Origin of the sequence: Bacillus sp. B28 (assembly GCF_029536185.1) — a bacterium.
In the GTDB taxonomy this organism is placed as follows: domain Bacteria; phylum Bacillota; class Bacilli; order Bacillales; family Bacillaceae; genus Bacillus; species Bacillus halotolerans.
Genome location: NZ_CP120511.1, coordinates 177,501 through 235,171, shown reverse-complemented (window position 1 = coordinate 235,171; position 57,671 = coordinate 177,501). Strand labels below are relative to the sequence as shown.

Below are 57,671 nucleotides of genomic sequence, written 5' to 3'. Positions count from 1 at the left end.
ATCGGGCTTTTATTGATTACTTTCAACGGTAATGTCGTGCTTCACCTGAAGCCGCTCGGGGATATCTTAGCCGCCGCAGCCGCTCTCGTGTTTGGATTTTATTCGATATTTATGAAGAAATTAAGCGCTCACCGTTATCACATTATCGAGCTGACACAAAGAGTATTTTTGTACGGCTTGCTGTTTATGATTCCCGCTTTATTCTTGTTTGACTTCCATCTTGACCCGAGCCGCTTTTCAACCGCTTCAAATGTACTCAACATGCTTTACCTCGGCATTGGCGCTTCCGCCTTATGCTTTGCCACATGGAATTACTCGGTCGGCGTGCTCGGCGCCGTGAAATCCAGCGCTTATATTTACATGGTGCCGGTTATCACAATCATCTCTTCCATCATGATTCTGCAGGAAAAAATGACATGGATTGCTCTTCTGGGAGGGGCGCTTACACTGTTAGGACTCTACATTTCAGAGCTGAAACCGAAAGCGAAGCTGATGAAGAACGGATGTAATATGGATGCTTAACGGCGCAAACACAAACATCTCTAGTCAGTACGCAATGGTTATTTGGAGGTTTATGTAAATCTAACTGCTCAATCGTTAAATATTGAAGTTAAAATCTATAGCCTGATATTCCAGTAGGTGACAATACTACATGGGTCTGTATCATTTCTCATGTAGTGCTTTACTTTTAGGGAGGATTCTGGATGACTCTACATCAACAAACATTTAAAGAAACCATAAAAACAGCCGAAACAATTACACAGTACAAGGAAAATGATAAAGAAATCTTGGCTTTTCTAAACAAACAGGATTCTATCATGCTGAATCAGCTAAAAGTATTATTTAGCGAGCCCCAGCTGACTCTTATACATAGTATAAAAACAGTAATCTACGGCACATTAGTTACTCTATTTTTATATTTTACAACTACTGAATTACCACATGAATGGAGTTTACTTGCCAGACTATTTTTTGTTATTGTCGGTTTTATTTGGCTAGCCTCTTGTTTTAAAAACGCAAAAGCCATTCAAATCTCCCAAAACTTCAAACAAAAAGCCGAAAACACCCGCATTATCGGTATGATCGACTTCGTATTAGAACAAAAATACAAAAAAAGCATCTCTGAATAATCCTCGCCAGAGATGCTTTTTCTCACTTACACCTTCTCCGTCACAGCCTGACTGTCACGATTCATCGCCGCAGGCTCCCTCAGCATCACGTTCATCACGCTTGCAAGCACAAGCATTCCAATCGATAAATAAAAAGCCAGCGTATACTCACCTGTTACGGTATAAATGACGCCGGGCACATATGCTCCGAGGGCAGAGCCGATCTGATGGGCAAGTGACAGCCAGCCGATCATGAGGCCGATCGAGTAATTTTGAAAGTACTGGGTGGCAAGCATTTGCGTCGGCGCTACCGTTGCAAAGTCCACTAATCCAAACAGAACCGCAAAGCCTAAAAGCAGGTAGGGTTCGTGGCTGTAAATCAGAATCACAATCGACAGCGCGCGCACCGCATATAAAAAACAGAGGATTTTCCGGCTGCTCCACCGATCCGCTATGATTCCCGACAGTAAGATACCAGCGATATTAAAACCGGCCAGCAGACTGACAGCGGCGCTCGTAACAGTCGTAGAAAAACCGTGATCATGAGAAAAGGGAATCAAATGGGTATCCATCAGCCCGACGGTCGTAAAGCCGCAGATTAAAAACGGAAGGACCAACAGCCAAAACTGCCTCATACGAAACATCGCGGTTACTGAGCCTGCTTTGGTTTTTGATCCTGATTCTGACTCCTCCTCAGCAGCCCCGCCGATCGGCTCTTCATTTTTTTCTGAAGGATGATTTCGCAGCAATAAAAGGGCTGCCGGAAGGACAACGACCATTAACAGCAACCCCAATACCACAACCGTCAGCTTCCAGCTAAACCAATGGATCAGCATAAGCGAGCCGGGAACCAGCAGCATTTGCCCCGCTCCAAAGCCCGCTTCCATGATTCCAAAGGCAAGGCCGCGCTTTTTGCTGAACCAATTCACCACCAGCACACTTGTTGCTACATTCGACGCTCCGCCAACTCCGAGTGACACCCCCAACCCGTAAAGCAGAAAAAGCTGCCACGGTGAAGTGATAAAACATGTCGAGAAAATGCTGATCCCGGTCAGTAACGTGCTCCATGATAAAACCGCCCGTGCGCCCCATCTGTCCACAAGCCGCCCGACCACAGGCTGGGATATCCCGTAAACGATAAAGCTCAGTGTTGAAATCAGCGAGATGGTGCCCCTATCCAGCGAAAACTCCCGCTCCCAAGGCTCGACAAACGCACCAAACGACAGGCGCACACCTTGTACGGCCAATAAAATCAAAAAGGTGATAAAAACGATGATCCAGGCATAGTGGAGTCTTTTCATGACAGCTCTAAATCCCATCGTTCTTCTGTCAGATGCTGCCCCCATAATAGCGTTTCTTCTTTCACTTCACTCAGTCTGAATCCAAATTTCTCGTAAAGCGGACGGGCTTCAGCCATACTGCTCACTGTCCAAAGAAAAATCCGTTCAAACTTCATCTCTCTGCTATATGTAACGAGATGCTCAAGCAGTTGCGTGCCCAGCCCTCTGCCTCGAAACGCGGCATCAACCAAGAACCATCTCAGCTGCACCGTCTTTTTATCTTGTTTGACCAATCCCACACAGCCTGCAAATTTTCCGCCGCTTTCCGCGATCCATATCTTTTCAATTTCCGCGTCAAATGTCTCATGGAGATAAGCTAAAAATGTATCATCCCAGCCATGAGTCTCTGCATAAAATTGCCTTTGCTTTTCAATGAGAAGGTGAATATCATCCGAAAGATAATAATCTCTTACTGAAATGCCTGATGACCTGGATGAGAGCGACTGAGACAATATGGCTTCAATCTCCTCCATAGCCGTCGCAAGCTTGTGCTGCTCTTCATCATCGATTTCCTTCAGCATCAGCTCAACCTGTTCATTTGCTTTCTTCTCAAGCTTTTTATAAATGGCTTCCCCCGTTTCCGTCACATATATATAATGATGGCGGGCATCGGCTTTGCTCTTCTCTTTATAAATCAAATCTTCTTTTTCAAACTGTTTCAGCATCCTGCTGACGTATCCCCGGTCAAGCCCCAGCTTATCCTGAAGATCTTTCGCCGTACAATTTGGCGTATTGTAAATCTCAAATAAAATCCGTGTCTCCGTTAAGGAAAACGGGCTGTCATAAATGTGTTCGTTAAGGAAGCCAAGAACATTCGTGTAAAACCGATTGAACTTTCTGAATTTTAAGCCTGTTGCTGATTCATTGGTTTTCAAACTTCTCCCCACTTTCTTATATCGTTGATTAAAGCAATTATAATCATATATAGTTGCCATAGTCAACGATATATCAAAAAAGCGGGACGAAATTTCATTTTCCAGATGCCTTCCTCTTTCTCAGCACCATCAATGTAATATATGATAAAATCAGCGAAAACAAGCTATTGACAACGACCCATCCCAAAAAAGATTGATTGAAAACCGTAAACGTAAGCACGAGAGAAATGATCAAACTAACTAACGGCATCATATATACATTTTTACAAACATAAGTCCCGGCGACCGATAACACAATAATTGCTAACGGTAAAATGCCGAATGCGATATCTAATTTATCCACCTGCAACAGCCTCCCCCCCAGATTTTTATGTTATTTGTAAAAAAACATAACTACCAAAAGGATAACATTTACTTTTTTACACAATTTAAAATTACCCGTTTACATTCACTCCAGACTATGATAATTTAAGAAAGCGCTATCATTATAAGTTAATAGCTTGGATGGAGATGAGGAGAGCCAGGAATTCCACCCCTTTTAATAAGGGGGTGTTTTCTGGCTCTTTTTGTTTTTCAGAAAGGAGGGCACGCCACACATCCAACACAAACAGCAAAGGGGATGATTTGATGTTTCACTTATTTAAACCGGCTCCGCACATTGAGAGACTGGATGATTCAAAGACGGATGCGGCTTATAAGCGGCTCAGGCTGCAAGTATTCTTAGGTATTTTTATCGGCTACGCAGGCTATTACCTGCTGCGGAAAAACTTTGCTTTTGCCATTCCTTATCTGCAGGAGCAAGGGTTTTCAAAAACCGAGCTTGGATTGGTGCTGGCCGCCGTATCCATTGCGTACGGCTTTAGCAAATTTATTATGGGCATGGTGTCCGACCGCTGTAATCCGAGGTATTTTCTCGCGACAGGCTTATTTCTATCTGCAATTGTAAATATTCTTTTTGTTTCTATGCCCTGGGTAACTTCGAGCGTCACCATCATGTTTATTTTTATGTTTATCAATGGATGGTTCCAAGGAATGGGCTGGCCTCCATGCGGCAGAACGATGGCCCATTGGTTTTCTATTAGTGAACGCGGCACGAAGATGTCGATTTGGAATGTCGCTCATAACATTGGCGGCGGGATCCTGGCTCCGCTTGTCACTCTTGGAATTGCTATGTTTGTCACTTGGAAAAGCGTGTTTTTCTTCCCTGCCATTATTGCGATTCTGATTTCATTTTTAATTGTCCTTTTGGTGCGGGATACCCCTCAATCTTGCGGGCTTCCGCCAATTGAAGAGTACCGGAACGACTATCCAACACACGCTTTCAAAGATCAAGAAAAAGAATTAACGACAAAAGAAATCCTTTTTAAATATGTACTTAATAATAAGTTTCTTTGGTACATCGCATTTGCAAACGTATTTGTTTACTTTGTGCGGTACGGCGTAGTGGACTGGGCGCCTACTTACTTAACAGAAGCCAAAGGGTTCTCCCCTGAAGACTCCCGGTGGTCGTATTTCCTTTACGAATACGCCGGCATCCCGGGAACGATCCTGTGCGGCTGGATCAGCGACCGCTTCTTTAAGAGCCGCCGCGCACCGGCAGGCGTTCTGTTTATGGCAGGTGTTTTCATTGCCGTATTGGTGTACTGGCTGAATCCGGCCGGCCATCCGCTGGTAGACAACATCGCTCTGATCAGCATCGGCTTCTTAATCTATGGACCTGTGATGCTCATCGGACTGCAAGCCATTGATCTTGCTCCGAAAAAAGCAGCCGGAACTGCAGCTGGTTTGACCGGGTTTTTCGGATACATCGGCGGGTCTGCTTTCGCAAACGCGATTATGGGATTTGTCGTTGACCGATTTGATTGGAACGGCGGCTTCATCATGCTGATCTCATCTTGTATACTGGCCATCGTGTTCTTGGCTTTGACATGGAATACGGGAAAACGGGCGGAGCATGTTTAAGAAAAGATTATAAAAGATTAATATTTTTCCAACATGCCATTTACATCTGTTTTCTAACATAAAAGCTGTTACTGCTTGTTCATAAGGAGGAAGAAAAGATGAGAAAAAATAGATTACTAGCTTTGGTTCTGCTATCTTTTGGTTTGCTGTCGTTTATGGTTACACCAGTTTCAGCAGCCTCAAAAGGAAACCTGCTGTCTCCTGACCGTATCCTGACAGTCGCGCACAGAGGGGCTTCCGGATATGTGCCTGAGCACACGATCCTGTCTTACGAAACCGCTCAGAAAATGAAAGCCGATTATATTGAGTTGGATTTACAGATGACAAAAGACGGGCAACTCATTGTTATGCACGATGAAAAACTGGACCGCACCACAAACGGCACGGGCTGGGTGAAGGATCATACGCTCGCGGAGATTAAGAAACTTGATGCTGGCTCTTGGTTTAATGAAGCTTACCCGGCAAAAGCGAAGCCGCAGTACGCCGGCCTTAAAGTTCCTACATTAGAAGAGGTATTAAACCGTTTTGGCAAACATGCGAACTATTACATTGAAACAAAATCGCCTGACACCTATCCAGGCATGGAGGAAAAACTGATCGCTTCCTTACAGAAGCATAAACTGCTAAGCAAGCATTCAAAGCGCGGCCAAGTGATCATCCAATCGTTCAGCAAAGAAAGCCTGTTAAAAATTCATCAATTACAGCCTAACCTGCCGACTGTTCAATTGATGGAAGCAAAGCAAATAGCTTCAATGACAGATGCTGATTTGGAAGAAATCAAAACCTACGCTGTCGGCGCAGGTCCGGATTATAAAGCGTTGAATGCAGAAAATGTCCGCATGATCCGCAGCCACGGTCTGCTTTTGCATCCTTACACTGTCAATACAGAAACAGATATGCGCCCCCTGCTGGACTGGGGAGTGACAGGAGTGTTCACCAACTATCCTGACCTTTTCCACAAAGTAAAAAAGGGTTATTAAAAGAAAAAACCTTGCGCCCACAGCGCAAGGTTTTCTTTTATTCTTTTCCCGCAGCAGCTTCTGACTGTGCGCTTATCAGCTGGCTATTAATCTCCTTCGCATCTTTCAAATACTCTGTCTTGAATCCGCTCTTCAGCGCCCACACATAGAAACCGAGCGATACAAAGGCAATCAAGGTCATATCCCAGCCATACGTAATGACGTTCAGACCGCCGAATTTGTCACTGCCCAAATAGGAAATCATCATCATGACAAGCAGGTAAAACACCATCCATATGCCACCTTTAACGTTTTGGCCAAATCCTTTCCATTTCGCCTTGGCCTGGTAATAGAAATAAATCGGAAGTCCGATCAAAATAATAAACAGAACCTGCCCTGTTAACGGCCAGCGCGCCCAATACAGCACGAGCGACGCAAAGATAAATCCAAGCGGCGCAATCACGCTTAAGCCTTTTAATCGAAGAGGCCTGTACAAATCCTTCCCTGTCCGTCTCAATGTCATCACTGTAACCGGGCCTGTGATATAAGAAATTAACGTGGCTACAGAAATAATTTCCGCTAACACACCCCACCCTCTGAACAGGAACAAAAAGATAAACGAAACAATCAAGTTAAAAAACATCGCTTGGCGCGGAACTCCGTAAATCGGATGAAGCTTGCCAAACACGCCCGGCATGTATTTGTTCTTCTCCATTCCGTAAATCATGCGGGAAGTCGTCGCCGTATACGTAATACCTGTTCCGGAAGGTGACACAAAAGCATCCGCATATAATACGATGACAAGCCAGTTAATATTTAATGCAATCGCCAAATCAGCAAAAGGAGAATTAAAATTAAGATGGCTCCAGCCGTGAGCGATATCAGACGGATTCACCGCTCCGATGAAAGCAATCTGCAGCAGCACATAAATGACTGTCGCAACTAACAGAGAACCGACAACCGCAATCGGGATCGATTTCCCGGGATTTTTGGCTTCTCCCGCCATATTGATCGGGCTTTGAAATCCGTTAAACGCAAACACGATACCTGAAGTCGCAACCGCAGTCAGAACACTTGCCCAGCCATTCGGTGCAATGCTTTGGCCCGCTGTAAAGTTTTCTCCATGAAATCCGACAAAGAGCAAAGCGCCAATTGTCAGTCCTGGAATAATGATTTTAAAAATCGTAATTAATGAATTCGCTTTCGAAAACAAATTGACTGTCCAGTAGTTCAGCAGAAAATAAATCAGAAGCAAAACAGAAGCGAACACCAATCCTTCTCCTGTCAGCGTTCCGTTTTTCACCAAACCGCTTGTCCATTTCGCCCATTCCCATGGCCACGAACTCATATATTGAACAGAGGCCACAGCTTCAACAGGAATAACGGATACAATTGCAATCCAGTTGGCCCACCCTGCAATAAATCCGATAAACGAACCGTGTGAATATTGCGTATATTTCACCATTCCCCCTGCCTCAGGGAACATAGAACCTAATTCACTGTAAGAAAGAGCAATAAATAAAATAACGATCATGCCAATAACCCATGAAATAATGGCAGCAGGCCCCGCAATTTGGGCAGCGCGCCACGCCCCAAATAACCAGCCTGACCCGATCATCGACCCGAGCCCGACCATCATAAGGGCAAACGTTCCCATTCTTCGATGTAACTGATTCATATCGTAAACACCTTTCATGTATGATGACATTCTGTTGCTAAGTTATATTATTATTCTGATTACTTTACTTTGTCAATATTTATCGAATGATAGCTAAAATAATAAAAAATCAATGGATCTCGCCTTCCAATATAGGAATTTAGTCACTAGCTTCACCCAAAATAGAATTTACTGTAAAACAATTGATAAAATACACAGAGGTTTAGCCTTAAGCAGAACGGGAATGATACAGGAAACATTATTTTTAAAATAGAAAGGAGTTATTACCATGAAACAAAAGCTGTTACTTTCCGGTCTCGCTGTTTCAACTGTCGGCATCACTTCTTATCTATTAAAAGACCCGTCAAACCGCCAAAAGGCAAGAGAATTCATTCACAGCATGAAAATGAAGATAACAAAACAACCAGATATGGAAACGTTCCCAGTCGATAAAGCCGGTCACCCGCACCCGCATGACATTGAGGACAACAAAATGGTATCCGAAGGCTCCATGTATCCTGTTCAATACTACGATGAAAAAAAGAAGTAATCAAAAAGCTCTCTTCGAAAAAGAAGAGAGCTTTTATATTTATCTTTTCCGTCTAATGCTGCTCATCACAAAACCGCTTTCAGGCAATGACGGCATTCTGGCAAGACTGTAATGCAGCGATTGTTTTGGCACGTCATATTCAACCTGATTCACGAGAAAATCCAGGCTCGCTTTCATCACTTCAATGGTAATCCCTTCCCCCGGACAGCGATGGCCCTTCTCCGCGTTGCCCCCGCCTTGAGGGATGAAATCAAACGGATTGTCCTCCCGCTCTTTAAATCGCTCAGGCCGGAACTCATCAGGCTTGTCCCACATACGGGGATCATGATTGGTTCCATACACATCAAGCAGCACTGATGAACCTTTTTTAAACTCGCAGTCATTCCATATAAAATCCTTTTTGACAACCGCTCCTAAAAACGGCCCAAAGGGATAAAATCTGCGCACCTCCTGCACAAACATTTCTCTTTCCTGATTGCCTCCAGAACGAAGCCATTCCTTATACTTCGGGTGTTCATGCAGCGCCAACGCTGAAAACGAAATAAAGTAAGCTATCGCTATAATCGGACGCAGCACATTAATGAGCTCGATGGCTGCCATGCGGGCATCAAGCCGGCTCCCATTCTCTTGCGTATAAAAAGCCATTTCATGCAGCGCTGATCCATTTTCTGTTTTCAGCCTGCCGCCGCGCACCTCTTCAATCATTTTTTCAATCCACTCTTCTGTTCGGGGTCTTGCTCTTCTTCCCTTCCAATGCCGCGGTCCCACAGCACCGAACGCGTCTACCATGTCGATGAAATCGTCCGCTCTCTCTTTCACTTCCGTTTCCTTCAGCGGAACACCCGCCCAATAGCAAGCCACCCGGCATAAGATTTCTTTTGCTTCATCAAACAACACAACCTGATCCGCCATTTCCCATCTTGTAACAGCCGCTTCCCACTGCTCTGTCATCAGCTCAGCCAGCCGTTTTTGATGGGGCGGTGTCATTAATGACAGAAAAAGCAGCTTCCGATGAATATGAGCGTCGCCATCCATTGTCTGGATTGCATTGACGCCAAACAGCGATTTCTGCACTCGTTTCGGGAGAGCACCCTGCCGCTGAAATCGTTCTGTATCATAAAATACCTTCGCAGCCTCCGCGCCGCTCATACAAATAAATGTTTTTCCAAGCAAGCGTGCTTGGAAAAAGTCCGAATGGTAATGCTCTTTTCTATTCTTTATAAACAAATATCCTTCCCGCATCAAAGCCACACTGTTATCGAGGCTTTTGTCATGTGGAATCTGCTCATTCATCCCGCAACCCTGCCTTCCTTTTTTACTTCTGTTTTCACGTTATCTCACGAAGATAAACCCCATTACAGTATTTGCTTCCAAGCATTTTTTCATTACTTTTAAAGGTAGAAAAGCAGAAATGGAGAAAAGATAGATGATCAAAACAAAGGGGAGATCAAAATGAAGAAATGGATATATGCTTTTCTTGTGCTGGTCATTGCCGTGACAGGAGGTTTGTCCGTTCATGCAAAAGCGCCCTCCAATGAAACAAAAAAGCACCTGAATGTCAGCCGGATGAATGTGGATAAGGAGTTCAAGGATACTAACGGAACCTTCATCCTTCATGATCTAGAAAAGGATAAGACATTTGTCTACAACAAGGAACGGGCCAACAAAAGACAAACTCCGCAATCTACCTTTAAAGTGACCAATGCCTTAATCGGCTTGCAGGTAAAAGCCGTCCGGGATGAATACGATGTCAAACGCTGGGATGGCGTCAAACGCGAATTCGAATCATGGAACCGCGACCATACACTTGGCTCAGCCATGCGGGAATCTGCCATCTGGTATTACCAGGCATTAGCGAGGGACATCGGCGAGGAAAGAATGAAAACATGGCTTCATACCCTGTCATACGGAAACGAAGATATCAGCGGCGGAATCGACCAGTTTTGGCTGCAAAGCTCTCTGACAATCTCTCCGTTGGAACAAGAAGCCTTTATGGAGAAGCTTTACAAAGAGAAGCTCCCGTTTGACAAAACGGTCATGAAAACGGTCAAACGCATGATGATTCAAGAAGAAGGAAATCATTATACGCTTTACGGCAAAACCGGAACCCGCCTGACAGACATGGGATTAGGGTGGTTTGTCGGATTCATCAAAACAGAGCACGGCTCCTATACGTTTGTCACCAATGTTGATGACTCCGGTACAACAGCCAAAAACATCACAATTGATATTCTAAAAAAATATGGCCTGATCACTTCATAAATGAATGAGCCCTGCAAACGTACAGGGCTCTTAAATGTCATGCTCAAAGCAATAATGATTCACAAGCTCTTCAATCAAATCATGATCCGGGTAATCCCCGTTAAACTCAAATTCAATTTCTTCAACAAATTCTCCATGATGATACACGTGGATCGCCCCATTTTGCCGGACGACACTAAACTCCGGCTGAAACGTATAACCGCTTCGTTCAATCGCACCCAATTTCATTCCCGCCTTTCTCAAAGCAGTAATTCATACACCTCATTTAATTCCTTGGCCCGTTTTTGATCCTGTTCGTCTTGGGCATACTTAATTTCCTTTTCCAGCACCTGATTCAAATATGACATCTCATCGTCATCCAAATCCTTTACAAACTCCTCTTCATTGGCATACCGCTTCGCCAGCATCTTCTTGCAAATCCGCAGACAGACTTCGTTTTCAAGATGATTTGAAAGTGACTCGCGCAAATAACCGAGTGTAACATCCATAGTATAAGCACCTTTCCTTTTCGTTCTTTATCCTATAGGTTGCTGAAATGAGAAAAATCCATACGCAAAAAATGAAAAAAGAGACATCAGTCAATGTCTCTTTTTCCTGTATTATTCAGCTGCTTGATTTCTTTTTGTAAGATCCGCCTGCACGCGCTTCCCAATTCCAAAGGCATAATAACTGATGACCACAAGAGCTAAGAAAATAACCCCTACAATTAAAGATATCCGAGTATCATCATTAAACCACATGCCGACAAGAACCATCAGCAAGAAAGCAATCGTCAAATAATTTGTGAAAGGTGCAAACGGCATTTTGAACGGATGTTTATCTAACGCCGCGCCCTTCGCTTTTCTGAATCCGAGGTGGCTGATCAAAATGATAAACCAAGGAATCATCCCCGGCAGCACGCTTGCGCTGTATACATAAACGAAAATCTTCGGCGGCGCAACATAGTTCAGCACAACGCCGACAGCTAATCCGATCAGCACCGCGATTGTGCCATACAGCGGCACACCATTGCGAGAAATCTTCGCAAAGAATTTCGGTGCCTGTCCATTGACACCTAATGTATAAAGCATACGTCCCGCGCTGAAAATCCCGCTGTTGCAGCCTGACATCGCCGCCGTGATAACGACAAAGTTAATAATGCCGGCCGCTGCTGTAATTCCAACTTTAGAAAACGTAGACACAAACGGGCTTCCAAGTGAATTCAGCTCATCCCAAGGATATACCGTCACGATCACAAAAATAGCACCGATATAGAAAATCAAAATACGCCAGATAATGCTTTGAATCGCGTTGCGCAGCGTGTTTTGCGGGTCCTTTGCTTCTCCGGCAGTAATCCCGATCAGCTCAACCCCTTGATAAGCCGCAATAACCAGAGACAATGCAAAGAAAAATCCTGAGAAACCGCCCGCAAAGAAGCCTCCGTGAGACCACAGATTAGATAAACCGATAGCATCTCCGCCGTTGCCAAATCCAAAGAAGATAATTCCGATTCCGGCAATAATCATTAAGATAATCGTCACGATTTTAATCATCGCAAACCAAAACTCAAACTCGCCAAACGACTTAACAGAAATTAAGTTCGCCGCACCGAGAATTGCCATAGCTACGATACCAGGTATCCAAGCAGGCAAATCCGGGAACCAATATTTCATGTAAGAACCGACTGCGATAATTTCTGACATGCCGACGATAATCCACTGGAACCAGTTGCTCCACGCCGTCATATAACCAGCAAGGGGATGAATGTATTGATGACCGAAGGTTGCAAAAGAACCGGTACTCGGCTCCACATACAGCATTTCACCCATTGCACGCATGATAAAAAAGATAAAAATTCCGCAAATCGCATAAGCCAGAAGGACAGACGGGCCAGTCCATGAAATCGTGCTGGCAGAACCCATAAATAAACCAACACCGATCGTGCCGCCCAAGGCAATCATCTGAATATGACGGGCGCTCAAACCCCTCTTCAATTCTTTATTTTCCACTCCGCTTCCTCCTCTTAAAAACGAATACATGTACAGCTCAACCGAAATAGGATCAAGGCCGACCAGCCTCCAAAACGTTCTTCATTTCATATCAAGCTACAAACATCAGAAAATTCAATCATAAAATTGTTAGATAATCTCCAAAATTACTTATTTCATCATAATAAATTTCTCTGGAAAATACAATTGTTTTTTTCAGGTAAACACTTTCATTCAATGGGTTTGATCTATCACTTTCATTAAAATCTTTTATATGAATATAATGAAATCATGACAATATTGAAAACGATACATGATACAGCTGCTCTCAAGAGATGGGCATAAAAAAATAAGCTGTTCACGATGAACAGCTTACCTAATAATTTACGCCGGTTTGACGTTTTAATGTTTCAAGCCGACTGTATGCCTTTCCCAGCACCTCTGCCGATGTACTCCTGCCTTTATCAGCCGAAACCTTTTTCGTGATATTCTGTGCCATGAGCTGGGTGCGGATATATTGACGATCCAGACGCATTCGATTCCCTCCTGAATAATTCTCTCTTCTCTATTTATCGGCAAATCCATTGTATATATCAACCTCTTAAAACATTTATTTACATCTGAAACTTCATGTATGACGAAAAAAAGGAGGCTTTCTCATGGCTAAAAATGGATCATTCAATTCGCTCTCATGCTGTCAGTTCTATTTACTTGTACTTATTCTGTTTCCGCAGCCGGAATCACTGCCATTACAGGGATTCGGCTCTTTTTTATGCTAAGCTTCCATAGAATAGACTTAGCCCAAGATGCAATTGTTTTGATAAACTATAATCAGTACAATCAAGGGAAGTGCAGCGCGAATGGCATTAAAACAGTTAAAAAAGCTATTATTTGACCGCCCACTGAAGAACGGTGTCCTACTGAACAACCAATACAAAATCGAAGAATGCCACGGCATGGGCGGCTACGGCTTGGTTTATGTGTGCACCGATGTTCATACGCAAACACCGTACGTCTTAAAACAGCTCCGTCCGACAAAAGCCAAAAAACAAAAGGAAAGAGTCCGATTTCAGCAGGAAATTGGTCTGCTCAAAAGCATCAACCACCCGCAAATCCCGGCCTTCATAGAAGACTTCATCATAGACGGACAAGCCTGCTATGTCATGCAGCTGGTCGAGGGAGATAATATAGAGGAATTGTTATTTTTTCAAAAACAGCCGTTTACAGAGCTGATGGCATTACAGCTGATGTCTCAGCTGCTGGACATTGTAGAATACCTGCATGAACGTCTCATTTTTCACACTGACATCAGAACGCCAAACATTATGATGAATCACGGTAACGTATATCTTATCGATTTCGGCCTTGCCAAACAGTTATCTCATGAAGAAGATGAGGAATTAAAGCTCAGAAAACAGGATGACTTCTTCGATCTCGGAGAAACCCTGTTGTTCCTGCTGTACTCTCAATATAAAGGGAAAAAGAAGAAAAACGCCACTTGGCTGGAGGAATTAACGCTGACAAAAGAAGTAACCCTGCTGCTGAAAAAATTATTGGGCATTGATGAAGAGTATCAGCACACGGCTTCCATTCGCGAAGACCTGAAGCGTGCGATTCAATCAGTGACATAAAAAAACCCTTGTCCCAATGCGGAACAAGAACTTTTTTTGCGATTAACTGCTGCTGTAGCTCCGGCGTTTGTAGCGGTGACTGCCGCCATAACGATCATCATGTCTTCTTCTGCCAGAGCTGCTGCTGTAGCTGCGGTAATGGCGGCGCCGGCTGCTGCTGTAGTGCCGGTGTCTGTGATGGCGATCACTCGAGCTGCTTGAGAGGGACTTGATCGTTTTGATGATTTTTTTAAACATATGCTGTTCACCCCTTTTCTGCTTCCTATTATATATAATTGTTCGGAAGAAAGAAAAACATAGCCGGATCACTTTTTTGAAAACAAAAACGCAGTCCCATTTTCATTTGTCTGCAGCTCATAGCTAATATGAAGCAACCGGCATATATCCTCAATAATCTTCAACCCAAGCCCGTTACTATCTTGATCTCTATCAAATCCAATGCCATCATCGCGAATCGAAACAGCTCCGTTTTCTATCGTGACTTCCAGCTTTTCAGCTTTCGAATGCTTTAGCGTATTTTGAAAAATGTTATCGAATAACCTTTGGATCCATAAACTGTTGCTCACCCATATCAAACTTTGATCTGACGGCTTAAATTGCAATTCAATGCCATTGATACTGTATAAATAATCCCACTTTTTCACTGTGGTTTCTAATAGAACAGAAATATCGACTTCGTCATTTACAATATAAGAACTCTCTAACGTTTCGGCTGAGTAATGATTGAATTCATTCGTTAATTCCGCAATATATTCAATTTGCTGGTACAAAGATTCAAATGCGGTTTGATCCTGGCACTGGCTCTCCAAATAAAATAACTGCAGCCTGAGGGCTGTTAAAGGTGTATTAATATCATGCCTTAGTTTTTGCAGCAGCTCCTTTTTTATTTCCTCTCGCTGTCTTAGTTCCAGTTCCCGGTACGTTGTCCGTTCAATTAACAAGTTGACAGACTTGATCAATTCGCCAATTTCATCAGCGCGTTTCACTTCTATTTTATCGGGCACCTTTTGATCACTCGCCAGATGCCGAATGGTTTGATTTAATAGATTGATTTTACGCAGCAGAGAATGGATCGATTTTGAAAATAAAAAAGCTAACAATAAAAGTGATAATAAAAATACAGCCAGCATTGCCGGATACGCAAAAGACCTGTGAAAGGGCATGCCATGATTGATCGGTTTAAACACGCTGTCATAAATCACCGACATCAAAATGCTAACCGCCAGCAACAGTACCGGAACACTAATGACGGCGGTACATAATAACAACTGATATTTTGTCTTTAGCTTCATTTCTTCACAACGGTATTCAGCCGATACCCTTCTCCATAGATATTTTCAATGATCTCACCCGCTAAATCATTAATTTTCGCTCTGATTTTTTTAATGTGCACATTCACGATATTCGGATTTCTGTCTTCAAGCTGCCATAGATAATCAAAGAAATGTTCCTTTGTTAAAATATTGTTTCTGTTTTCATACAGATAGAAGAATATTTTCCGCTCAATCGCGGTAAACAGCACTTCATGGTGCAAACTCCCATTGAATACCTTTTTGGTGTCTGCATCAATATACAAATGTTTGATTTGCGTAAAGGTGCCATAATGATGCTCAAGCATATTTTTCATTCTCAGCAGCAGCTCTCTCGGATCAAAAGGCTTTACCATGTAATCCTCGCCGATTTTCAACCCTTGAAGCTTGCTGTCCATGTCATTGCGGGCGGACAGAAAAATAATAGGAAGGTTTAACCCCAAATCTTTTATTTTCTTAGACATTTGATACCCGTCCTCACCCGGCAGCATCACATCCATAATGACCAAATCCGCCTTCTGAATCACCGAAAGCACATCCGCTCCATCTGTTTTCCACATCACATGATATCCCTCACGCTGCAAAATCTTCTGCAGCAGATCACCAATCATGACATCGTCTTCCACGATTAAAATATGATAACTCTTCATTAGCGAACCTTTCTTATAAACTCCATGGAAAATTTATATATTTGATCGGGCTGATATAAATAAATACTGTGTGTTCCCCTTAGTTCCTTTATATCGGCTGTATTAAATTGAGCCGCAAACGCTTCATAATCTTTTCGGTTTTGTATGGCATACTTTGAATTTCTATTTTGGTCAGAGACCGCATCTAAAATGAGGACGGGGGTGTCTTTTGGCGCCGGCAAATTCATAGATTTGCTGCCATTTTGATAAGACTGTAAAAGCTCATGCTCCATATCAGCATTAAAAAATTGCTTAAAATTAATGGCTTTATAGATTTCTTTTTCTTCATCAGTTAAAAACGACTGCCGAATCACCTCAGGATTGTATACTGCGGAAGGCATAAATCGATGAAAACCAATCGAAGTTAACAGATGAAATCCTCTCATTTTCAGTCTGTCAATCCCGCTCAATTTATACGTGACATACTGCTGAGGCAATCCAATATCCATCGCAATAATCGCCTTAATTTCTTCAGGATATTTCTGCGCCCAATATATCGCTTCAATCCCAGATATGGAATGAGGCATTAAAATATAAGGAGGCTTATTCCCGCTTTGCAGAAGCGCTTTCCTCGTCTGTTCTAATATTGTATCAATATCCCTGTCATCATCATACACGTCGCTGTAGCCATAGCCCGCACGATCCACTACAGCAATCTTGTTTTCTTTTGAAAACTTGCTGTACAACCCTTTCATCTCATAAGCAGGCGCAGCAATCCCCGAACCGGACATAAACACAAACGTATCCTTCCCGCTTCCCTCTTGATACACATTCATTTTTTTACCGTCAACATCAACTAATGTGCCTTTTTCTTTAAGGAGTGCTGCTTCCTTATTTAGCTGGTAATGGTGGTAGATAAAGACCGAGACGGCTGCAAGCAAAAGCAAAGCACCTATGCTGCCAAAAAAGATTTTTACGACTTTCCATAATGTTTTCATATGATGCTCCTTTCACGTGATACTGAAAGGATACGGTATGAAAATAAATAACTGATTAACTTTGGAACAGTTTTATTTTCATATTTGACTTTGCCCTTACGGAAAGGTGTACATTTGGAGCATGGAGGTGATCGCTTGCTGTCGATCGGTGAATTTTCAAAGATATGCAAAGTATCAACAAAAACATTGCGATACTACGATGAAATCGGACTCATCCACCCCGAGGACATTAATCCTGAAAATGGATATCGATATTATTCTATCAGGCAGCTCAAAGAAATGCTCTTGATTAACCGTTTAAAGTCGTATCATTTTTCTCTGGAAGAAATCAAAGCCATCCTCGATTTGGAAGAGGATCAGGCTGAAGAAAAGCTTGGTTCTGCCCTTCAGCGAAAAAGAAAAGAAGTACAGGAAAAGATCAATGCTTATGAATATACCCTTACCCAATTGAACCTCGATATTCTGCGTGCAGAGAAAGGCAAACCAATGATGTCATGGCTTGACGATATAGAAGTAGTGCTTGCTGAAACCCAGCCAATGAACATCCTGTATTTACGCAAAATGATGAGCAGTCATGACTATGCCCTAGGATACGAAAAATATTTTAGCAGGCTATATGAAAGAATTGCTGTTGATAAACTTACCTTGCTCGGCACGCCCATGACCATTTATCACAGCCCTGAATACAACCCTGCTGGCAATGATACAGAGTTTGCGATTCCAATAGAGGAGACTGTTAGAGGAACAAGAGACTTGCGCGGAGGCCTATGCGCAAAGTCTGTATTAAAGGGTCCCTATTCAGAATTGACATCCGTATACGCCAAGCTGAGGGAATGGGTCGAAGATGAAGGCTATGAATTGGCACAATCCCCCTATGAAGTGTACGTAACCGATCACCAGCAAGCTGGTGTCCCAGAGGATATTGTGACTGAAGTATATTTTCCAATAAAGAAAAAAGAGAGGTAACTGTCATGCAAAGAAACGACTGGCCAACTGCAGACCCAGCAGCCTTAGGGATGGACACCGAAAAACTGTCTAAGCTTGACCCTAAAATAAAGTCCGAATACAGCAATATAAACGGTATTGTGGTTGTAAAAAATGGATACATCGCCTTTGAGCGCTATTATCATAGCTATGGACCGAATGATACGCATCATGTAGCATCAGTAACCAAAAGTATCATGTCAGCTCTTATTGGGATTGCGATACATGCAGGATACATAAAAAGTGTCCACCAAAACGTGCTGGACTTTTTCCCAGAATACGTTCCGGATCCTTATAATAAACAAAAACAAGACATCACCATACGCCACATTCTCACGATGACAGCTCCCTATCCATTTGAAGACTGGCATGAACCGCTCGATAAGATGTGCATGCAGCCAGATTGGATCACCTATACGCTGGATATGCTGGGCCAAGGAGGCCCAATCGGCACGTTTAAATACTCCACCGCAGGTGCACACCTGCTATCAGCCATCATCACCCGCAGCACAGGCAAGAGCGCCCGCGAGTTTGCCAACGAGCACTTGTTTAAACCGATCGGCATGAAAGAAATCCCCTATTATGGTATGAAATCATTTGGCTTTGATGATTTGTTCGGAAAAAACGTGAAGGGATGGGTTAATGATCCGGATGGCAATTCAACCGGAGGATGGGGGCTTACGATGACTCCGCGGGATATGGCACGGTTTGGTTATCTTTATTTGAATCATGGTACTTGGAACAATCAACAAATCATTCCGAAATCATGGATTGACGAATCAACAGCGATGAACGCTAATAACTACGGCTATCTTTGGTGGCTGCGTGAAGAGGAAGGTGTTTTCTCATACTCAGCACTTGGGGATGGCGGCAATGTGATTTGCTGTGTTCCGGAGAAAGACCTGGTCGTAGCCATTGCATCGGAGTTCATCATGAATGCTCGTGACAGGTGGCAATTGATTAAGGAGTATTTAGTTTCTCAATGAAATTATGAAAATTGACAAACGAGAATTCCTTATTGGCAGCCTGCTCTAAGGAGCACGATATTGAGAAGGCTGCCATTCTTTCTTATGTCAATTAAACTTTCACAGAACAGAATTCAGCGATATTTTATCCATGTAGTAACATAAAATCACCACAAAGCCTTTTTCTCTTCTTCCTGCTCGATAAACAAATGATTTTCAGGACGGCCCAAAACAGAAAAAAGCGCCAAAAGCAACTTCCAACCTCGAAGCGGACTTCCGCATCTAAACTTCAACACTTCTCCTTCCGCTAAAGTAAACCTCAAAGTTGGGCTTGTACACCAAGCAATCTTCACTTGAATAACATGCTCACCAGGCGGTAAATCAATTCGCAGCCTTCCTCCATCTTTGATAGTTCCCATCTCAGCCCCATCAATTAGCACTGAATACTCTCTCAATTTGTTGATGTACTGCGATGTCCTTCTCATTTCAATGTACGTCTTTTGATTCACGATGACACATCCTCAAAGTAGTGATCTTACAGGCGAGAAGCGTTAGAACCCTTCCGCCATATCGTTATTTCCATTCCTAGTATATTATAACTTGCTGTGCTTCAGCTCTCCGTCGGCAAAAATCTCTTTCAGCTTCAGTGTGCCTTCTATAAAAAAACACCCGCTTATATTACGAGCGGATGTTAGATCTTTCGAAATGAACCCATTGAATTTTAAGAAGTATATTATTGATTGATATCTTTTAGCGCCTGTTTCGGTTGTGAATGAAAAATCATCAATGATGCAATAATGGCAATCATAACCCCTAATGCACCAATCCAGGTAATCGAGGCCAATGATACGTTTTCTACAAAAACTCCCCCTATTCCTGCGCCGACTGCCATGGCGAATTGCATCATTGACTGATTCATGCTAAGCAAAACACCTGACATCCCCGGTTCTATTGTAGCCAGGTGAAATTGCTGTGTCGGACCGGTAGACCATGCGGCAAACGACCATAATATCAAAATCACCAACACTCCGATATGGGAATGGGTGACAAGTGACAGCAGAATCAGTGTGACGATATGCAATGTCATCCCGCCAACGAGTGTAAAGGGCACTCCCCATTTATCGGTGCTATATCCCCCAAACTTTGATCCAACCAAACTGGCAATTCCAAATATAAGCAAAACACCGCTAAGCAGCTTGCCGCTTATTCCTGAAATGTTCAAGAGATACGGTGACAGATAGGTATAAGCAACAGAATATCCCCCGAGCCAGAAGAAAGTGATTGATAATCCCATCGCCACTTTCCATTTTTTTAAAAGAGCAAGCTGTTGAAGCAAAGGTACAGGTTTATCCCCTTCAGTATGCGGAAGAGTAAAGAATATAACGGCCATTGCGATCAATCCCAACAAAGCAATTGCACCAAATACAGACTTCCAGCCTAATGCTACTGCTATCATTCTTCCAAGCGGAACACCAATGATTAAAGAAGCGGTAAATCCCATAACGACCGTAGCGATGGCACTGCCCTGCTTTCCTTCCGGCGCAATCTTAGCGGCAATCGTTAATGCGGTTACAACAACCACACCCGCTCCCATCGCCATAATGATCCGCGCTGCAATAAACCAACCATAACCAGGCAGAACAAAGGCCAAGATATTGCCGAACACAAACAAACCGAGAGCATAAATCATCAATCTGCGTCTATCCATACTTGCTGTCAACGCCATGAGTACGGGTGTTAAAAGAGCATATACAAGTGAAAAGATCGTAATGAGCTGGCCCGCGGCAGCCAAGGTGATCCCAAGTGTATGAGCAATGCGATCCAAAATACCCGAAATGATGTACTCTGAAGTTCCGACTAAAAAGCTGACAATGGCTAACATATAAATTTTCAAGGTGTTAGACATAAAGTTCACTCCTTAATTATTTATTATAACAACATATCACGAATTATCGATATGTTAATTTAAAAAATAAACACATCGTAATATGTCGATATGTATGGTGTAAAAATAAACATCTTTTGATGTTTATTTTTTATATCTCTGTTTTAAGAAAGTCCGCAAGTTTCCCAATGGCTTCTTCATCTCTTTTGTAATAAGTGTACTTTCCAATACGCTCCGCCTTAATCAGGCCGGCTCTTAAAAGGATGGTGAGATATTGGGAAGCCGTTGATTGCGTCATTTTCAATTTGTCTGTTATTTGACTGACACATACCCCGATTGTGTTCATATCAATCCCTTCATGGGGTGAAAAATGACGATCAGGTTCCTTCAGCCATTGCAAAATTTGCAGCCTTGATTCATTTGATAAGGCTTTGAATACTTCAATTGGTTCCATATCGTTTATTATATCGTTATATCCCGATATGTCAATTCGTTTTTTCGTTTTCGATGACTGACTTCTTTTTAGACATTAAAAATCTGAAGACTTATTTCAGGCCAGTTGGAGGTATTACAGAACTTAACTTTCGCATATCTACTGTTAGGTTGACCATTAGAAAGCGCTGCTTTATATATACTTTGCTCTCATTCTGCTTTTTTATCTCTCCAAATATTATAGATTTTTCTCCAGATCATTACATAATTTAAATACCATCACGCGTTCACCTGTCCGAGAGCTTAAATCAGTATGAAAACTTATCACTTTTTCTCCGGTTATCGTTAGGATAATATCCTTTAGACCCTCTATCCCTGATTCAACTAACTCCGAACGAGTTTGTTTGATAGATAACATACCCTCTTTTGATCCACAAACTGCATATTCTGCTGGTGTTAAAATTCCTTTTAAATTAACGATAATCATATCCCGCAGTATATCAGTTTTAACAGATACAGACCCGCGCCCAAGATAATCCTTCTCCCATTGCGTAATGGACTTACTGATCTCTGATTCAATAGAACCTTTCGTTTTTTTCATATATAACACATCTCCTGGCAAAATAATTGGCATATTCTATTCGTTATTTCGTCTCATTAATATTCTCTTACAACAAATCCTTCATATACACCTTCAATATCCAAATCAGTTGTGCCGTTTCTTGTGACCGCTACAATTTTGGATAACATATTTTCTTCCATCATAGAGTGTACATGCAAAAATCGAACGCTCCCTAATTGGGTTTCCTCAACTTCTTCATAAGATTTTAAATGATAAAAATGAATTGCTTTTCTTATTACTTTTTTCATACATTCCATATTTTCTCGATCAAACGAGCTCATTTCCTCTATTGTTTTCGTGACAAAATCAGTTATACTAACGCCCATTACATTCTCCTTAAAACTGCTTTCTCCCCATATATGGGTGTAGAAGCTGACCACTTCGCTCCATCATGACAAGCAATGATCAGGTAAGGCTTGACCTGTTTTAGTAGAAGGAACCTCCACAATAGAGGATTCCCCATCCTTATGATCAACGATTAAACCTCTTACTTTAACATATGACGGCACCAGTGGATGTTGACGAATGATATCAACACTTTTTTCAACAGCGCCACTGCTATCTACATTTAGCCACTCATCGACCGTATCGCCTAAAAATTCAGGCTTGCAATTTTGAAAGAGATAATCCAATGTTTGTATTTTATCCTTCATTGTTTCAAGTTGAGTTAGCATATGATCTGTTGAAGTCCGCTTATCTTTTGTTCCTACTACAAAGACCTCCTCAACATCTTCCTGGTAAATCGCAAAAATAACAGACCTCATGATTTCTCCATAAGGATGTGAGATAGCGGCACCATAGCTTTGGATAGTCAGCATATTTTCTGCTGGAGTGTTCGTCACTTCTTGTAAAATAGGCTCCAAACCGTTTTCAATGTCCGTCAAAAATAATACTTTTTTATTTACATTCATATAACACACCTCTTCCTTATGTTTATCATTTTTATATTGAGTAACAAATCCATTTGTTTAGTTTCATGGTTACCAGCTTTCCCAACATCCATCTGGATCAATACTAGCCAGTCGAACCCATCCATTTTGAACTTTTTGCAGAAATACTGGGTCATTATTTAATAACCGTTCTACATATTGTCTAGGCGCTTGGATGACAATCAACAAACGAAGAGGAGAATGATAAGCCTCATGATCTGATTGCATGACGGATTGCCAAGGCAGTCCGGCTAACAAGTCGCTTGCATTCCCCTGCATCACTCCGAGACCTGCAGTAACGGTTTGAGTTGCTTTATTTCCGCTGCCATAATAATGGGGTGCTACTGTTGATGCGTAATATTGTAAATTAATCCATTGGGCTACAGTTCCAGGTCCTGCAATAATATTTGCTAGGATTTCGCCGCTTTCATCCTGCTTCCAATCATAATTATGGAGAAAGGCTCTTCCTTCCAAATCACAATCCTGGGTTAATTCACGTTGGCCGATAATAAAAGCGGCATTACGAGCCAGTCCCCATTCCGGACGTATCTCACTCCAATCCTCCGCAAATCGGTCTGCCTCAGCCTTCGGATTTTTAAGGTTCGATTGGACATTCGGTAATTGGGCCAGTCGTTCTGCGTTTACACGATGTCTCACTTTCGGCATAGCAGCTTCAATTTGCTCAAATGCTTCTTGTGCAGCTTCAGAAAGCTCTGGTACATAAAGCCAATGTAATTCATCCACCGTTGTATTATGTTCAGCTGCTGCAAAAACCGTATCCTCAGGGATTTTCATTCCTTCAGTTAAGAGAGCTTCTCTTACCTCTGAAAGATTACATAAAGCAGCTAAAACTCTTGCATTGAATCCGCCGGCCGCTCCACCGCAGGCACCACAATCAAGAGCCGCGGCATAAGGATTATTGGTGCTTTGACTGCCATGTCCGCAAATCACGACTAAGGGTGCAAAATTCTCTGTTAATCCCATCATTTTTAGTGCTTGCCGAGCATAGTTCACTTTTTCTTCATCAGTAAAACCCAAAGGTATTTCTGCCTCTGTAGCATCATAATGAAGCGAGAGTTTTGTATCAGGTTTGCGCAGCCAAGCCTCACGGAGATTACGAATGAAATGACCCGCCTTTCTTGGCACAAAGCTACGGGCTGCCATTTGTAGAGTAAGCCAAGGTCCGCTTAGCTCAGGCAGTAGTAAGCTCGAAAGCACATTCTGCTTCATCGTTTTAAATGTATGGCTTAAAGAATGAACCGCTTGCGTTCGTTGGTTGTATTTTTCGAGTACATCTTCATCTGCGAACTCTTTAACTTTATGTTGTGGTTTTTGTATGATCGGCAAGGAGGCATGACTGTGTTGACTGCCAAGTTCACAAGTTGCAATCGGCACCCCGAAGAAACCAGCAACACCAATCGTTTCAAACGGGCCTGCTTTTTCTAGTTGACGACGAAAAGGCTCTGACCGTACATCGATGCAGAATGCTAATTGAGCTAATGCAGATTTTTTACCGTCGGTTTCACGTTGTTTCGAGATGATCTTCTGGCTTAATCTATCAGTGTATGTTTGTTCCCAAGCTTCTAACCAAAGTTTCCTGCGAAGTTTCTCATCAAAGCTGTAGGCAAATGATAAATATTCGTTTTGTTCATCAGCCGGCATCTGTGACCATTCCTCTAATGTAAGCCCCCCCCAATGTATCCAAGCTGCTATAAGGGGAGTAATTGAAATTTTATTCTCAAATCGTTCATTATTAATAGGTAAATATGGCTTTATAATAGCCCACTCCATGGATATCCGAACTGCTAAATATTCTGTTAGAAGTGCATGTTCATGGCTCGATTGTTGGGAGCGCCAAAGCATCATCCCTGCCCATCCGGGTAAGGAAAGTAAATGGCCTTCAAGATAACGCTGTATCTCTGATTCAGGGATTTCTAGTGCGAATAACGCTTCTTGTAAAGCCAAATGTGCCTCTTGCGGCCAACCTTTTAATCTTTCACGCTGCTTCTTACTAAGTGCCGGATCATACTGAATGAGATGCTGCCAGGCACGATAGAAACCTTCCTCACGGTTGGGCATTGTCCAGCCTGCCTGAGAGTCATCAAGATATAATTTACTCCACTTAATGACATGATGGTCTAGTATGTTGACTACCTTTTCACCATCCTGATTCTCTATATACGAACTGATTGGCTGCATAAAAATATTCTCGATATGATCCAGTCCACTGCATTCATTCACCAATTTCTCCAGCTTATGTGATGATAAAAGGTCGGAAGGCAGTGGTTCTAATTGTAATCCAGCATGACAAAATCGCTCTGCCACATCCCTTGGGATATGAAAGGAATGTGAATCAAGCCAATGCTGCAGCCCCATTTCTACAAATTCTTCATCAATCTCACCTTTATTCTTTGCTGAACGGATCATAGACGCACTAGGGTATATATCAACATCACGAGTATGTTTCAGCCAACTTGCAACCTGATCAAAAGGTTGGTTTTCAAGTCCCATCCACGGGTTACGTGCAGCAAATGTTGAAATAGGCCAAAGCGGTGCAATGACTCGGCTGGCAGATTCAATTAAAACGTTAATATCTCTTTCTTGAATATCAATATCTGTCTCTTTCTTTTTTACATTTTCTTTCGTTAATACGGATGTAATGCCCAACACTTATTACCTCCTTATGATAAATATTGTTTAAGGTAGTCTGGATGACTCTCTACTGTCTTGGGTTTTGCTTCACCTAATCGTACTAACCAAAGATAGAGTACTGCGAAAAAAACGGAAGAACGACGACGAGCAACCCAAGTACCTAAAGCACTGCCAAATAGCAAGAGACATACGACAATCATGACAGCTGACATTGGAGGTTGAACACTTTGAAAAATGGTTGTATGCAGCCACTTATAGAAAAGGTTATGAATGATAAAATATACGAGGGCTGCTCCTCCTAAAACAGTTAAACCGGCAATTCGGCCAATTCGGCCCTCTCCAAAAGCGACAAGCTGAGTCCAAGAAACGGACAATGACCACCCTAAGATCAGCGCACTAATGAATTGATATCCCTCTCCAGGTGCAGCGAGCCAAAAAGCAACGCCTATAACTAAGGATAAAATCCGACCAGCCATGACCCATAAATAGGATGTTCTTTCATTAGTACGAGCCGATACTTCATGACGCCCTACTGCCGAACCAGCCTGTAAAAACAACGTAGCTTTGAATAAACCATGTAAAATAAGATGAATAATGGCTGCGATATAGGCTCCTAATGCACACTGAATGAGCATAAACCCCATTTGTGCAATTGTGGAGCCTACTAACTGGCGTTTATAGTCAACCTGGACTAAACTAATACCCGTTCCTATCAATACAGAAATGCTAGCAAGCAGAAGTAAAATAACTGAAGCGATACCACCGTTAAATAGAGGTGAAAATCGAGTGAGTATAATACCGCCTGCATTTACTAAACCTGCGTGCATAATCGCAGAAACAGGAGTTGGAGCAACAATAGACTCAATTAACCATCTTTGAAATGGCCATTGAGCCGCAGGAATGATCACTGCTAATACAATCAATAGATTAATCCCTGTTCTCTCCCATGCCCCCAGTTGAGCTAAGCTTTCATTTGTTAAAACCAATGATAGCTGCCATTGACCTGTGACTTGAAAAAGCCAAACTATCGCGAAAAACAAAGAAAGCCAGCTTAACAAAAATAAACGGCCAGTAACCTTGGCTGCTTCACCAGCGACTTGCCAAGCACTGTTTAACCTGATAAGCAGGGTTAAACCGACAAGAGTTGCTCCCCAAGAAATAACCATCAGGCGGAGATCACCACTTAACCACGCAATTGAAGCAGCACCTGTAGTGAAAGTAAAAAGCGTAAAATATTTTCGATAAGATCGATCACCCATTAAGTAACGTACAGAAAAACGCTGAATGATTAAACCAATTGTAAGAACAAAGAAAGTCATTAACCAAGCTAAGGAATCGAAGTGCCAAGGGCCAACATTCCCATTCACACTCCTATTGGCAAGAATCACTAAGGCAACCAACGGCGGTAAAGCCAAGATACCAATATGAATGCGAACAAAACCCAAGGATACGCGAGGATGTAAAAACAATAGTCCACTTATCCCAGAAGCAATAAGCGTAATAAAAAATAATGTTAATAATGATGACAAACTCAGCGAAACTAACATTTCAAAATTCTCCCTTTTTTAAAACTCATTATTGGTCAAAAGACCTTTCAATCAGATCATATTTGTCTATTATTTATTTCAATTTTTATTTATCTCTATTTTTTTCCAACAAAAAAGCCGACAACTTCAAAATTTCAATGATTATGTTAGATCATTGAATCCTGAAAATTGTCGGCTTCACTTCAACTAACTTCTGGGAAGTTTTTTGAAGAGCTACCTTATTATTGGTCATTTTACTTTATACAATATTTTAAGTTCATTCTAAAGGAATGAAATCACCGCTACACTTTAATATAGTGCTTAATTATTAAATAAAATCGACTTATGTTTCTCTTCCATTTAAATTAGGATACTTTTTCATCCTGTCAAGATTAGTTGAAAGAATGCTAAAGACCTAATAATGTAACAAACGAAAATAAACATCTGGGCCGATTATTAAGTTAAGTATAAGATATGCTAAATTTTAAACATTGTCAACTAAAACTACTATTCTAATTCAGTGGGATTCAGATTTTGGTGTTCGTTTAAGTTGGTACCTTACCAAGTTCATTTCAAGTCTCCATCAAACCTTTTCAACTGTAAACTCTTCCCCCTCTTTTAACTTTTTTTCAGTTTTATTAAGTTCTTCCCTCAAACGGTCATCTTACCTCGATTTTCCTTTCTTTTTTCGTGTTTGATTTATACAGAATACTCTTTGTATTCAAAAAGAATTTTCCCTGAAAGAAAAAGAAATAAGAAAAAACACGGGAAGAGAAACAGAATTCTTCTCTTTTCTCATGGTTTATTTTCTTCTTTTCCTGTTCTTCAGAACTGTATAGGGAACATCATTGGGAAAAGCAGGACACAGTATGGGCAGGGGTTGGGGCATATGGACACATAGAAAAAGACTGGACTGCAATGGATCCAGCCTGAATTTTTATTGATTTGATATTGATATTACTGCCTGATTCACAATGGAATAATGGTCCATACATAGTGTTGTGGCTACCGGTTATCCCCCGACTCCCTGCTAGTCGGGAACCGACTATCTGACAGTGGGTACCAACTTTGTAGCGTTTGGAAGAGGACAGTTACAACTACATATAAAGGCTCATCATTTCTGCCATAAATTATATATACACCCGAACAAGGAGGAAATTTTTTAGCTTCCCATATGTAATAGTCTTTTATAACAGAAATATTTAGTGTTGCTGATATATTGCAGTATCTAAAATTAATAGTATCGTTTCCTTTTTTCTTTCACCTTGATAATTGTAACAGAATATGATATAATCATTCATTTTTGTATTATATATTTAAATTTACCTACTTCATTATTACAGCAATCACAGGTTCCGTTTTGAGTAATAAAAGAGATATTATGATTCTCACGTTCATTTTTTAATCACTTTGTATTCTTTTAAGTATTCATTTGGAGAATATATTTTCATAATATTACTGAATGGTACAGAAACATTTGGTTTCAACTCACAATAAATTTCATCAGTTTGTCTACTATAAAAAACCCCCTCATTTATTATTGATAATGATTTTTCGATAATCCATTTTCTATTCATCAAATTAATTTCTGTTTCCTCAAGATTTTCTGTGTAAATCCTATTATAAAAATTTTTAATATTACTAATAGGTGCCTCGAACTTAATTACGTAGCATTTTTTGTTGTTGTCATTCACCCAATCATATTGTATTTTTCCATCTTTCAGAAGTTGTGCTAAATTATATAGAAACTCGGGACTTTCATTCACGTTTCCTCCATAATTTAATACATTTTCACTGAAAAAGAATGAATTAATTTGATAATCCTCAAATAATTTAAAACTCACCCATTCGGCTGAATCTCGTCCTGAAAGGCCTCGATAATCCTTGGCTATATCGTAAATTCCCCCTTTATAATGAACTTGTTTCTTTGCTAAATCTATTTGGACACCATTATTTTGTAAGTATTTATTTAATGGAGTGTCTAACAATATAGCTTGTTGTAAATTAATTAGCCCGTATTTTTTTATACTCGAACAACCATCATTATTAGTGGTAACATGGAGAGAGGACATTATAAGCTCACTTGATAACAATTGTTCATCGGTTATTTGAAATAATTCAATGAACTCATCACAATCATAATTATCCTTATTATTAGCGATATATTTACTAATTTCTCTTTCTGTTATACTCAAGTATTTACCGAGTGATTGTATTGTACCTTCGAAGGTTGTAAGGTCGTAATGGATAGCTTTTGACATCAAGGTTCCCCTCCTTGTAATTTATTCTTTACCAACAGCAACTTGTGTTAATGCCTCTTGTATTTCCTTTTCAGCCTCATCGTTTGCTTCGTTCTTCTCCACTTCATTAACAATGTTCCCTATCATCATGTTGAAATGAGATTCATGATTAGAATTTATAAAAATCTTTCTAAATACCTCAAAATAGATTGTATTTTGTTCTTGGCTACTATCTACATATAGATCATCATTCACATGATGTGACCCATCATTAGCCCAAGAAAGTAAAGAATTACAAACCACCTTATCATCATCTAGGAACCCTTCAACAATTTCATTAATATCAACGTTTCCGAAGAACTTGAAGTAGTTTTCTAATATCCTTCTCATAATATTAGGAGTTGTTATTGAATTAGAATTTTCACGTAATTCTTTCCAAAGTAGTTCATATGAATTCTTAATGGGGTTTTCTTCATATCGACTAATGTAAGATATATTACCTGTCTTCCTGATAATCCAAAATATTTCATCAGGTTGCTTTTTATTGCTCCTACCTTTGTTGTAAGAAATCTCCTTGTGAAAATAAACATTATGTGTCAAAATAATTAATTGTTTGAAGTTAGACTCATTACTCCTTACCTTTTTCTTCAAATTATTTATGAGGTTGCTCACCATAAATAGTATATTGCTGTCCAAGCTAGAAATAGGGTCATCAACCACAACTACTCTTGCTGTATTTACTTTGTCCTGATCATTACTGCCATTAATGAGCTGATAGAAATACAGGAAGGTAATAAAGGTTTTCTCTCCTTCACTTAATGTTTCATTTGCATCTTCACCATTTCGCCTTACAATTTTGTAATTACCCTGTTCAGCAGATTCTGCCAACTGAAAATTTGTGAAACTAAAGGATTTAAGCAGCATATTGATTTCATGAATAGAAGGTAATACACTCGTAAGTTGATTCTGTAACTCAATCGCTTCATCTTCTAGTCTCTTTTTGTGAGTTTTTTGCTCTTCCTTACCCCTTTTCATTCCCACTAAAGCGCTATTCTCTCTTGTAAAATTACTCATGTAATTTTCATAATGACTCTTATTCTCTTCCACAATAAATCGCCATATTTCTTTTGTTAACACTTCTCTTTCTTCTTTAATATTATCAATTACCCTATTTAATTCAATTATTTGTATATTAGCACGGTCGACCTCTGAATTTATTTGCTCAAGGTAACTTATTATTGAACTTAACTCAATGCTCCTACTTGGCTCATGTCTCTTTCTTTCAAGCAGCTGAGTGTTTTCTTTATACGTTAAATTAATTATTTCAAATAGAGATGTTATTTTTTCTTTATTAATATAAGGTATGTCTTCAGTCATAAGAAAATTGTACTTTTCAAAAAAGCCAAATGTATCTCTTTTATATTTTTCTATGGATGAATTAAGATTTTGTATTTGTTCAGTGTATGTTTCATCAAAATATTCATCCAACTTTTCCTTAAAACTCTCGGGTAACTCTTGTTGACAAAATGGGCACACACCATTTGAATCTTCCATATGTCTATGCCCTCTCTGTACCCAGTCACTTATATTTAGTTCAGATATTAATCTAGCAATATCTATATCCTTTTTACCTATTATTTTCGTTTGAAATATTGATTGTTTCTCTAAAGAGCTATCGTAGTGTACTTCTGGAATTACCCTAACTTTTTCTCGGGAATTTTTATAGACCGAATCAACTCTGTTCTTTAATTCTTCATATGTATATAAATCACTGTTGTTATTTGTAGCTTCATCCGAACATCTTTCCATAAATCTCTTTTTATTATTGCGAAGACCTGTAAAAGCCTCTTCAAAAACTTCATCATAATTCTGCTTTAATTCCCAGCATTGATCAACAAATTCTGATTGTAAGGTTTCTAATTTCCCTTCTTTTTCTTCTATATTCTTTTCTAAATTTCCAATTCGTTCTTGATGTCTCTGTGCACCCTTCAATTTTTCGTCTATTAAGGTCAATATTTCAGTAGACTCTTTACCTAAAGTAAAAATCCCTTTTATTTCATTCCTGATATTAAAGTTGTCTTGGACAAAATTTCTATTGTAAACAAACAAATCGAAGGCAGAACTCCCTTGTTTCCGTTCTATATTGCAAGAAGAATACTTTTGATTGTCGCTATTTCTTAGAAATTCAGAAATAGTTGTCTTTCCGGTACCATTGCTTCCGTAAATGTAATTGATCTTACTCAAATTAACTTCAATTCCCCTTGAATCATAGGATGCAACTTCCTTAATACTAATCTTTTCTATCAAACTACTCCCTCCCAACTTTTCCTACTCCCGATATAATTTTCCTGATGTTAATTTCTATTTTACAGGAAAAGTTTAACATGTATAAGAGGAGTTCCAAAATCCTAATAATTTTTTCCCGATTTCTGTATTTGGTTGCAAACAATAAGCAGCAATTAATGGAACAACTATGACCTCACCTCAATGTAAAAACGCTTACATTTTTATTTCATTATAGCCTCTCATTTTTGACTTTTTATTAATAATAAAAAGGTATCCCTAATATAGGACACCTATTATATGTTACTTTGAGTTTATACCAATTATAATGTTTAAGAAACTCAATAATCTCCTCATAAAACTTCTTTTTAATACCTGCTTTCCTCAGAACCTCCCATCCTTTAATCACTTCTCCCTCCTCTTTCATTTCTCTAATTACGTACTTTACCCTTTTCAGACGGAAATCCTTCTCTGATTCCAAAACTTGTTAAATAAACACCTTCGTTTCCGACAACTTATCCAAATGATTTTCCAACAAGGCCCTCTCTTCAATGCGGTCTCCAAGTGACTTTACTGTAATTCTTATGGGCTTCCCGCTTATATTATTTACACCCACAACCACCTCATGGACCTTCTTTAATACTTCCGGGTCTCTTTTCAACCAATTAACACGGTTATTTATTGTTTCAACCTTTTGCCGTTTTGGTGAATTTACGTTGAGCCAATTTCTATCGTTCTTAAATAAGAAAGCATATACCACTGGACTTTTCCTTCGACTTTTCCTTCTTAATTGGGTTTTCGTAAGGTTGGGGTAGTCCTTTTGAAGCAGCATCCATTCACTTCGGTTCTCATTTACCAAATCATTACCTTTATGAAATTCCTTTCTTGAACTACTTTTGGTATCTATAAATTTTTCATATTTAATTACGGTATTGGTATCCACACCTAGTTTCCGAGCAATCTCCCTATAACACTGCCTGTCATTCAACAAAAATTGCAACTTTTTCTTCCAAAGTGTTCTTCAGAACTGTATAGGGAACATCATTGGGAAAAGCAGGATACAGTATGAGTCCTTACGGGACAAGGGGTCGGGAGCATATGGACAGACTGGACCGCAATGGATCCAGCCTGAATTATTATTGATTTGATATTGATATTACTGCTTGATTCACAGTGGAATAATAGTCCATACATAGTGTTGTGGCTACCGGTTATCCACCGATTCCCTGTTGGTCGGGTACCGACTATCTAACAGCGGGTACCAACTTTGCAGCGTTGAGAAGAGGAAAGTTACAACTACATAGTTGGAATACGGAGAATGCAAAATAAAACGATCCGTTCACTTATAAACGACGGATGGACAAAAAACCCCTTTGGCTAAATAACCAAAGGGGTTAAACATTTATTATTCCACAGTAACACTCTTCGCAAGGTTACGCGGCTTATCAACATCACAGCCGCGATGCAGTGCAGCATAGTAAGCGATCAGCTGCAATGGAACAACAGATACCAATGGAGCAAGCGCTGGGTTTACTTCCGGTAATACGAATCTGTCATCCGCATCGTCTAGGCCTTTCAGTGAGATGATGCATGTGTTGGCTCCGCGAGCGGCAACTTCTTTGACGTTTCCGCGGATGCTTAGGTTTACGTGCTCTTGTGTTGCCAGTGCGAATACTGGTGTTCCTTGTTCGATCAAGGCAATCGTTCCGTGCTTTAGCTCACCGCCGGCAAAACCTTCTGCCTGGATGTAAGAAATCTCTTTCAGCTTCAGTGCGCCTTCGACACATACGAAGTAGTCAAGGCCGCGTCCGATGAAGAAAGCATTTCTGGATACAGTCAGGTATTCACGAGCGATCATTTCCATTTCGTCTTTCTGGTCGCAAAGGGCTTCCATTGCGTTTGCCGCGATACCGAGTTCTTTGACGAGGTCAAATCCGATATCAATGCCGTTTTTGTCAGCAGCCACAGAAGCAAGAACCGCAAGAACTGCGATTTGTGCAGTGTATGCTTTGGTTGACGCAACAGCGATCTCAGGGCCTGCATGAAGCAGCAATGTATAGTCAGCCTCACGGGAAAGCGTTGATCCAGGTACGTTTGTGATTGTCAGGGCTTTGTGTCCGAGCGCTTTGACTTGAACGAGAACCGCGCGGCTGTCTGCTGTTTCTCCGCTTTGAGAAAGGAAAATGAAGAGCGGTTTCTTAGACAGAAGCGGCATGTTGTAGGAGAATTCACTCGCTACATGCACTTCAACCGGCACGTTTGCCCACATTTCAATATATTGTTTACCGACAAGTCCTGCATGGTAGCTTGTTCCGCAGCCAATGATATAGATGCGGTCCGCTTCCGCTACAGCGGCAGCGATATCGCCAGGCACAGACAGCTTGCCGTTTTCATCTTGATACGTTTGGATGATTTTGCGCATGACAACAGGCTGCTCATCCGTTTCTTTCAACATGTAGTGAGGGTACGTGCCTTTTTCGATATCACTGGCATCAAGCTCAGCAATATAAGACGCACGTGTAATCACGTCACCATCAAGGTTTTTGATGACAACTTGATCATCAGTCACGATGACCATTTCTTTATCCATTAGCTCTACATATTCGTTTGTAACTTGAAGCATTGCCATCGCGTCAGACGCCACGACGTTGAATGTATCTCCAAGACCTACTAATAGAGGGCTTTTGTTTTTCGCTACAAAAATCGTTTCTCTGTTGTCGTTATCGAATAAAGCAATTGCATAAGAGCCTTTTAACAGTGTAAGTGTTTTGCGGAACGCTTCTTCTGTCTCAAGTCCTCCATTGACGAATTGCTCGATTACTTGAACGACTACTTCTGTATCGGTGTCACTTTTGAGCTCTACATCTTGCAAATACTCTTGCTTCAGCTGAACATAGTTCTCGATCACGCCGTTATGAACAAGTGTAAAGCGGCCCAGTGCGCTTTGATGCGGGTGAGCGTTCAGATAGCTTGGTTCGCCGTGTGTAGCCCAGCGAGTATGACCAATTCCGGCTTTCGCTTCTACATTGGCATCCACAACTTCACGAAGATCTGCAATGCGTCCTTTTTCTTTGAACACATGGATTCCCTGTTCGTTGGCAACAGCAATACCAGCAGAGTCATAGCCGCGGTACTCAAGCTTCTCCAATCCTTTTAACAAAATTTCCTTCGCATCAAGCTGACCGATATAACCTACGATTCCACACATAATTTCTTCCTCCTAAGATTGTAAAAGGAGACGAAGAAAGTCATTTTTCAAGGGGACTTTCAATCGTCCCCTCCTACATGTTTTATGGAAGATCATGTGATTTCCCTTTGTTCAAGGAGTCGCCTCCTTGGTTTGAAGAAATCCTTACGGCTGTGATCTGCATACTCAGCCGGGAGGCATCCGCCGAAAAATCGATAACCTCCATCCTCGTCAACTAAGCCTTTTTTCGGGCGCTTAGTTCGGGCGCTATAATTATAAGTGAAACAAAATCCCGTCTTTCCTGCCTCTAGAAAACAAGAACAAGACAAGCTTGATTTTACAGCATGTGCCAAGAATGGTCAATTGTTTTTAAACAACTTTGCCGCCTGTCTCACAATTATTATATGTGAGTCGCACTTGTCTTGTTCGCTCTCTGTTTATAGATTTCGTTACTCTAATCCCATTTCTGACCGGACGACTTCAACAATGCGATTAACATATTCATCACACAGTTCTTTCGTCTTCGCCTCAGCCATCACACGAACGAGCGGTTCGGTGCCAGATGGGCGCACTAAAATCCGGCCGTCGCCGTTCATTTCTTTTTCAACCTCAGAAATAACGGCTTTTACTTTTTCGTTTTCTTCGACTTTATATTTATCAGTTACTCTCACATTGACTAAAAGCTGCGGAAACTTCTGCATTTCAGCCGCAAGCTCTGACAGCGGCTTGCCTGTCGCTTTTAATGTATTCATCAGCATAATAGCGGATAATAATCCGTCACCTGTTGTGTTGTAATCAAGGAAAATTAAGTGGCCGGACTGTTCTCCGCCGACATTGTAGCCGTCTTTTTTCATCGCCTCTACTACATAGCGGTCGCCGACAGCCGTCTGCACGCTCTTTATCCCTTCTTTTTCAAGCGCTTTATAGAAACCGAGGTTGCTCATGACTGTGGAAACAACCGTATCATCCTTTAAGCGGCCCTCTGATTTCAGGTATTTTGAGCATATGTACATAATTTGGTCGCCGTCAACGATATTTCCTTTTTCGTCGACTGCGATCAGGCGGTCGCCGTCACCATCGAACGCAAGGCCGATATCAGCATTTTTCTCTTTTACAAACGCACTAAGCGCTTCAGGATGAGTAGATCCGACTCCGTCATTGATGTTTAATCCGTTCGGAGAAGTTCCCATTGTCGACACGTCTGCGTCTAAATCGGCAAACAAGTGTGTCGCAAGCGATGACGTCGCTCCGTGTGCGCAATCAAGCGCAACATGAATGCCTGTAAAATCTTCGTCGGCAGTCTGTTTTAAGAATTGCAGGTACTTTTGGCCGCCTTCAAAATAGTCGTTTACAAGTCCCAGGTCAGCTCCAACCGGTCTTGGCAGCTTATCCTCCGGTTCATCCATCAGACGCTCAATTTCAGCCTCCTGTTCATCAGAAAGCTTAAATCCGTCTCCTCCAAAGAACTTGATTCCGTTATCCTGCACTGGGTTATGAGAAGCAGAAATCATGACGCCCGCCTCTGCATCCATCGCTTTTGTTAAATAGGAAACACCAGGTGTAGAAATGACTCCCAGACGCATGACTTCTGCGCCAATTGATAAAAGTCCGGCGACAAGGGCTCCCTCCAGCATATGGCCGGAGATGCGTGTATCGCGGCCTATCAGCACTTTTGGACGTTGTTTGTCTTTTGTCAGCACATACCCGCCGAAACGTCCGACTTTAAAGGCCAGCTCAGGCGTAAGCTCGCTGTTGGCAACACCTCTTACACCATCTGTTCCAAAATACTTGCCCATTTTATAATCGCTCCTTTTTTATTCTGATGAAGATTGTGAACCTGTATTTGATTCATCTTCATCCTGATCCTGATTTTGATCTTGGTTTTCGTCTTGATTTTGATCATCATTGTTTTTATCACTGTTCGTTGTATCTTCTCGCTGATTATTCTCTTTGTCATTCGTCTTGTCATCAGTGTCATCCTGGTTCCCTGACGTCGTATTGCTGTTATCTTTTGTTGTCGTATTCGTTTTTTTAGACGTAAGCTTGATTTTTGCGTTTTTCTGCCCCAAGGACCAGGTTACATTTTGAGGCCCGTTTACTTCAAGCTTCACACTATGCTCTCCGTCATCTAAATCAGATACGTTCACATACAATTCTATGTCTGATTTCTGCAGTTTTTTTATGTTGCCGGGAGAGCCTTTGGCCGTAACATCTATCGTTTGTGATTCCGGATCCAGAAATTCAATGTTCTGTGAGCTGCTCAGCCCTACAGTCTTAATAGGGACATTCTCAAACGTCTGATCCGCTTCACTATCTACTTCTATATGCAACGTCACCTTTGACGGCGAGATTTTTTTGACGCCGTCAGGAAGCGGAATATCTGCCTCGATATCAGAATCCTTTTTGATTTTGCTTAAATCTAAGCTGACACCGTCTATAAATTCAAGAGAATCCAAGACATCCTGCGAGCCGTAAACAGTCACCTCACTGGGACTTGATTCGATATTCGCTATGCTGACACCGTCAGGAAGGCTTCCTGTCCGCTCAATTTTAAAGGGCACTTTTTTACTCGGACTTGTCACCGGAACGGTAATTTTGATGACCGAGGGCTCCACATCGACAGGAAGCGCGTTTCCGTCTTTATCATAGACAGTCACTTTCGCTTCCTTTTCAATCGTTTCATCTGCATTTTCCAGGTTTACCGAAGCTTTCACAAGAGAAATATTATCAATCACGTCTTTAGAACCTGTAATCTGTACATTTTTAGGACTGACAATCGGCTGCTCCGGAGAATAGCCTTTTTTCATTTTGCTTTTGTTGTAATACTCCACTTCAACAGGAAAGCTTTCTGTCGTGCGTTCTTGAATGGTGACGGTCGTCACGGACGGATTAATGGATATCGTCAGCCCATCCGACACGTTTTTGGCCTTAAGCTCGACCTTATGTGTGCCGGTTTTCAGCTTCTCCATATCCGCGTATATCTCAAAATTCTTTGTCTGTCTCGCCTTCTTCACGGCGCTTGTCGGACCTTTTATCGTGACATTCACCGTTTGCGGAACGCCCGTCACGACATAATTTTCATCATCGTAATATGCTTTAACCGGTATATCAGTCAGTGTTGCCTCATCAGTTGTAGATGTCGGAAAAAATGATTCACCTGGTTTTTTCGGAGTTGGTGCTTGGTTGCTGTTAACCGCTACATAAAGCAAGAGCGCGAAAAGCAGCGCAATGACTTTCACAGCCCAGCGGTTGTTTAAGAATTTATCCATTTTTCTTGCCCCTCCAATACCAACGGTTAGAAGAAGTCTCTCTGGTGTTCTTCTTAAACTCTGCTTCAAGCATTTCTTTCAGCGCTTCTTCCGTCAGCTCTCTGTGAAGGTCGCCATTCCTCGCCACACTGACGCCGCCGGTCTCTTCAGACACGATAATCGTCAAACTGTCTGTAACTTCACTGATTCCGACAGCCGCTCTGTGCCGCGTGCCCAGTTCTTTTGAAATGAACGGGCTTTCAGAAAGCGGCAAATAACAGGCGGCAGCGGCAATTTCATTATTTTTCATAATGACCGCTCCGTCATGAAGCGGTGTATTCGGGATAAAAATATTGATCAAGAGCTCAGAGCTGACCTTTGCATTCAAAGGAATGCCCGTTTCAATATAATCCCCCATACCCGTATCCCGCTCAATGGTTAAAAGGGCGCCGATCCGGCGTTTCGCCATATAATTGATTGCTTTCGTTATAGCATCAATTGTTTTCTGCTGCGCTTCCTCAACCGGCGTGCCGCTCCTCGAGAAGAAACGGCCCCGTCCAAGCTGTTCAAGCGCTCTTCTCAGCTCAGGCTGAAAGATAATAATAATTGCTAAAAATCCCCATGTTATCGCTTGGTCCATCAGCCACTGAAGCGTGCCGAGGCCCAAATATTGACTGGCCATACGGACAAGCACGATCACAACGATTCCTTTTAAGAGCTGAACCGCCTTCGTGCCGCGTATCACCATAATCAGTTTATATATCACATACCAAACAAGGAGAATATCAACGGCATTGCCGAGGTACTGCAAAAAAGGGATATCCTCAAAAGCCATTTCCTCGTCCTCCAAGAATTCAGTCATTTCGTATTTTGAAGTTTAATGTGTTACGCATATGTACTTTACATAGCGAGCCCATTATACCACATTTCGTTTTGGCAAGTGAAATATGCCAGCCGTTTGAGAACCTAAAAAAGAGTAAAGCGCACCACACGCTTTACTCTTCTCCGTTCGGGTCTAATGCATTGAATACACTTTTCCCCGCAGACTTCATTTTATACCATGTCCAGTCGAATAATTGATTAATCTCCTCAATTTGACCGGTGACTTGTCCAGCAGAGGCCATATACTTTTCTCCGTTTACAACGGTGACATCCCCGTCTATTTTCCCTTTAATAATCAGCTTGCCGTTTTTGACGGTGACATCACCTTTGACCGTCTCACCTTCAGGCACGATCACAGTATTGTTTTGCACGACCAGATTCGGCTGCTTCGACACGCTGAAGTTGTGGTCATTGTGCCAGCTGTTTAACAATCCTCCGCCCATCAAAATGATGAATACCGCAGCAGCCGCGATAACCGGATGTGATCTGAACCATCTTTTCACAGAAGCTCTTTTCTTCTCCTTAGGCAATTTTGCCATGACGTTAGCGGTAAAATCGGCGGGGGCTTCGACATGCGATGTGCTCCGGACGAGCGCAATGGATTTTTCCATCTCATAAAAATGCTTTCTGCAATCCTCGCATGCCTCCAGATGTTCTTTTAATACTTGTTCATCTTTCGGAAGGATATCTCCATCAAGATGCATATGCATAAGCTGCACAATTTGTTCAGGACAGCTCATTTCATCACCCCACTTAAAGATCCCTTAATTGTTTTCTAAGAGCCTCTCTGCCTCTGTGAATCCGCGTTTTTACAGTCCCCACAGGAATGTTCAGAATCTCGCCGATTTCAATTAATGAGAGTTCATCAATATACTTTAATACAATGACAGTTCTGTATTTGTCAGGAAGCTTTAATATTTTCTGCTGAATTGTGTGTGAAAGCTCCAGCGATACGACTGCATCTTCAGGCAAAACTCCATCTGCGGCGATTTGGGAATACATCGTCAAGCCTTCTGTACCCGCCACTTCTGCATCGAGGTAATAATCCGGCTTCTTTTTGCGAATGCGGTCAATGGTCAAGTTGGTCGCAATTCGATAAAGCCAAGTTGAAAATTTCCGGTTGATATCAAAACTGTCGATATTGACGTACGCTCTGATGAAAGCCTCTTGTGCGATATCCTCCGCCTCATGCACATTGCCAAGCATACGGTAGCAAAGCTGATAAATTTTATCCTTGTAAATATCTACGATGTCCGCAAATGCATTTTGATCGCCTTTTTTGACTTGCTTAATTCTCTTTTTAATCATCATTTCCATATTTATCTAACCTCTGCCTTCACCGGTCTGTATGTATACGAGCTTCGTTTCTAAAGGTTTCAATTTTTTTATAAAATAAGTTTAACAAATTTTTGGCAGGGTGTAGATGGCAATTTGTGAATAAACTACCTTAACATATTTTTAAAATTATTATACAGACTGAACAGTTAGAAGTTGGAATGATTTTTCAAAAAGAAAAAAGACACCTTTTGATCAAAGGTGTCTGTGACTGGGCTAGCTGGATTCGAACCAACGCATGACGGAGTCAAAGTCCGTTGCCTTACCGCTTGGCTATAGCCCAATGATGGTGGAGGGGGGCAGATTCGAACTGCCGAACCCTGAGGGAGCGGATTTACAGTCCGCCGCGTTTAGCCACTTCGCTACCCCTCCATATTTTCAAGAAAAACAGTGCCGGCAAGAGGACTTGAACCCCCAACCTACTGATTACAAGTCAGTTGCTCTACCAATTGAGCTACACCGGCAAGATGGTGGAGGATGACGGGCTCGAACCGCCGACCCTCTGCTTGTAAGGCAGATGCTCTCCCAGCTGAGCTAATCCTCCAAATGGTGACCCGTACGGGATTCGAACCCGTGTTACCGCCGTGAAAGGGCGGTGTCTTAACCGCTTGACCAACGGGCCGTTTGTGTTCTCGTCGAGCTGACAAAAGTTATTATATACAGGTTCCCCCCCTTTTGTAAAGAGGAAATTTAAATTTTTTATTTTCAAACTTTTTAACCCCTTTTTTAACTGAAAAAGCCTCCTACCATTTATCATTTATTTTAAGATAGATATAGATCGAATCAAGAGAGGAGAAACCAATATGATACTAGTCAGCTCTTGCCTCGGCGGCATTGAATGCAGATACAACGGTTCGCATGCCGCATCAAAGAAAATTCGAAAACTGATTGAAGAAAAACAAGCAGTGATGGCTTGCCCTGAGCTTCTCGGCGGGTTCTCCACTCCCCGGGAACCAGCAGAAATCATCGGAGGCACTGGTGAGGATGTTCTTAATGGAACCGCGAAAATCATAACGTCTTCAGGAGAAGATGTAACAGATTTATATTTGAAGGGCGCGGCCCAAACATTGGCCTATGCAAAAGAAATCAACGCCTCTGCCGTCATATTGAAAGAAGACAGCCCATCATGCGGGAGCAATTTCATCTATAATGGCTCATTTTCAGGCAAAAAAATCGCTGGAAACGGAGTAACCGCCGCGCTATTAAAACAAGCGGGGTACCGTGTAATTTCTGAAAACCAGTTAGACGACATATTATAAGGAGGCTCATCATGACGCAAGATATCTCTTTATCCTTCTATAAACCTGAGCATTTGCCGGAGCTTTACGCATTTACTTTACACAATGATGACAAACGCTTTACGGCTCTCCCTAAAGAGGTGCTGACTCAGGCTCTAAGCATACAGGAGCGCTATCCTGTTGTTATCTTAAAAGGTGATCTGCCAATAGGCTTTTTCATTCTGCATACGTCAAAAGAAACCATTGCTCCCTATTCCAACAATCCATTTGCTTTATTGCTCAGTTCCTTATCATTAAACTCTGCCCACCACGGACAAGGCTATGCGAAAAAAGCCATGCTTCAGCTCCCCTCTTTTGTTAACGGGTATTTCCCATGGTGCGATGAAATCATTTTAGCCGTCAACCACCTGAACACCCGTGCAAAGCAGCTTTATATGAAAACCGGATTTCTTGATAAAGGACGCCGAAAAATCGGGCCGCTTGGCGAACAGCTGATACTTCATTATTTCTTATAGCCTCTTTTGAAATAAAGTTTCAAAAGTTAAAAATGATAGTTGAAATATCATAACAGAAATGAATATACTGAATATTGAGATATATTTATTTTTACACAGGGGGCATCCTCATGTCAGAACAATTGAATCTTCACAGCCTTACAACTGAATCACGCAATAGCCAAACATCGGAAATACACAAAGCTAATACCCTTGATATCTTAAAAATGATTAACAATGAAGATATCAAAGTCGCTGCCGCCGTTCAGCGTGTCCTTCCCGATATCAAAGCAGCCGTCGAATGCGCATATGAATCCTTTCAAAATGGCGGACGGCTCATTTACGCAGGTGCAGGCACTAGCGGCCGACTCGGTGTGATGGACGCAGTTGAATGTCCTCCGACCTACAGCGTCACTCCTGATCAGGTAATCGGGTTAATGGCCGGCGGTCCCAACGCATTTTTGCAGGCGGCAGAGGGGATTGAAGATCATGAAGAAGCAGGCGCCGAGGATTTACGAGCCATCCATCTTACCTCAGCCGATACAGTGATCGCGATTGCAGCAAGCGGCCGTACGCCTTATGCAGCGGGTGCGCTGAAATACGCCCGCACAATCGGAGCAAACACCGTCTCCCTTACCTGTAACAGTCAATCTGCCATCAGCAAACACGCTGATCACAGCATTGAGGTCGTCGTCGGGCCAGAAGTCATTACAGGCTCGACACGTATGAAAGCCGCAACCGCTCATAAAATGATTCTAAACATGATATCCACCGCTGTAATGGTCAAAATCGGCAAGGTCTACGAAAACTTGATGGTGGATGTCAATGTCAGCAACAAAAAACTAAAAGAACGCGCCATCAGCATCATTCAAAGCCTCACAGACGTTTCTTATGAGAAAGCGCAATACACACTTGAACAAGCGAATCATCATGTCAAAACAGCAATTGTTATGCTCAAAACCAGCACAGATCAAAATAAAGCGAAGACATTGCTTGATGAAGCGAACGGTTTTATAGACAAAGCAATTGAAAACTACCATTCATGATAAGGAGAGACAGTAATGGCGACAGGCGGTTTAGCTATCATTCAATCAATGAAACACAAGCTGCCACAATCAGAGCGTAAGCTTGCGGACTACATATTAGCCCATCCCCACAAAGCGATAGAAAGCACAGTCAGCGAAATCAGCGCCTTAGCTAATTCAAGTGACGCTGCCGTCATCAGGCTCTGCAAGTCACTGGGACTAAAGGGATTTCAGGATTTAAAAATGAGGGTAGCGGGCGATCTGGCAAAACCTGCTGTTCAAGGCTACCGGGACATCGCTCCTCATGAATCGCTGCCTTCCATCTCTGAAAAAGCAGCCGGCAATGCCATTCAAGCAATTCAAGACACCTCAGATCTCATGGATTTTCAAGAGCTTGAGCGCGCTGTTTCTCTGCTGCTTCAAGCGAACACTGTACATTTTTTCGGTCTGGGCGCCTCGGGAATTGTCGCCAAGGATGCCCAGCAAAAATGGCTTCGAATTCATAAACAGGCGACTGCTTTCACGGACACTCATCTTGTGGCATCTTTAATCGCAAATGCAGATAAGAAAGACATTGTATTTGCCATTTCATTTTCAGGTGAGACACAGGAAATCATCGAGCTGCTTTCGATGGCAAAGGAAAAAGGCGTCACAATCATCAGCCTCACGCAATTCAGCCAAACCTCCGTCTCTGCATTATCCGACGTTTCATTATATACAGCCCATTCCAACGAGGCCCTGATTCGAAGCGCAGCCACTTCCTCCCGTCTCGCCCAGCTTTTTATAATTGATGTTTTGTTTTTAAGCATGGCGGCCGAGCAGTATGAAGAAACGGTCGGCTACATTGATAAAACGCGAGAAGCAATCAAATCTATGAGAAAGACATAAGGCATCTTGAAAGGGAGGGGTTTGTATGAGCAAAGAAAAACACTACAATACTCTGGCGGAAAAAATCCTTGAGCTATGCGGGGGGAAATCCAATATTTCTTCCTATACGCATTGCATGACCCGCTTGCGCATTACGCCTTACGATGTCAGTAAAACGGATAGTAAGGCGTTAAGAGAACTTGATGGCGTCCTTGGAGTCGTCGAAGCTGAAACCCTGCAGATTATCCTCGGCACTGGTGTCGTTAATCATGTCACCGCCGCTTTTTCGAAGTTGGTATCATCAGAAAAAGATTTTAATCTAAAAGAGGCCGCCGCCAAAAAGAAATCCGATATCAATCGTAAGAACGCCACTCCATTTAAGCTTTTTTTACGTAAAATAGCCAGCATCTTCATACCTCTCATTCCCGCACTCGTCGCTTCAGGCTTAATTACCGGGATTACCAAAGCGATAATCCAAGCCGGCTGGCTCTCTGCAGAATCACAAACGGCTATTGTCCTCACAGTCATCGGATCAGGCCTGTTCACTTATCTCGGCATTCTCGTCGGCATTAACGCGTCAAAAGAATTTGGCGGGACGCCCGCTCTCGGCGCTCTGGCAGGGATTCTGATCATTAACCCGGAAATCGCAAAGATCAGCTTATTCGGAGAACAGCTTCTTCCCGGCAGGGGAGGGCTCATCGGCGTTCTATTCGCAGCTATATTCATTGCTTACACAGAACAATTCGTCCGCCGCTTTATTCCTCAATCACTCGATATTATCGTAACTCCAACAGTTTCACTTTTGATCACTGGAATATTGACGTACGTCGTTTTCATGCCTTTAGGCGGGTTCATTTCAGATGTCATCACATCCGGTCTTCTGGCCATCTTAGACATCGGCGGAATCGCTGCAGGCTTTATTCTGGGCGCGACCTTCCTCCCTCTCGTTGTCACCGGGTTACATCAAGGCCTGACGCCGGTGCACATGGAACTCATCAATTCGATCGGTGATGACCCGCTTCTCCCTATCCTTGCCATGGGAGGCGCGGGTCAAGTGGGCGCAGCCTTCGCCATCTTCGTTAAAACAAAGAAAAAAACGCTGAGAAAAGCGATCACAGGAGGTCTTCCTTCAGGACTGCTCGGCATCGGTGAACCGCTCATATTCGGTGTCACGCTGCCGCTTGGCCGTCCGTTTTTGACAGCATGCTTAGGGGCGGGGATCGGCGGAGCTTTTCAAGCTTATTTTCAGGTTGCCACAGTTGCGCTTGGTGTCTCCGGATTGCCGCTCTCTTTTCTGGTTCTGCCTTCACAAATCATCTTATATATCATTGGTCTCTTTATTTCCTATGCTGCCGGCTTTTTATTGACCTACGCTTTCGGATATAAAGATGAAATGGCTGCCCAGTTCGATTAAATGATGACGTTTTAGGAATAGTAACGGCATAGAAACACGGAAAGGAGCAAGCTTGTGAGAACGAAGACATTAGCATTACTCAGCGCTATTTTAACCGTGTCCATTCTGACGCCGAACGAAGCCTTCGCACAAACCGCCCTTCATCAAGCAGACAACCAGGTTGAGCCGAAAACAATAAATCCAGAAACTGCACAGTTTTCGTCGAAGAAACTAAGGAAGGTTGATCAGATGATTGAACGGGACATTGCAGCAGGATTCCCCGGCGCCGTTCTGGTCGTCGTGAAGGACGGCCGTATGATCAAAAAAGAAGCATACGGCTACAGTAAAAAATATGACGGGGCTGAACTGTTGCGCCGTCCGGCAAAAATGAAAACCCGCACGATGTTTGACTTGGCATCAAATACAAAAATGTATGCGGCCAATTTTGCTTTACAGCGCTTAGTAAGCCAAGGCAAACTCGACGTTTATGAAAAGGTATCTGCTTATTTGCCTGATTTCAAGGATCAGCCTACAGATCGCTTCAAAGGGAAAGATAACATTCGTGTCATTGATGTCCTGCAGCACCAATCAGGGCTTCCATCCAGCTTCTACTTTTACAGCCCGGAAAAAGCCGGAATGTATTATTCTCAGGAGCGGGAGAAAACCATTGAATACTTGATGAAAATCCCGCTGGATTATGAAACAGGAACAAAACACGTATACAGTGACATTGGATACATGCTTCTCGGCTGTATTGTCGAAAAACTCACCGGCAAACCGCTTGATGTCTATACGGAACAAGAGCTCTACAAACCGCTGAAGCTGAAACATACGTTGTACAATCCGCTGCAAAAGGGCTTTAAAGCAAAACAGTTCGCAGCCACTGAACGTATGGGCAATACACGAGACGGCGTTATCCATTTCCCTCATATCCGCACAGACACGCTGCAAGGAGAAGTACATGACGAAAAAGCATTCTATTCGATGGAAGGCGTTTCAGGCCACGCCGGACTGTTTTCAAACGCTGATGATATGGCGATTCTGCTTCAAGTCATGTTAAACAAAGGAACGTACCGAAACGTTTCATTATTCGATCAGAAAACAGCTGACCTATTTACGGCGCCATCAGCAACAGATCCGACGTTTGGCCTTGGATGGCGGCGAAACGGCAGTAAAAGCATGGAATGGATGTTTGGCCCTTATGCAAGCGAAAATGCGTACGGACATACTGGCTGGACAGGAACGGTTACCATCATTGATCCGGCATACAATTTAGGCATCGCTTTGTTAACAAATAAAAAGCATTCACCCGTCTCTGATCCAGCGGAAAATCCGAACGTGTTTGAGGGTGACCAATTTTCAACAGGCAGTTACGGAAGCGTCATCACCGCGATTTATGAAGCAATGAAATAATTGACGATAGGAGGAAGTTGTTATGAAACCTGTCATTTCGCTTATCCTTTCCACCGTCCTTTTTCTTTCATGTTTTCTCGGCGTCAGTCAGACAGCTGAAGCAAAACCCCGCAGCTCAGATGATGCCAAACAGATCGTTGATCGTATGACGTTAGATGAAAAACTTGGCCAGATGCTGATGCCGGATTTCAGAAATTGGAAAAAAGAAGGTGAGTCTTCTCCGCAAGCCTTCACAAAAATGAATGAGGAAGTCGCTGGCCTCATCAAGAAATATCAATTCGGCGGCGTCATACTATTTGCAGAAAATGTAAAAACAACTGAACAAACGGTACGGCTGACAGACGCATATCAAAAGGCCAGCCCTAAGATTCCGCTCTTACTCAGCATTGATCAAGAAGGCGGGATCGTGACGAGATTAGGGGAGGGCACTAATTTCCCAGGCAATATGGCGCTTGGCGCAACAAGAAGCAGAATCAATGCATATCAGACCGGCAGCATGATTGGAAAAGAGCTTTCTGTCTTAGGCATCAATACAGATTTCAGCCCAGTCTTGGACATTAATAATAACCCTGATAATCCCGTGATCGGTGTGAGATCATTCAGTTCTGATCGTGAACTGACAGCACGACTCGGTTTATATTCTATGAAAGGTTTGCAACGGCAAAATATCGCCTCTGCTCTTAAACATTTCCCGGGACATGGAGACACTGACGTTGACAGCCATTATGGACTGCCGCTCGTTTCTCATAACCAGGAACGGCTTCGTGAGGTTGAACTCTATCCTTTTCAAAAAGCGATTGATGCCGGAGCAGATATGGTGATGACAGCTCATGTTCAATTCCCAGCCTTTGACGACACCACATATAAAAGCAAGTTTGATGGATCAGATATTATGGTTCCCGCTACACTTTCAAAGAAAGTAATGACCGGGCTGCTTCGGGAGGAAATGGGATTTGGCGGTGTAATCGTCACTGATGCTCTCAATATGAAAGCCATAGCAGATCATTTCGGTCAGGAAGAGGCGGTCGTCATGGCCATAAAGGCCGGTGTTGATATCGCGCTAATGCCTGCCTCAGTTACATCGTTGAAAGATGAACAAAAATTGGCAAGCGTAATTGACTCCTTAAAAGAAGCTGTTAAAAATGGAGACATTCCCTTACAGCAAATCAACAAATCGGTGGAAAGAATCATTTCCCTGAAAATAAAGCGCGGTATTTACCCCGCTCATCATGACAGCAGCATAGATAAAAAGGTGAAGAAAGCGCTCAAAACAGTGGGAAGCAAACACCATACAAAGACAGAGCAAAAAATCGCTGAAAAGGCAGTGACAGTATTAAAAAATGATCAGCATACCTTGCCGTTCAAACCCAAAAAAGGCACCCGAATCTTAATTGCCGCACCTTACGAGGAACAAACAGCATCCATTGAAAAAACCATTCACGATTTAATGCAGCGGAAAAAAATCAAATCTGTTTCTCTTAACAAAATGAACTTTGCAGAAAAGGTATTTAATGCTGAGCATGAAAAACAAGTAAAAGAAGCTGATTATATTATTACAGGCTCTTACGTTGTAAAAAATGACCCTGTCGTCAACGACGGTGTCATCGACGACACGGTAACAGATTCAAGCAAATGGGCCACCGCTTTTCCGAGAGCTGTCATGAATGCCGCACTGCAGCACAAAAAGCAGTTTGTCTTAATGAGTCTGCGCAATCCATATGATGCCGCCAATTTCGAAGAAGCAAGAGCTTTGATTGCCGTCTATGGTTTTAAAGGGTATGCAAACGGGCGTTATCTTCAGCCGAATATTCCGGCCGGCGTTAAAGCAATCTTCGGACAATCAAAGCCAAAGGGCACGCTGCCAGTCGACATTCCATCCGTCACAAAACCGGGAGACATCCTTTATCCATTTGGCTATGGAGTAAACATCAAAACGGGAAAACCGCTTTAATAAGGAGGAGCATATGAAGAAAACGGTATGGGTTCTTCTCGCAGGACTTATGATGTTCGGAACAATGACGGCTGCCTCAGCTTCGCCTGATTCAGAAAAACAAACAGCAAAAAAACCTAAAGTCCAGACCGGTATTGATATCCTCTTGTCACAACACAAAAAGCAGCTAAAGGGAAAAAGAGTTGGGCTGATTACAAATCCAACAGGTGTGAGTGCATCCCTTAAAAGCAGTGTAGATATTCTTTACGAAGACCCCGATATACAGCTGACAGCTTTATTCGGGCCTGAGCATGGCGTTCGCGGCGACGCTCAGGCAGGAGATGAAGTAGGCTCTTACATTGACGAAAAAACCGGGGTTCCCGTATACAGCCTTTACGGAAAAACGAAAAAACCCACTCCTGATATGCTGAAAAATGTCGATGTTCTTCTATTTGACATCCAGGACGTCGGGACTCGTTACTATACGTACATTTATACAATGGCTTATGCAATGGAAGCCGCTAAAGAAAACGGAATTCCTTTTATCGTGCTGGACCGCCCGAATCCCCAAGGCGGAAAAAAGGTTGAAGGACCAGTGCTGGAGCCCGAGTACGCATCCTTTGTCGGACTCTATCCCATTCCGTTAAAGCACGGGATGACCATTGGAGAATTGGCTTTACTATTCAACAAGGAATTTAATATTAATGCTGATGTGTCAGTCGTAAAAATGAAGCACTGGAAACGCTCTATGGATTTTGACGAAACCAGACTGCCATTCGTCCTCCCTTCACCAAATATGCCAACCGCAGAGAGCACATTTGTGTACCCTGCAACAGGGTTAATTGAAGGAACGAATGTATCTGAAGGACGGGGAACGACTAAGCCATTCGAGTTGATCGGGGCTCCCTTTATCAAAAGCACAGAGCTTGCAGAAAAAATGAACAGTCTTGATCTGCCTGGCGTTACGTTCAGAGCTTCCTCCTTCACTCCAACGTTCTCTAAACATCAAGGAACACTTTGCCACGGGGTGCAACTCTATATTACGGACAGAGAAAAATTTGAAGCGGTGAAAACAGGACTGTCGCTTATTAAAATGATACATGACCTCTATCCTGATGATTTTCAGTTCCTAGCGTCTGGCTCATTTGATAAATTGGCAGGCAACGGCTGGGTCAGAACAAAAATCGAGAACGGTGCTTCAATTGATGAAATCATTGACACCTATCAAAAACAGCTAAAGCAATTCAATAAAACCAGAAAACAATATCTCCTTTATTAAGACTTAAGAATGGTATGTTACACGTGTAACATTTTCTTACCCAACAAAAGCATGATCATTTTCCCTTGCCCGCACATTGCGGCAAGGGTTTTTTAAATCCAAAAACAACACGCTTTATATAGGAAAACTTTCATTTATTTGGTACAATCTTATTGAAAATGATTATCATTTAAGCGAGCGTTTCTGAAAAGGTGGTCTTCTCCTTGCAAAACTCTATGATTTATCATCCGGTACAAATTGAATATATGAAGAAAACGAGTGATCTCTTCTCAGAACAGCAATTGGCCGACTCATTCGTGCTGATCTTTCATTTAAAAGGAGATGGACATATTTCTATCGGAACGAGAACCGCTCCTCTCCAAAAAAAGACACTGTATGTTTGTCCGCCTCATGAGACATTCGGCATTACACCTGCAGAAGAGAGAAATATAGATATGTGTCTGATCAGACTTCACTGCTATACAGCGGAAGCCCGGCAAGATCTCTTAAAACCATGCACTGAAACTGATTTATCCAGTCTAAACCTTGTGAATGTTTCACATATCGAAAACCTTTCAGCCCGGCTTCAAGAACTTGCTGAAATATGGACAGAAGCAGCTCAGCTTTCTCAATTAAAATGTGTGATAGAGGTTCAGAGCCTGATTTATGATCTATTCACAGCTCATGTATCCGATCAAAACGATACACAATCTGCGATTGAAAAAACAAAACATTACATTGAAACTCATGCCGATACAAAAATTACACTTGCCCAGCTCTCAAAAATGGCAGGAATCAGCGCCAAGCATTACAGCGAAACCTTTAAAAAATGGACTGGCCAGAGCGTAACAGAATTCATTACAAAAACTCGGATCACCCGAGCAAAGCGGCTTATGGCAAGATCCAACTGTAAACTGAAAGAAATCGCTCATCAAACCGGCTATCAAGATGAATTTTATTTCAGCAGAATCTTTAAAAAGCACACAGGCTCTTCACCTACAAGCTATATGAAAAAACGCAGGCAAAAACTAGCCGCCTATGGAAAGGGAACAATGGGGCAGCTCATTCCTCTCCATCACATCCCATTTGCAGCCGCACTACATCCAAAATGGACGGCTTACTATTATCAGCATTATTCAGCAGATATTCCAGTTCAGCTCAGCGCATACCGGTTTAATGAAAAATGGGAGGAAAACCTGCAGACGTTGTCCCAAGCTGAACCCGATATCATTTTCAGCATGGATTCTGTTTCTTTAGAAGAACAAAAGCGTCTGAACAGCATTGCAGAAGTATGTTACCTTCCTGCAGAAGAAAACTGGAGAGCTCACTTTCTGCACACCGCCTCGTTTTTAAAGGAAGAATCGGAGGCTGAAAAGTGGCTCGCAGCCTATGACAAGCAAATTTCTGCCGCTAAAATGACATTGCTGCACGCTCAAGAGTTTCGTTATCTCTTTCTTCGCCTGCATAAGCAGCGCTTTTATATGGCGCATAATCGCAGCGTCCGCGAGGTTTTCATTGAAGATTTAGGATTCAAACCGGCTGACACGCCTTCAGAACAAGCGATTTCATTAGAAGACATCACAAATTGCCAAGCTGACTGTATCATGCTCTTTCTTTTTAAAGAGCCGGAAACCATTGCTTATTATCAGCAATTAAAACAGTCGGAAATATGGCAAAACCTAAGCGCAGTACGGAATGGACGTGTGTATCACCTCTCTTCAGACCCATGGAATGAGTACTCGGCTTGCGGGCACGAGCGGATTGTTCAGCAAACCATTTCTATGCTATCCGGTGATAGTCCATGATAAATACGGAATTTGTCCATGGTGTTATGTCTGTTCATTCTCTATAATTCCAATTGATAATAGTTATCAATTGAACAGGAGGCACTATAGATGAAAAAGCTATCTCTTACCTTATTAATCTTGCTTCTCGCACTCACGGCGGCAGCTTGCGGCAGCAAGGAAGAATCCTCTGCGAGCAAAGCGAACGGCACAAAGTCCGAGAAAAAGAAAATCGAGTATTTGGATAAAACGTACGAAGTAAACGTACCGACAGATAAAATTGCCATTACGGGAAGCGTTGAATCCATGGAAGACGCTAAACTGCTGGACGTTCATCCGCAGGGTGCAATCTCATTCTCCGGAAAATTCCCTGAAATGTTCAAGGACATCACCGATAAAGCAACACCTACAGGGGAAAAAATGGAACCAAACATTGAAAAAATTCTTGAGATGCAGCCAGATGTGATCCTGGCATCTACAAAGTTCCCTGAAAAAACCCTGCAAAAAATAAGCACGGCTGGCACTACCATTCCGGTTTCACACATCTCATCAAACTGGAAGGAAAATATGATGCTGCTTGCCCAGCTGACTGGAAAAGAGAAAAAAGCGAAAAAAATCATTGCAGACTATGAACAGGATCTAAAAGAAACGAAAACAAAAATCAGTAAACAAGCAAAAGATTCAAAAACGCTTGTCATCAGAATCAGACAAGGAAATATTTACATTTATCCTGAACAAGTGTACTTCAACTCAACTCTTTATGGCGACTTAGGCCTTAAAGCGCCGAATGAAGTCAAAGCCGCAAAAGCGCAAGAGCTGATTTCATTAGAAAAACTCAGTGAAATGAACCCTGACCACATTTTCGTCCAATTTTCTGATGATGAAAATGCGGATAAACCTGATGCATTAAAAGATTTAGAGAAAAATCCAATCTGGAAAAGCCTCACAGCAGTCAAAGAAGATCATGTATACGTCAATTCAGTTGATCCTCTTGCACAAGGCGGTACGGCTTGGAGCAAAGTCCGCTTCCTGAAAGCGGCATCTGAAAAATTAACACAAGACTAAATTAGAGTAGGTTTTTGTATGTATTCAAAACAGTGGACACGTATCATTTTGATTACTTCTCCATTTGCTATTGCATTATCATTGCTGCTTTCCGTCCTCTATGGCGCAAAGCAGCTTAATGCTGATATTGTCTTTGCATCACTTTTTCATTTTGATCCGGGAAACACAGACCATCAAATCATATGGCATTCCCGGATTCCAAGGGCTGCCGGTGCTCTGCTCATTGGGGCAGCCCTTGCTGTATCTGGAGCGCTCATGCAAGGCATCACACGCAATTATTTGGCATCGCCCTCAATTATGGGTGTTTCAGATGGTTCCGCGTTTATCATCACGCTTTGTATGGTTCTGCTCCCGCAATCAACTTCGCTCGAAATGATCATTTACTCTTTTATCGGCTCCGCATTTGGGGCTGCATTGGTATTCGGCCTGGCAACAATGCTGCCTAACGGGTTTACGCCCGTACAGCTAGCCATCATTGGCACAGTCACAAGCATGCTGCTTAATAGTTTAGCGGCTGCCATATCGATCTATTTTCAAATTTCACAGGATCTGAGTTTCTGGTACAGCGCCAGACTTCATCAAATGAGCCCCGACTTTCTAAAGCTTGCCGTTCCGTTTTTCCTGGCGGGTATCGTCATAGCTGTTTCTCTCAGCAAAAAGGTGACCGCTGTATCACTAGGCGACGATATTTCTAAGAGTTTGGGCCAAAAGAAAAAAACGATCAAAATCATGGCAATGATCTCTGTCATCATTTTAACCGGAAGTGCTGTAGCGCTTGCCGGAAAAATTGCGTTTGTCGGTTTAGTCGTTCCGCATATCACAAGATTTCTCGTCGGCTCAGATTATAACAGACTGATCCCTTGTTCCTGCATCTTGGGCGGCGTCTTTTTAACGCTGTGCGATCTCGCCAGCAGATTTATCAATTATCCATTTGAAACACCGATTGAGGTTGTGACTTCTATTATCGGCGTTCCTTTCTTCCTTTATTTGATCAAACGAAAAGGAGGAGAGCAAAATGGCTAAAAAATATGCAGTGTTAATCGTATTGATTCTCCTCGTCAGCTATTTCAGCATGACCAGCGGATCATTTTCTGTTCGTCCGACAGAGCTGCTCTCCACTCTTTTTCAGATCAATCCCAATCCGCAGTATGAAGTTTTGCTGTTTGACTTAAGACTGCCGCGGATTGTCATGGCAGCCATTATCGGACTTGGACTTGGCATAGCAGGAGCTGTCATTCAGGCCATCACACGAAACGGCCTTGCAGACCCGGGAATATTGGGAATCAATGCCGGAGCAGGGGCAGGTATTGTGGCGTTTATGCTGTTGTTCCAAGGCCAGAAAGAAGTAACTTCGATTGTCGCGGCAATGGGAATGCCGTTTTTCGGCCTGATCGGCGGACTGGCTGCTGCAGTCATGATTTACATATTCGCTTGGAACAGAGGCAATTTAGATTCAGGCAGAATTATTCTTGTAGGAATCGCGATTAATTCAGGCTTCAGCGCTTTGTCTTTGTTTCTATCATTAAAAATGGACCCGCAAGATTATGAAATGGCCATGGTATGGAAAAACGGCAGCATCTGGTCTGCGAACTGGACATATATCACAGCCGTTCTTCCGTGGATGCTGCTGTTTATTCCTATTCTTCTGGCCAAATCTCGTTTGCTCGATACCATCCGCTTTGACGAAGACACGGTCAGAAGTCTTGGCATTTCGTCAAATAAAGAAAAAACCATTCTGCTCGTCGCTTGTGTCGCCATCATTAGCGCCTGTGTCTCTGTGGCGGGAAGCATGGCATTTGTCGGCTTAATCGCGCCTCATATTTCCCGGAGATTGGCCGGTGTCGAACACCGCTATATTTTGCCTTTGAGCGGTTTGATCGGCATGCTGCTTGTATTGAGCGCTGATTTTGCCGGGAAACTATTTTTCCAGCCCGCAGAAGTGCCAGCCGGCATTATTTTGGCGATACTCGGTGTTCCGTATTTCTTATACCTGCTTTTCAAGCAAAAAAAGGGGGAGAATGTTTGAACGGATCTTTATCAGAGCATAAGGCGGGCGACAGGATGTTTAAGCTGTATCTTCCTCCTTCCTACAGTACGGACAGCAGCGCATTTCCTTCTGTTTACGTACAGGATGGCGGTTCTTTGTTTCAAGATCAACTAGAACTGATAGAAAACAGGTTTCATCAAAACAGCGTGCCTGAGCTTGTGCTGATCGGCATAGAGCCTAAAAACCGGCTCGACGAGTACACTCCTTGGCCCGCCGCATCACTCAGTGATCAGTTTCCAGACTTCGGCGGTAAGGGGGCTGACTATCTTTCTGAAATAACAAACCGGCTCATTCCGTTTGTGGAAGAAAATTGGAATGTCTCCAGAAGGGCACAATCCAGAGGTATGATCGGCGCCTCATTAGGCGGCCTCATCTCAATGTTCGCCTTTCTGAGACATTCATCATTATTTGGAAAAATAGGATCTCTCTCAAGCTCATACTGGTACGAGAACGCAGCAGAAACGATCTATACTTCCTCTGTAAGACCGGGTTCAACGCGTATTTTTATGTCTGTCGGCAGTGAAGAAGGCGCCGGAAAACAATCGATTCAGCAGACGATGCTGCAAAAAACAAAAAACGTGCACGAGAGCCTAAAAGAAAAAGGATTCACTCAAGATCAGCTGTGCCTCGTCATTGAAAAAGGTGCGGTGCACCACCGCAAGCATTTCTGCAAACAATTTATCAATGCGCTGGAATGGCTATACGGAAAAAACCGCTCCAACATATGAGCGGTTTTTTCATACCTTCTGCAAGACAGGTTTTAATTCGAAACGGTTCAGCATATAGCCGAACAAGGCAGCCAGGATTTGCTGAAACAGCATGCCAATCACAACCGGAACAGCCACCTGAGACGGAAAGAAAGTGACGGCAAGAACAGCGCCGGCACTGATATTCCTCATGCCTCCCGTAAAAATAAGAGAGACAATTTCCTCCTGCCGCCTTTTCATCATTTTTCCGATAAGCCACGCCGCAGCATACCCGGTTAACGCGATACAAAAAACAGTGACAGCAATCCCTAAAAATCTTAAATCAATCGCTTTGAAATAAGGAGCTATCGCAGAGCTGTTAATCGCAATCACGGCCATCAGGCACAGCTTTGAAAAGGGAGACAGCGTACTGCTCAACGCCGCGGTTCTTTCTGGAGATGACATCTGATTAAACAGCATGCCCAGGAATGAAGGAATCACTACCATCACAATCAGACCCTTCATCATTCCCCAGATATCCATGTGAACCTGGGCACCGGCCAGCACAGAAAGACTCAGCGGAACGATTAACGGCGACAGCACGGTATCAATCAATATGATAGAAAGCGTCAAACCAACATTTCCTTTGTACATTGCAGCCCAAATCAAGCTCGTAATTCCTGTAGGGATAACAACAGCTAATGTCAAACCCGTGATCGTTAATGGATCACCTTGAAATATGAGATGTCCGCTGCCCCAGGCGAAAAGCGGCATAAAAATATGAAGAACAAATAATGCAAGAATCATAGGAAGAGGATGCGCCAAGGCGTGTCTTAAAGACTGAAAGTTCGCGCTCAAGCTGCCCGCAAACGTAATAAAAGCAAATATCCAAGGCACTGCGCTTTCATATCCATTTAAAAACTGAGACAGCAGCACGCCAAGCACAACGCTAGTGGGTGTCAAAAGCGGCATGACTTTCCCCAATACACGGTTCAGCTTCTGAAGCATCATATACAAGTCCCCTATTAAAAATTTCTTTCTCTCTATTATATCAATGCAGTTCAACCATATGTTATATAAAAAAGCCCAGATCTCATCAATCTGGACTTTCATACTTTTATGCCATCTGTTTCATAAGGGCTTTACTTGCATTATTCAGCCCCTTTAATTCAGCTTCAATTCCTTGCTCTTTAAACTTCGCAACAATTTTATCAAGCGCAGCCGCTCCTGAATCATCCCATACATGAGCATCGGTCAAGTCAATGACAACTCGCTCGATATCCTCTTGATAGATAAACGCATTCGTAAGATCAGTTACTGACGCAAAAAAGATCTGTCCCTTCACTTGATACGTTCTCAGCTTTTGATCTTCTGCACGAGAAACGATTTTCAGCTTCGAGATTTTGGCTACGAAGAATACGGCACTTAACAGAACACCGACAAATACGCCTTTCGATAAGTCATCCGTCACGACAACCGTAATCACCGTCACAACCATTACAATTGAATCTGTAATCGGCGCTTTTTTCAAGCCTTTTAAAGAAGACCAATCAAATGTGCCGACAGATACCATAACCATAACAGCCACTAACGCAGCCATCGGAATGTTTACAACAACATGACTCAAAACGGCAATTAAAAACATAAGAAAAGCACCGGCAACAAAGGCTGATAACCGTCCGCGGCCGCCTGCTTTTGTATTAATAACAGATTGTCCGATCATAGCGCAGCCCGCCATACCGCCAAAAAATCCAGTGACGATATTCGCGATTCCCTGCCCGCGGCTCTCTTTATTTTTATCACTGTCCGTATCCGTCATTTCATCAATAATCTGTGCTGTCAGCAAAGATTCAAGCAAACCGACAAACGCCAAAGCAATGGAATAAGGAAAAATAATCTTGAGCGTTTCGAAGGTAAACGGAACATCAGGTATTAAAAAATGAGGCAATGAACTAGAGATATTGCCCATATCTCCAACCGTGCGCACATCCACATGGAATGTAACCGCAATAATTGTCATCACAATAATTGCGACAAGCGGAGATGGCACCG

The 57,671-nt window shown here is 42.4% G+C and carries 53 protein-coding genes, 5 tRNA genes and 2 pseudogenes (2 of these 60 cut by a window edge); 23 read left to right on the top strand and 37 right to left on the bottom strand.

Annotation, left to right across the window (positions count from 1 at the left end; genetic code table 11):
- From P3L57_RS01320 to P3L57_RS01315, 3 genes and pseudogenes are all read left to right on the top strand, one after another.
- Positions 1-522, top strand: the 3' portion of a protein-coding gene (locus P3L57_RS01320) for a DMT family transporter (protein WP_069487433.1). 399 nt of this gene lie to the left of the window's left edge; only the last 522 of its 921 coding nucleotides appear in the window; the start codon falls outside the window, past its left edge; the stop codon is at positions 520-522.
- A gap of 24 nt (positions 523-546) precedes the next feature.
- Positions 547-653: pseudogene (locus P3L57_RS20685) on the top strand (hypothetical protein); the annotation flags it as partial.
- Between the two features lie 51 nt (positions 654-704).
- Positions 705-1,130: a hypothetical protein gene (locus P3L57_RS01315; RefSeq protein ID WP_069487432.1), complete on the top strand. Its 426-nt coding sequence runs from the start codon at positions 705-707 to the stop codon at positions 1,128-1,130.
- 26 nt (positions 1,131-1,156) lie between these two features.
- On the opposite strand, the gene P3L57_RS01310 is transcribed toward P3L57_RS01315, so the two are convergent.
- The 3 genes from P3L57_RS01310 to P3L57_RS01300 form a co-directional block, all read right to left on the bottom strand.
- Positions 1,157-2,410 (bottom strand): MFS transporter, encoded by a 1,254-nt coding sequence (locus tag P3L57_RS01310; protein WP_069487572.1) that lies wholly within the window; start codon positions 2,408-2,410, stop codon positions 1,157-1,159.
- Complete coding sequence (locus P3L57_RS01305; RefSeq protein WP_044162125.1) at positions 2,407-3,324, bottom strand: bifunctional helix-turn-helix transcriptional regulator/GNAT family N-acetyltransferase; 918 nt, start codon at positions 3,322-3,324, stop codon at positions 2,407-2,409. Before P3L57_RS01305 ends, P3L57_RS01310 begins: the two co-directional genes overlap by 4 nt.
- 94 nt (positions 3,325-3,418) lie before the next feature.
- The gene (locus P3L57_RS01300) at positions 3,419-3,667 is read right to left on the bottom strand and encodes a YbeF family protein (protein WP_069487431.1); all 249 of its coding nucleotides are present in this window, start codon (positions 3,665-3,667) and stop codon (positions 3,419-3,421) included.
- Between the two features lie 284 nt (positions 3,668-3,951).
- Between P3L57_RS01300 and glpT the strand changes: the two genes are divergently transcribed.
- Complete coding sequence (gene glpT / locus P3L57_RS01295) at positions 3,952-5,286, top strand: glycerol-3-phosphate transporter (RefSeq protein WP_044162126.1); 1,335 nt, start codon at positions 3,952-3,954, stop codon at positions 5,284-5,286.
- 98 nt (positions 5,287-5,384) lie between these two features.
- Complete coding sequence (locus tag P3L57_RS01290) at positions 5,385-6,266, top strand: glycerophosphodiester phosphodiesterase (protein WP_069487430.1); 882 nt, start codon at positions 5,385-5,387, stop codon at positions 6,264-6,266.
- Between the two features lie 37 nt (positions 6,267-6,303).
- On the opposite strand, the gene P3L57_RS01285 is transcribed toward P3L57_RS01290, so the two are convergent.
- On the bottom strand, positions 6,304-7,923 hold the full coding sequence (locus P3L57_RS01285) for a glutamate/serine transporter AimA (RefSeq protein WP_069487429.1): 1,620 nt from the start codon (positions 7,921-7,923) through the stop codon (positions 6,304-6,306).
- A gap of 268 nt (positions 7,924-8,191) precedes the next feature.
- Here P3L57_RS01285 and P3L57_RS01280 point away from each other — a divergent pair, with 268 nt between their 5' ends.
- Complete coding sequence (locus P3L57_RS01280) at positions 8,192-8,452, top strand: hypothetical protein (protein WP_024120051.1); 261 nt, start codon at positions 8,192-8,194, stop codon at positions 8,450-8,452.
- Positions 8,453-8,491: 39 nt separating this feature from the next.
- On the opposite strand, the gene cypC is transcribed toward P3L57_RS01280, so the two are convergent.
- Positions 8,492-9,745, bottom strand: coding sequence for a CYP152 family fatty-acid peroxygenase CypC (gene cypC, locus P3L57_RS01275; protein ID WP_069487428.1), 1,254 nt, complete (start codon positions 9,743-9,745; stop codon positions 8,492-8,494).
- A gap of 159 nt (positions 9,746-9,904) precedes the next feature.
- On the opposite strand from cypC, the gene blaOXA reads away from it, so the two are divergent.
- Positions 9,905-10,714: a class D beta-lactamase gene (gene blaOXA / locus P3L57_RS01270; RefSeq protein WP_059353016.1), complete on the top strand. Its 810-nt coding sequence runs from the start codon at positions 9,905-9,907 to the stop codon at positions 10,712-10,714.
- Positions 10,715-10,744: 30 nt separating this feature from the next.
- On the opposite strand, the gene P3L57_RS01265 is transcribed toward blaOXA, so the two are convergent.
- The 4 genes from P3L57_RS01265 to P3L57_RS01250 all read right to left on the bottom strand — a co-directional run bounded on the left by P3L57_RS01265 (position 10,745) and on the right by P3L57_RS01250 (position 13,216).
- Positions 10,745-10,936, bottom strand: coding sequence for a DUF5370 family protein (locus P3L57_RS01265; protein ID WP_044162226.1), 192 nt, complete (start codon positions 10,934-10,936; stop codon positions 10,745-10,747).
- Positions 10,937-10,953: 17 nt separating this feature from the next.
- A complete protein-coding gene (locus tag P3L57_RS01260; protein ID WP_010332841.1) occupies positions 10,954-11,202 on the bottom strand; it encodes a sigma-G-dependent sporulation-specific acid-soluble spore protein CsgA in 249 nt (82 codons plus the stop codon).
- Positions 11,203-11,313: 111 nt separating this feature from the next.
- On the bottom strand, positions 11,314-12,702 hold the full coding sequence (locus P3L57_RS01255; protein WP_044162131.1) for an amino acid permease: 1,389 nt from the start codon (positions 12,700-12,702) through the stop codon (positions 11,314-11,316).
- A gap of 355 nt (positions 12,703-13,057) precedes the next feature.
- Positions 13,058-13,216, bottom strand: a complete 159-nt coding sequence (locus P3L57_RS01250; protein ID WP_175422405.1) for a hypothetical protein — start codon at positions 13,214-13,216, stop codon at positions 13,058-13,060.
- Between the two features lie 325 nt (positions 13,217-13,541).
- Here P3L57_RS01250 and P3L57_RS01240 point away from each other — a divergent pair, with 325 nt between their 5' ends.
- The gene (locus P3L57_RS01240; protein ID WP_059334394.1) at positions 13,542-14,312 is read left to right on the top strand and encodes a serine/threonine-protein kinase; all 771 of its coding nucleotides are present in this window, start codon (positions 13,542-13,544) and stop codon (positions 14,310-14,312) included.
- Here the strand turns inward: P3L57_RS01240 and P3L57_RS01235 are convergent.
- Genes P3L57_RS01235 through P3L57_RS01220 form a run of 4 tightly spaced genes read right to left on the bottom strand, consistent with a single transcriptional unit; the run spans position 14,297 to position 17,249 of the window.
- Positions 14,297-14,560 (bottom strand): hypothetical protein, encoded by a 264-nt coding sequence (locus P3L57_RS01235; RefSeq protein WP_044162133.1) that lies wholly within the window; start codon positions 14,558-14,560, stop codon positions 14,297-14,299. The two genes, P3L57_RS01240 and P3L57_RS01235, sit on opposite strands and share 16 nt — an antisense overlap.
- Before the next feature lie 57 nt (positions 14,561-14,617).
- The gene (gene ybdK / locus P3L57_RS01230; RefSeq protein ID WP_059334392.1) at positions 14,618-15,604 is read right to left on the bottom strand and encodes a two-component system sensor histidine kinase YbdK; all 987 of its coding nucleotides are present in this window, start codon (positions 15,602-15,604) and stop codon (positions 14,618-14,620) included.
- A complete protein-coding gene (ybdJ, locus tag P3L57_RS01225) occupies positions 15,601-16,272 on the bottom strand; it encodes a two-component system response regulator YbdJ (protein WP_059353014.1) in 672 nt (223 codons plus the stop codon). The genes ybdK and ybdJ overlap by 4 nt, the downstream gene beginning before the upstream one ends.
- Positions 16,272-17,249, bottom strand: coding sequence for an alpha/beta fold hydrolase (locus P3L57_RS01220; protein WP_069487427.1), 978 nt, complete (start codon positions 17,247-17,249; stop codon positions 16,272-16,274). Before P3L57_RS01220 ends, ybdJ begins: the two co-directional genes overlap by 1 nt.
- Positions 17,250-17,384: 135 nt before the next feature.
- Between P3L57_RS01220 and P3L57_RS01215 the strand changes: the two genes are divergently transcribed.
- Both P3L57_RS01215 and P3L57_RS01210 read left to right on the top strand, forming a co-directional pair.
- Complete coding sequence (locus P3L57_RS01215; protein ID WP_069487426.1) at positions 17,385-18,215, top strand: MerR family transcriptional regulator; 831 nt, start codon at positions 17,385-17,387, stop codon at positions 18,213-18,215.
- A gap of 5 nt (positions 18,216-18,220) precedes the next feature.
- On the top strand, positions 18,221-19,219 hold the full coding sequence (locus tag P3L57_RS01210; protein ID WP_069487425.1) for a serine hydrolase domain-containing protein: 999 nt from the start codon (positions 18,221-18,223) through the stop codon (positions 19,217-19,219).
- Between the two features lie 146 nt (positions 19,220-19,365).
- Here the strand turns inward: P3L57_RS01210 and P3L57_RS01205 are convergent, their stop codons facing one another.
- From P3L57_RS01205 to P3L57_RS01100, 22 genes and pseudogenes are all read right to left on the bottom strand, one after another.
- Positions 19,366-19,707: a hypothetical protein gene (locus P3L57_RS01205; RefSeq protein WP_069487424.1), complete on the bottom strand. Its 342-nt coding sequence runs from the start codon at positions 19,705-19,707 to the stop codon at positions 19,366-19,368.
- 224 nt (positions 19,708-19,931) lie between these two features.
- Positions 19,932-21,104 (bottom strand): MFS transporter, encoded by a 1,173-nt coding sequence (locus P3L57_RS01200; RefSeq protein WP_069487423.1) that lies wholly within the window; start codon positions 21,102-21,104, stop codon positions 19,932-19,934.
- Positions 21,105-21,234: 130 nt separating this feature from the next.
- On the bottom strand, positions 21,235-21,537 hold the full coding sequence (locus tag P3L57_RS01195) for an ArsR/SmtB family transcription factor (RefSeq protein ID WP_044162143.1): 303 nt from the start codon (positions 21,535-21,537) through the stop codon (positions 21,235-21,237).
- A gap of 216 nt (positions 21,538-21,753) precedes the next feature.
- Entirely contained in the window at positions 21,754-22,116 is a 363-nt protein-coding gene (locus tag P3L57_RS01190; protein WP_044162145.1) for a Na-translocating system protein MpsC family protein, read from the bottom strand.
- A 56-nt stretch (positions 22,117-22,172) separates the two neighbouring features.
- Positions 22,173-22,463, bottom strand: a complete 291-nt coding sequence (locus P3L57_RS01185) for a DUF6407 family protein (protein WP_069487422.1) — start codon at positions 22,461-22,463, stop codon at positions 22,173-22,175.
- Positions 22,464-22,526: 63 nt separating this feature from the next.
- Positions 22,527-23,048 carry a carbonic anhydrase gene (locus P3L57_RS01180; RefSeq protein ID WP_044162149.1) on the bottom strand — a complete coding sequence of 174 codons (522 nt, stop codon included), beginning with the start codon at positions 23,046-23,048 and terminating at the stop codon, positions 22,527-22,529.
- A gap of 69 nt (positions 23,049-23,117) precedes the next feature.
- Positions 23,118-25,733, bottom strand: a complete 2,616-nt coding sequence (locus P3L57_RS01175) for a DUF2309 domain-containing protein (RefSeq protein WP_277617521.1) — start codon at positions 25,731-25,733, stop codon at positions 23,118-23,120.
- Between the two features lie 14 nt (positions 25,734-25,747).
- A complete protein-coding gene (locus P3L57_RS01170) occupies positions 25,748-27,265 on the bottom strand; it encodes an NADH dehydrogenase subunit 5 (RefSeq protein WP_069487421.1) in 1,518 nt (505 codons plus the stop codon).
- A 1,373-nt stretch (positions 27,266-28,638) separates the two neighbouring features.
- Positions 28,639-29,505 carry a hypothetical protein gene (locus P3L57_RS01165; protein ID WP_059334382.1) on the bottom strand — a complete coding sequence of 289 codons (867 nt, stop codon included), beginning with the start codon at positions 29,503-29,505 and terminating at the stop codon, positions 28,639-28,641.
- Between the two features lie 21 nt (positions 29,506-29,526).
- Positions 29,527-31,791, bottom strand: coding sequence for an ATP-binding protein (locus tag P3L57_RS01160; RefSeq protein WP_059334381.1), 2,265 nt, complete (start codon positions 31,789-31,791; stop codon positions 29,527-29,529).
- A 463-nt stretch (positions 31,792-32,254) separates the two neighbouring features.
- A pseudogene (locus P3L57_RS01155) lies at positions 32,255-32,770 on the bottom strand (TnsD family Tn7-like transposition protein); the annotation flags it as partial.
- Positions 32,771-33,172: 402 nt separating this feature from the next.
- On the bottom strand, positions 33,173-34,975 hold the full coding sequence (gene glmS / locus P3L57_RS01150; RefSeq protein WP_015252962.1) for a glutamine--fructose-6-phosphate transaminase (isomerizing): 1,803 nt from the start codon (positions 34,973-34,975) through the stop codon (positions 33,173-33,175).
- A gap of 428 nt (positions 34,976-35,403) precedes the next feature.
- Entirely contained in the window at positions 35,404-36,750 is a 1,347-nt protein-coding gene (gene glmM, locus P3L57_RS01145; RefSeq protein WP_044162156.1) for a phosphoglucosamine mutase, read from the bottom strand.
- Between the two features lie 18 nt (positions 36,751-36,768).
- Positions 36,769-38,223 carry a CdaA regulatory protein CdaR gene (locus P3L57_RS01140; RefSeq protein WP_044162158.1) on the bottom strand — a complete coding sequence of 485 codons (1,455 nt, stop codon included), beginning with the start codon at positions 38,221-38,223 and terminating at the stop codon, positions 36,769-36,771.
- Positions 38,216-39,037 (bottom strand): diadenylate cyclase CdaA, encoded by an 822-nt coding sequence (cdaA, locus tag P3L57_RS01135; RefSeq protein WP_044162160.1) that lies wholly within the window; start codon positions 39,035-39,037, stop codon positions 38,216-38,218. The genes P3L57_RS01140 and cdaA overlap by 8 nt, the downstream gene beginning before the upstream one ends.
- Before the next feature lie 160 nt (positions 39,038-39,197).
- Positions 39,198-39,824, bottom strand: coding sequence for an anti-sigma-W factor RsiW (rsiW, locus tag P3L57_RS01130; protein ID WP_044162162.1), 627 nt, complete (start codon positions 39,822-39,824; stop codon positions 39,198-39,200).
- A gap of 13 nt (positions 39,825-39,837) precedes the next feature.
- Positions 39,838-40,401, bottom strand: a complete 564-nt coding sequence (sigW, locus tag P3L57_RS01125; RefSeq protein ID WP_010332813.1) for an RNA polymerase sigma factor SigW — start codon at positions 40,399-40,401, stop codon at positions 39,838-39,840.
- A 229-nt stretch (positions 40,402-40,630) separates the two neighbouring features.
- Positions 40,631-40,702, bottom strand: a tRNA-Gln gene (locus P3L57_RS01120).
- A gap of 4 nt (positions 40,703-40,706) precedes the next feature.
- Positions 40,707-40,791 (bottom strand) — tRNA-Tyr (locus P3L57_RS01115).
- Positions 40,792-40,810: 19 nt separating this feature from the next.
- Positions 40,811-40,883: transfer RNA gene (locus tag P3L57_RS01110), tRNA-Thr, on the bottom strand.
- Positions 40,884-40,887: 4 nt separating this feature from the next.
- Positions 40,888-40,963 (bottom strand) — tRNA-Val (locus tag P3L57_RS01105).
- Between the two features lie 3 nt (positions 40,964-40,966).
- Positions 40,967-41,041, bottom strand: a tRNA-Glu gene (locus tag P3L57_RS01100).
- A gap of 181 nt (positions 41,042-41,222) precedes the next feature.
- Here P3L57_RS01100 and P3L57_RS01095 point away from each other — a divergent pair.
- From P3L57_RS01095 to P3L57_RS01035, 13 genes are all read left to right on the top strand, one after another.
- A complete protein-coding gene (locus P3L57_RS01095) occupies positions 41,223-41,678 on the top strand; it encodes a 2-thiouracil desulfurase family protein (protein WP_059353006.1) in 456 nt (151 codons plus the stop codon).
- Between the two features lie 11 nt (positions 41,679-41,689).
- Positions 41,690-42,172, top strand: a complete 483-nt coding sequence (locus P3L57_RS01090) for a GNAT family N-acetyltransferase (RefSeq protein ID WP_044162166.1) — start codon at positions 41,690-41,692, stop codon at positions 42,170-42,172.
- Between the two features lie 110 nt (positions 42,173-42,282).
- Positions 42,283-43,197, top strand: coding sequence for an N-acetylmuramic acid 6-phosphate etherase (gene murQ / locus P3L57_RS01085; protein ID WP_059353004.1), 915 nt, complete (start codon positions 42,283-42,285; stop codon positions 43,195-43,197).
- A 15-nt stretch (positions 43,198-43,212) separates the two neighbouring features.
- Positions 43,213-44,064, top strand: a complete 852-nt coding sequence (locus tag P3L57_RS01080) for a MurR/RpiR family transcriptional regulator (RefSeq protein WP_059334375.1) — start codon at positions 43,213-43,215, stop codon at positions 44,062-44,064.
- A gap of 25 nt (positions 44,065-44,089) precedes the next feature.
- Positions 44,090-45,457 carry a PTS transporter subunit EIIC gene (locus P3L57_RS01075; RefSeq protein ID WP_059353003.1) on the top strand — a complete coding sequence of 456 codons (1,368 nt, stop codon included), beginning with the start codon at positions 44,090-44,092 and terminating at the stop codon, positions 45,455-45,457.
- A gap of 54 nt (positions 45,458-45,511) precedes the next feature.
- Positions 45,512-46,849 (top strand): penicillin binding protein PBP4B, encoded by a 1,338-nt coding sequence (gene pbp4b, locus P3L57_RS01070; protein ID WP_059292087.1) that lies wholly within the window; start codon positions 45,512-45,514, stop codon positions 46,847-46,849.
- 22 nt (positions 46,850-46,871) lie between these two features.
- On the top strand, positions 46,872-48,800 hold the full coding sequence (locus tag P3L57_RS01065; protein ID WP_059353002.1) for a glycoside hydrolase family 3 protein: 1,929 nt from the start codon (positions 46,872-46,874) through the stop codon (positions 48,798-48,800).
- A 13-nt stretch (positions 48,801-48,813) separates the two neighbouring features.
- Positions 48,814-50,058 carry an exo-beta-N-acetylmuramidase NamZ family protein gene (locus P3L57_RS01060; protein ID WP_069487419.1) on the top strand — a complete coding sequence of 415 codons (1,245 nt, stop codon included), beginning with the start codon at positions 48,814-48,816 and terminating at the stop codon, positions 50,056-50,058.
- A gap of 203 nt (positions 50,059-50,261) precedes the next feature.
- Positions 50,262-51,842, top strand: a complete 1,581-nt coding sequence (gene btr / locus P3L57_RS01055; protein WP_069487418.1) for a bacillibactin transport transcriptional regulator Btr — start codon at positions 50,262-50,264, stop codon at positions 51,840-51,842.
- Between the two features lie 90 nt (positions 51,843-51,932).
- A complete protein-coding gene (gene feuA, locus P3L57_RS01050; RefSeq protein WP_059334369.1) occupies positions 51,933-52,886 on the top strand; it encodes an iron ABC transporter substrate-binding protein FeuA in 954 nt (317 codons plus the stop codon).
- An 18-nt stretch (positions 52,887-52,904) separates the two neighbouring features.
- Positions 52,905-53,909 carry a FecCD family ABC transporter permease gene (locus P3L57_RS01045; RefSeq protein WP_044162184.1) on the top strand — a complete coding sequence of 335 codons (1,005 nt, stop codon included), beginning with the start codon at positions 52,905-52,907 and terminating at the stop codon, positions 53,907-53,909.
- Positions 53,902-54,912: an iron ABC transporter permease FeuC gene (feuC, locus tag P3L57_RS01040; protein WP_044162186.1), complete on the top strand. Its 1,011-nt coding sequence runs from the start codon at positions 53,902-53,904 to the stop codon at positions 54,910-54,912. Before P3L57_RS01045 ends, feuC begins: the two co-directional genes overlap by 8 nt.
- A complete protein-coding gene (locus P3L57_RS01035) occupies positions 54,909-55,661 on the top strand; it encodes an alpha/beta hydrolase (RefSeq protein WP_069487417.1) in 753 nt (250 codons plus the stop codon). The genes feuC and P3L57_RS01035 overlap by 4 nt, the downstream gene beginning before the upstream one ends.
- 9 nt (positions 55,662-55,670) lie before the next feature.
- On the opposite strand, the gene P3L57_RS01030 is transcribed toward P3L57_RS01035, so the two are convergent.
- Together P3L57_RS01030 and P3L57_RS01025 are read right to left on the bottom strand one after the other, a co-directional pair.
- The gene (locus P3L57_RS01030) at positions 55,671-56,591 is read right to left on the bottom strand and encodes a bile acid:sodium symporter family protein (protein WP_082687797.1); all 921 of its coding nucleotides are present in this window, start codon (positions 56,589-56,591) and stop codon (positions 55,671-55,673) included.
- 145 nt (positions 56,592-56,736) lie between these two features.
- A protein-coding gene (locus tag P3L57_RS01025; protein ID WP_069487416.1) for a SulP family inorganic anion transporter crosses the window boundary here: on the bottom strand, positions 56,737-57,671 show its 3' portion. It continues 499 nt past the right edge of the window; only the last 935 of its 1,434 coding nucleotides appear in the window; its start codon lies beyond the right edge, outside the window; its stop codon occupies positions 56,737-56,739.

Coding starts and splice junctions, on each gene's coding strand:
- P3L57_RS01315 (WP_069487432.1), top strand. CDS start 705: ATGACTCTACATCAACAAACATTTAAAGAAACCATAAAAACAGCCGAA.
- P3L57_RS01310 (WP_069487572.1), bottom strand. CDS start 2,410: ATGAAAAGACTCCACTATGCCTGGATCATCGTTTTTATCACCTTTTTG.
- glpT (WP_044162126.1), top strand. CDS start 3,952: ATGTTTCACTTATTTAAACCGGCTCCGCACATTGAGAGACTGGATGAT.
- P3L57_RS01290 (WP_069487430.1), top strand. CDS start 5,385: ATGAGAAAAAATAGATTACTAGCTTTGGTTCTGCTATCTTTTGGTTTG.
- P3L57_RS01285 (WP_069487429.1), bottom strand. CDS start 7,923: ATGAATCAGTTACATCGAAGAATGGGAACGTTTGCCCTTATGATGGTC.
- P3L57_RS01280 (WP_024120051.1), top strand. CDS start 8,192: ATGAAACAAAAGCTGTTACTTTCCGGTCTCGCTGTTTCAACTGTCGGC.
- cypC (WP_069487428.1), bottom strand. CDS start 9,745: ATGAATGAGCAGATTCCACATGACAAAAGCCTCGATAACAGTGTGGCT.
- blaOXA (WP_059353016.1), top strand. CDS start 9,905: ATGAAGAAATGGATATATGCTTTTCTTGTGCTGGTCATTGCCGTGACA.
- P3L57_RS01260 (WP_010332841.1), bottom strand. CDS start 11,202: ATGGATGTTACACTCGGTTATTTGCGCGAGTCACTTTCAAATCATCTT.
- P3L57_RS01250 (WP_175422405.1), bottom strand. CDS start 13,216: ATGCGTCTGGATCGTCAATATATCCGCACCCAGCTCATGGCACAGAAT.
- P3L57_RS01240 (WP_059334394.1), top strand. CDS start 13,542: ATGGCATTAAAACAGTTAAAAAAGCTATTATTTGACCGCCCACTGAAG.
- ybdK (WP_059334392.1), bottom strand. CDS start 15,604: ATGAAGCTAAAGACAAAATATCAGTTGTTATTATGTACCGCCGTCATT.
- ybdJ (WP_059353014.1), bottom strand. CDS start 16,272: ATGAAGAGTTATCATATTTTAATCGTGGAAGACGATGTCATGATTGGT.
- P3L57_RS01220 (WP_069487427.1), bottom strand. CDS start 17,249: ATGAAAACATTATGGAAAGTCGTAAAAATCTTTTTTGGCAGCATAGGT.
- P3L57_RS01210 (WP_069487425.1), top strand. CDS start 18,221: ATGCAAAGAAACGACTGGCCAACTGCAGACCCAGCAGCCTTAGGGATG.
- P3L57_RS01200 (WP_069487423.1), bottom strand. CDS start 21,104: ATGTCTAACACCTTGAAAATTTATATGTTAGCCATTGTCAGCTTTTTA.
- P3L57_RS01195 (WP_044162143.1), bottom strand. CDS start 21,537: ATGGAACCAATTGAAGTATTCAAAGCCTTATCAAATGAATCAAGGCTG.
- P3L57_RS01190 (WP_044162145.1), bottom strand. CDS start 22,116: ATGAAAAAAACGAAAGGTTCTATTGAATCAGAGATCAGTAAGTCCATT.
- P3L57_RS01185 (WP_069487422.1), bottom strand. CDS start 22,463: ATGGGCGTTAGTATAACTGATTTTGTCACGAAAACAATAGAGGAAATG.
- P3L57_RS01180 (WP_044162149.1), bottom strand. CDS start 23,048: ATGAATGTAAATAAAAAAGTATTATTTTTGACGGACATTGAAAACGGT.
- P3L57_RS01170 (WP_069487421.1), bottom strand. CDS start 27,265: ATGTTAGTTTCGCTGAGTTTGTCATCATTATTAACATTATTTTTTATT.
- P3L57_RS01165 (WP_059334382.1), bottom strand. CDS start 29,505: ATGTCAAAAGCTATCCATTACGACCTTACAACCTTCGAAGGTACAATA.
- glmS (WP_015252962.1), bottom strand. CDS start 34,975: ATGTGTGGAATCGTAGGTTATATCGGTCAGCTTGATGCGAAGGAAATT.
- glmM (WP_044162156.1), bottom strand. CDS start 36,750: ATGGGCAAGTATTTTGGAACAGATGGTGTAAGAGGTGTTGCCAACAGC.
- P3L57_RS01140 (WP_044162158.1), bottom strand. CDS start 38,223: ATGGATAAATTCTTAAACAACCGCTGGGCTGTGAAAGTCATTGCGCTG.
- cdaA (WP_044162160.1), bottom strand. CDS start 39,037: ATGGCTTTTGAGGATATCCCTTTTTTGCAGTACCTCGGCAATGCCGTT.
- rsiW (WP_044162162.1), bottom strand. CDS start 39,824: ATGAGCTGTCCTGAACAAATTGTGCAGCTTATGCATATGCATCTTGAT.
- sigW (WP_010332813.1), bottom strand. CDS start 40,401: ATGGAAATGATGATTAAAAAGAGAATTAAGCAAGTCAAAAAAGGCGAT.
- P3L57_RS01095 (WP_059353006.1), top strand. CDS start 41,223: ATGATACTAGTCAGCTCTTGCCTCGGCGGCATTGAATGCAGATACAAC.
- P3L57_RS01090 (WP_044162166.1), top strand. CDS start 41,690: ATGACGCAAGATATCTCTTTATCCTTCTATAAACCTGAGCATTTGCCG.
- murQ (WP_059353004.1), top strand. CDS start 42,283: ATGTCAGAACAATTGAATCTTCACAGCCTTACAACTGAATCACGCAAT.
- P3L57_RS01080 (WP_059334375.1), top strand. CDS start 43,213: ATGGCGACAGGCGGTTTAGCTATCATTCAATCAATGAAACACAAGCTG.
- P3L57_RS01075 (WP_059353003.1), top strand. CDS start 44,090: ATGAGCAAAGAAAAACACTACAATACTCTGGCGGAAAAAATCCTTGAG.
- P3L57_RS01065 (WP_059353002.1), top strand. CDS start 46,872: ATGAAACCTGTCATTTCGCTTATCCTTTCCACCGTCCTTTTTCTTTCA.
- P3L57_RS01060 (WP_069487419.1), top strand. CDS start 48,814: ATGAAGAAAACGGTATGGGTTCTTCTCGCAGGACTTATGATGTTCGGA.
- feuA (WP_059334369.1), top strand. CDS start 51,933: ATGAAAAAGCTATCTCTTACCTTATTAATCTTGCTTCTCGCACTCACG.
- P3L57_RS01045 (WP_044162184.1), top strand. CDS start 52,905: ATGTATTCAAAACAGTGGACACGTATCATTTTGATTACTTCTCCATTT.
- feuC (WP_044162186.1), top strand. CDS start 53,902: ATGGCTAAAAAATATGCAGTGTTAATCGTATTGATTCTCCTCGTCAGC.
- P3L57_RS01030 (WP_082687797.1), bottom strand. CDS start 56,591: ATGCCGCTTTTGACACCCACTAGCGTTGTGCTTGGCGTGCTGCTGTCT.